The organism is Pseudomonas sp. SH10-3B, assembly GCF_019891415.1.
Classification (GTDB): domain Bacteria; phylum Pseudomonadota; class Gammaproteobacteria; order Pseudomonadales; family Pseudomonadaceae; genus Aquipseudomonas.
The window spans coordinates 1-50,608 of the sequence record NZ_JAFLXD010000048.1 but is presented as its reverse complement, the minus strand read 5'-3'; the positions used below and the strand labels follow the sequence as shown (position 1 = coordinate 50,608).

At 60.9% G+C, this 50,608-nt stretch carries 49 protein-coding genes and 1 pseudogene; 17 read left to right on the top strand and 33 right to left on the bottom strand.

The features are described 5' to 3' along the window. The first annotated feature begins 464 nt into the window (after window positions 1-464). The gene (locus tag J1G35_RS26035; protein WP_027607251.1) at window positions 465-704 is read left to right on the top strand and encodes a DUF6124 family protein; all 240 of its coding nucleotides are present in this window, start codon (window positions 465-467) and stop codon (window positions 702-704) included. A gap of 37 nt (window positions 705-741) precedes the next feature. Here J1G35_RS26035 and glsA read toward each other — a convergent pair. Next, a pseudogene (gene glsA, locus J1G35_RS26030) lies at window positions 742-1,311 on the bottom strand (glutaminase A); the annotation flags it as partial. A gap of 348 nt (window positions 1,312-1,659) precedes the next feature. On the opposite strand from glsA, the gene J1G35_RS26025 reads away from it, so the two are divergent. After that, window positions 1,660-1,980 carry a hypothetical protein gene (locus J1G35_RS26025; protein WP_223016398.1) on the top strand — a complete coding sequence of 107 codons (321 nt, stop codon included), beginning with the start codon at window positions 1,660-1,662 and terminating at the stop codon, window positions 1,978-1,980. Further along, window positions 1,934-3,898, top strand: a complete 1,965-nt coding sequence (locus tag J1G35_RS26020) for a hypothetical protein (protein ID WP_223016397.1) — start codon at window positions 1,934-1,936, stop codon at window positions 3,896-3,898. Before J1G35_RS26025 ends, J1G35_RS26020 begins: the two co-directional genes overlap by 47 nt. 83 nt (window positions 3,899-3,981) lie before the next feature. Here the strand turns inward: J1G35_RS26020 and glsB are convergent, their stop codons facing one another. The 4 genes from glsB to J1G35_RS26000 form a co-directional block, all read right to left on the bottom strand. After that, entirely contained in the window at window positions 3,982-4,890 is a 909-nt protein-coding gene (glsB, locus tag J1G35_RS26015; protein WP_090402994.1) for a glutaminase B, read from the bottom strand. 55 nt (window positions 4,891-4,945) lie between these two features. After that, entirely contained in the window at window positions 4,946-5,290 is a 345-nt protein-coding gene (locus J1G35_RS26010) for a hypothetical protein (protein ID WP_053134342.1), read from the bottom strand. A gap of 107 nt (window positions 5,291-5,397) precedes the next feature. After that, on the bottom strand, window positions 5,398-8,367 hold the full coding sequence (locus J1G35_RS26005; RefSeq protein ID WP_223016396.1) for a non-ribosomal peptide synthetase: 2,970 nt from the start codon (window positions 8,365-8,367) through the stop codon (window positions 5,398-5,400). 154 nt (window positions 8,368-8,521) lie between these two features. Next, complete coding sequence (locus J1G35_RS26000) at window positions 8,522-8,932, bottom strand: hypothetical protein (protein WP_053134349.1); 411 nt, start codon at window positions 8,930-8,932, stop codon at window positions 8,522-8,524. A gap of 110 nt (window positions 8,933-9,042) precedes the next feature. On the opposite strand from J1G35_RS26000, the gene J1G35_RS25995 reads away from it, so the two are divergent. Then, complete coding sequence (locus J1G35_RS25995) at window positions 9,043-9,891, top strand: helix-turn-helix transcriptional regulator (RefSeq protein ID WP_223016395.1); 849 nt, start codon at window positions 9,043-9,045, stop codon at window positions 9,889-9,891. On the opposite strand, the gene J1G35_RS25990 is transcribed toward J1G35_RS25995, so the two are convergent. The 3 genes from J1G35_RS25990 to J1G35_RS25980 are packed head-to-tail and all read right to left on the bottom strand — an operon-like array spanning window position 9,892 to window position 12,708. Further along, the gene (locus tag J1G35_RS25990; protein ID WP_223016394.1) at window positions 9,892-10,680 is read right to left on the bottom strand and encodes an ABC transporter ATP-binding protein; all 789 of its coding nucleotides are present in this window, start codon (window positions 10,678-10,680) and stop codon (window positions 9,892-9,894) included. Continuing rightward, a complete protein-coding gene (locus J1G35_RS25985) occupies window positions 10,674-11,663 on the bottom strand; it encodes an ABC transporter permease subunit (RefSeq protein WP_223016393.1) in 990 nt (329 codons plus the stop codon). The genes J1G35_RS25990 and J1G35_RS25985 overlap by 7 nt, the downstream gene beginning before the upstream one ends. Then, entirely contained in the window at window positions 11,650-12,708 is a 1,059-nt protein-coding gene (locus J1G35_RS25980; RefSeq protein ID WP_053134362.1) for an ABC transporter substrate-binding protein, read from the bottom strand. The genes J1G35_RS25985 and J1G35_RS25980 overlap by 14 nt, the downstream gene beginning before the upstream one ends. 235 nt (window positions 12,709-12,943) lie before the next feature. Between J1G35_RS25980 and J1G35_RS25975 the strand changes: the two genes are divergently transcribed. Next, complete coding sequence (locus tag J1G35_RS25975) at window positions 12,944-13,888, top strand: aliphatic sulfonate ABC transporter substrate-binding protein (protein ID WP_223016392.1); 945 nt, start codon at window positions 12,944-12,946, stop codon at window positions 13,886-13,888. Window positions 13,889-14,223: 335 nt separating this feature from the next. On the opposite strand, the gene J1G35_RS25970 is transcribed toward J1G35_RS25975, so the two are convergent. Genes J1G35_RS25970 through J1G35_RS25960 form a run of 3 tightly spaced genes read right to left on the bottom strand, consistent with a single transcriptional unit; the run spans window position 14,224 to window position 17,463 of the window. Beyond that, a complete protein-coding gene (locus tag J1G35_RS25970; protein ID WP_223016391.1) occupies window positions 14,224-15,699 on the bottom strand; it encodes an FGGY-family carbohydrate kinase in 1,476 nt (491 codons plus the stop codon). Window positions 15,700-15,704: 5 nt separating this feature from the next. Continuing rightward, window positions 15,705-16,637 (bottom strand): transketolase C-terminal domain-containing protein, encoded by a 933-nt coding sequence (locus J1G35_RS25965; RefSeq protein WP_223016390.1) that lies wholly within the window; start codon window positions 16,635-16,637, stop codon window positions 15,705-15,707. Next, window positions 16,627-17,463 (bottom strand): transketolase, encoded by an 837-nt coding sequence (locus J1G35_RS25960; RefSeq protein ID WP_053134374.1) that lies wholly within the window; start codon window positions 17,461-17,463, stop codon window positions 16,627-16,629. The genes J1G35_RS25965 and J1G35_RS25960 overlap by 11 nt, the downstream gene beginning before the upstream one ends. Window positions 17,464-17,825: 362 nt before the next feature. Here J1G35_RS25960 and J1G35_RS25955 point away from each other — a divergent pair, with 362 nt between their 5' ends. From J1G35_RS25955 to nadS, 9 genes are all read left to right on the top strand, one after another. Further along, the gene (locus J1G35_RS25955) at window positions 17,826-18,833 is read left to right on the top strand and encodes an ABC transporter permease (protein WP_027607262.1); all 1,008 of its coding nucleotides are present in this window, start codon (window positions 17,826-17,828) and stop codon (window positions 18,831-18,833) included. A gap of 50 nt (window positions 18,834-18,883) precedes the next feature. Continuing rightward, entirely contained in the window at window positions 18,884-19,816 is a 933-nt protein-coding gene (locus J1G35_RS25950) for a sugar ABC transporter substrate-binding protein (protein ID WP_027607263.1), read from the top strand. Window positions 19,817-19,831: 15 nt separating this feature from the next. Next, window positions 19,832-21,343 carry a sugar ABC transporter ATP-binding protein gene (locus J1G35_RS25945; protein WP_167656934.1) on the top strand — a complete coding sequence of 504 codons (1,512 nt, stop codon included), beginning with the start codon at window positions 19,832-19,834 and terminating at the stop codon, window positions 21,341-21,343. 399 nt (window positions 21,344-21,742) lie between these two features. Next, window positions 21,743-22,507, top strand: coding sequence for an SDR family oxidoreductase (locus J1G35_RS25940; RefSeq protein ID WP_053130221.1), 765 nt, complete (start codon window positions 21,743-21,745; stop codon window positions 22,505-22,507). An 11-nt stretch (window positions 22,508-22,518) separates the two neighbouring features. Beyond that, a complete protein-coding gene (locus tag J1G35_RS25935) occupies window positions 22,519-23,319 on the top strand; it encodes an SDR family oxidoreductase (protein ID WP_053130219.1) in 801 nt (266 codons plus the stop codon). 45 nt (window positions 23,320-23,364) lie between these two features. Further along, a complete protein-coding gene (locus J1G35_RS25930; RefSeq protein WP_053130217.1) occupies window positions 23,365-24,318 on the top strand; it encodes a sugar-binding transcriptional regulator in 954 nt (317 codons plus the stop codon). Window positions 24,319-24,340: 22 nt separating this feature from the next. Next, window positions 24,341-25,264 (top strand): transaldolase, encoded by a 924-nt coding sequence (gene tal, locus J1G35_RS25925; RefSeq protein ID WP_223016389.1) that lies wholly within the window; start codon window positions 24,341-24,343, stop codon window positions 25,262-25,264. 272 nt (window positions 25,265-25,536) lie between these two features. After that, window positions 25,537-25,851, top strand: a complete 315-nt coding sequence (locus J1G35_RS25920; protein ID WP_223016388.1) for a type II toxin-antitoxin system RelE/ParE family toxin — start codon at window positions 25,537-25,539, stop codon at window positions 25,849-25,851. Window positions 25,852-25,853: 2 nt separating this feature from the next. Next, complete coding sequence (nadS, locus tag J1G35_RS25915; RefSeq protein ID WP_027607270.1) at window positions 25,854-26,141, top strand: NadS family protein; 288 nt, start codon at window positions 25,854-25,856, stop codon at window positions 26,139-26,141. A 23-nt stretch (window positions 26,142-26,164) separates the two neighbouring features. Here nadS and J1G35_RS25910 read toward each other — a convergent pair whose 3' ends face one another. The 3 genes from J1G35_RS25910 to J1G35_RS25900 form a co-directional block, all read right to left on the bottom strand. Then, entirely contained in the window at window positions 26,165-27,349 is a 1,185-nt protein-coding gene (locus tag J1G35_RS25910) for a sugar transporter (protein ID WP_053130211.1), read from the bottom strand. A 123-nt stretch (window positions 27,350-27,472) separates the two neighbouring features. After that, window positions 27,473-27,760, bottom strand: a complete 288-nt coding sequence (locus tag J1G35_RS25905) for a type 1 fimbrial protein (protein WP_262417423.1) — start codon at window positions 27,758-27,760, stop codon at window positions 27,473-27,475. 162 nt (window positions 27,761-27,922) lie between these two features. Further along, entirely contained in the window at window positions 27,923-28,921 is a 999-nt protein-coding gene (locus tag J1G35_RS25900) for a bile acid:sodium symporter family protein (protein WP_053130203.1), read from the bottom strand. 85 nt (window positions 28,922-29,006) lie between these two features. Here J1G35_RS25900 and J1G35_RS25895 point away from each other — a divergent pair, with 85 nt between their 5' ends. Continuing rightward, window positions 29,007-29,795: a helix-turn-helix transcriptional regulator gene (locus J1G35_RS25895; RefSeq protein WP_053130201.1), complete on the top strand. Its 789-nt coding sequence runs from the start codon at window positions 29,007-29,009 to the stop codon at window positions 29,793-29,795. A 100-nt stretch (window positions 29,796-29,895) separates the two neighbouring features. Here J1G35_RS25895 and J1G35_RS25890 read toward each other — a convergent pair whose 3' ends face one another. From J1G35_RS25890 to J1G35_RS25860, 7 genes are all read right to left on the bottom strand, one after another. After that, on the bottom strand, window positions 29,896-31,131 hold the full coding sequence (locus J1G35_RS25890) for a Zn-dependent hydrolase (protein ID WP_223016386.1): 1,236 nt from the start codon (window positions 31,129-31,131) through the stop codon (window positions 29,896-29,898). Next, window positions 31,124-31,606: an L-2-amino-thiazoline-4-carboxylic acid hydrolase gene (locus tag J1G35_RS25885; RefSeq protein WP_027607276.1), complete on the bottom strand. Its 483-nt coding sequence runs from the start codon at window positions 31,604-31,606 to the stop codon at window positions 31,124-31,126. Before J1G35_RS25885 ends, J1G35_RS25890 begins: the two co-directional genes overlap by 8 nt. Before the next feature lie 60 nt (window positions 31,607-31,666). Beyond that, window positions 31,667-32,806, bottom strand: a complete 1,140-nt coding sequence (locus J1G35_RS25880) for a branched-chain amino acid ABC transporter substrate-binding protein (RefSeq protein WP_223016385.1) — start codon at window positions 32,804-32,806, stop codon at window positions 31,667-31,669. Window positions 32,807-32,886: 80 nt separating this feature from the next. Then, complete coding sequence (locus J1G35_RS25875; RefSeq protein ID WP_027607278.1) at window positions 32,887-33,603, bottom strand: ABC transporter ATP-binding protein; 717 nt, start codon at window positions 33,601-33,603, stop codon at window positions 32,887-32,889. Beyond that, complete coding sequence (locus J1G35_RS25870) at window positions 33,596-34,369, bottom strand: ABC transporter ATP-binding protein (protein ID WP_223016384.1); 774 nt, start codon at window positions 34,367-34,369, stop codon at window positions 33,596-33,598. Before J1G35_RS25870 ends, J1G35_RS25875 begins: the two co-directional genes overlap by 8 nt. Beyond that, window positions 34,366-35,451 carry an ABC transporter ATP-binding protein gene (locus J1G35_RS25865; protein WP_223016383.1) on the bottom strand — a complete coding sequence of 362 codons (1,086 nt, stop codon included), beginning with the start codon at window positions 35,449-35,451 and terminating at the stop codon, window positions 34,366-34,368. Before J1G35_RS25865 ends, J1G35_RS25870 begins: the two co-directional genes overlap by 4 nt. Then, the gene (locus J1G35_RS25860; protein ID WP_223016382.1) at window positions 35,448-36,395 is read right to left on the bottom strand and encodes a branched-chain amino acid ABC transporter permease; all 948 of its coding nucleotides are present in this window, start codon (window positions 36,393-36,395) and stop codon (window positions 35,448-35,450) included. Before J1G35_RS25860 ends, J1G35_RS25865 begins: the two co-directional genes overlap by 4 nt. Window positions 36,396-36,567: 172 nt before the next feature. Between J1G35_RS25860 and J1G35_RS25855 the strand changes: the two genes are divergently transcribed. Then, window positions 36,568-37,464 carry a LysR substrate-binding domain-containing protein gene (locus J1G35_RS25855; protein WP_223016381.1) on the top strand — a complete coding sequence of 299 codons (897 nt, stop codon included), beginning with the start codon at window positions 36,568-36,570 and terminating at the stop codon, window positions 37,462-37,464. 40 nt (window positions 37,465-37,504) lie between these two features. Here J1G35_RS25855 and J1G35_RS25850 read toward each other — a convergent pair whose 3' ends face one another. Continuing rightward, on the bottom strand, window positions 37,505-38,518 hold the full coding sequence (locus J1G35_RS25850) for an ABC transporter substrate-binding protein (RefSeq protein WP_053130184.1): 1,014 nt from the start codon (window positions 38,516-38,518) through the stop codon (window positions 37,505-37,507). A 165-nt stretch (window positions 38,519-38,683) separates the two neighbouring features. Between J1G35_RS25850 and J1G35_RS25845 the strand changes: the two genes are divergently transcribed. Next, window positions 38,684-39,115 (top strand): hypothetical protein, encoded by a 432-nt coding sequence (locus tag J1G35_RS25845; RefSeq protein WP_223016380.1) that lies wholly within the window; start codon window positions 38,684-38,686, stop codon window positions 39,113-39,115. A gap of 9 nt (window positions 39,116-39,124) precedes the next feature. Here J1G35_RS25845 and J1G35_RS25840 read toward each other — a convergent pair whose 3' ends face one another. The 11 genes from J1G35_RS25840 to J1G35_RS25790 all read right to left on the bottom strand — a co-directional run bounded on the left by J1G35_RS25840 (window position 39,125) and on the right by J1G35_RS25790 (window position 50,291). Further along, the gene (locus J1G35_RS25840; protein WP_223016379.1) at window positions 39,125-40,069 is read right to left on the bottom strand and encodes a class I SAM-dependent methyltransferase; all 945 of its coding nucleotides are present in this window, start codon (window positions 40,067-40,069) and stop codon (window positions 39,125-39,127) included. Window positions 40,070-40,080: 11 nt separating this feature from the next. Continuing rightward, window positions 40,081-41,454 carry an iron-containing redox enzyme family protein gene (locus tag J1G35_RS25835; RefSeq protein ID WP_223016378.1) on the bottom strand — a complete coding sequence of 458 codons (1,374 nt, stop codon included), beginning with the start codon at window positions 41,452-41,454 and terminating at the stop codon, window positions 40,081-40,083. 200 nt (window positions 41,455-41,654) lie between these two features. After that, window positions 41,655-42,731 (bottom strand): chemotaxis response regulator protein-glutamate methylesterase, encoded by a 1,077-nt coding sequence (locus J1G35_RS25830; RefSeq protein WP_223016377.1) that lies wholly within the window; start codon window positions 42,729-42,731, stop codon window positions 41,655-41,657. Continuing rightward, complete coding sequence (gene cheD, locus J1G35_RS25825) at window positions 42,694-43,227, bottom strand: chemoreceptor glutamine deamidase CheD (RefSeq protein WP_223016376.1); 534 nt, start codon at window positions 43,225-43,227, stop codon at window positions 42,694-42,696. Before cheD ends, J1G35_RS25830 begins: the two co-directional genes overlap by 38 nt. Continuing rightward, window positions 43,224-44,036 (bottom strand): protein-glutamate O-methyltransferase CheR, encoded by an 813-nt coding sequence (locus tag J1G35_RS25820; RefSeq protein WP_053130168.1) that lies wholly within the window; start codon window positions 44,034-44,036, stop codon window positions 43,224-43,226. The genes cheD and J1G35_RS25820 overlap by 4 nt, the downstream gene beginning before the upstream one ends. A 9-nt stretch (window positions 44,037-44,045) precedes the next feature. After that, the gene (locus J1G35_RS25815; RefSeq protein WP_223016375.1) at window positions 44,046-44,585 is read right to left on the bottom strand and encodes a chemotaxis protein CheW; all 540 of its coding nucleotides are present in this window, start codon (window positions 44,583-44,585) and stop codon (window positions 44,046-44,048) included. Window positions 44,586-44,621: 36 nt separating this feature from the next. After that, window positions 44,622-46,280, bottom strand: coding sequence for a methyl-accepting chemotaxis protein (locus J1G35_RS25810; RefSeq protein ID WP_223016374.1), 1,659 nt, complete (start codon window positions 46,278-46,280; stop codon window positions 44,622-44,624). 30 nt (window positions 46,281-46,310) lie between these two features. Beyond that, on the bottom strand, window positions 46,311-48,347 hold the full coding sequence (locus J1G35_RS25805) for a chemotaxis protein CheA (protein ID WP_223016373.1): 2,037 nt from the start codon (window positions 48,345-48,347) through the stop codon (window positions 46,311-46,313). A 41-nt stretch (window positions 48,348-48,388) separates the two neighbouring features. Further along, window positions 48,389-48,676 (bottom strand): STAS domain-containing protein, encoded by a 288-nt coding sequence (locus tag J1G35_RS25800; RefSeq protein WP_053130154.1) that lies wholly within the window; start codon window positions 48,674-48,676, stop codon window positions 48,389-48,391. 22 nt (window positions 48,677-48,698) lie between these two features. Then, window positions 48,699-49,067, bottom strand: coding sequence for a response regulator (locus tag J1G35_RS25795; protein ID WP_053130151.1), 369 nt, complete (start codon window positions 49,065-49,067; stop codon window positions 48,699-48,701). A gap of 9 nt (window positions 49,068-49,076) precedes the next feature. Next, window positions 49,077-50,291 carry a methyl-accepting chemotaxis protein gene (locus tag J1G35_RS25790; RefSeq protein ID WP_223016372.1) on the bottom strand — a complete coding sequence of 405 codons (1,215 nt, stop codon included), beginning with the start codon at window positions 50,289-50,291 and terminating at the stop codon, window positions 49,077-49,079. Window positions 50,292-50,608 lie beyond the last annotated feature (317 nt).

The following is a 50,608-nucleotide window of genomic DNA, read 5'->3' as shown; positions in this document are numbered from 1 at the left end:
CTGTGGCGAGCGGGCTTGTCCCGCGTTGGGGTGCGAAGCGCCCCTGATGAAGACGAATGCGGTGTATCAGGCACTCCTCTGCGCCTGGTTTTGGGGGTGCTGCGCAGCCCAACGCGGGACAAGCCCGCTCGCCACAGGATGTAGCGTCTGCCCATGAGGTCCCTAGGACTTATCCCACGACTGTTTCAGGTTGTCGCTCGGAACGTCGCTGATTAACCTCTCCGCCGTCGCTGCCAATTCAGCGACCGGATTTGACCGTCCGGCCTTGTTAACGAACTGCTACGCCCTGCACCTATCCCAGGCGTTTTTTTTGTGCCTGAGGTATCGTGTCGCGGCAGTTGTGCGCGGGATACCTTCGGGTATGCCGGGTTCGTTGACAACCGGTCGGTCAACCCGCGTACAGCTGCCACCCTCTTCGTTTGACCGCGAACGCTGGCGGCTCCACTTGTCGACGGAGTTTCACCATGATTAAAGACAGCCCAAATCCCCCAGAAAAACTCTTCACCGTGCGCCCCGACCTGGGCACGGAAACCCTGCTGGTCAACGCGTCCCAGGATCTATCCTCCATCACCGACATCGCTACTCACCTGGCCTTTGAAATCGACGGCGCGCAACGCAATGTGGCGCTGGGCATCTGCCGCATGCTCGAAGGCGTACAACTGTTGGTAGACAAAGCATTGGATGACGCCCATCCAGCAGCATGAGACTCAGATGATCGTTCCCACGCGCGTGGGAACGATCTCAAAACACCGACCACCCAATCCGCTCACTCAACAACTCCAACGCCTTGATCCCCGCCAGCGAGTTCCCCGCCGCGTTCAACTCCGGCGACCACACGCATACTGTGAACTGCCCCGGCACCACCGCGACTATCCCGCCGCCCACGCCGCTCTTGCCCGGTAACCCCACGCGATAGGCAAAGTTGCCCGCCTCGTCATACAGCCCGCTGGTGGCCATGATCGAGTTGACTTGCTTGGTCTGCCGCGCGCTCAGGATCTGTTCGCCGCTGTGGGCGCTGGTGCCCTCGTTGGCGAGGAAGCTGAACGCCTTGGCCAGGTCCAGGCAGCTCATCTGCAGGGCGCAGTAGTTGAAGTAGCTGTGCAACACCGCGTCCACATCGTTGTGGAAGTTGCCGAAGGATTTCATCAGGTAGGCCATGGCGGCATTGCGCGCGCCGTGTTGGGCTTCGGAGTCGGCGACGACGCTGTTGACCAGGATCTGCGGGTTGCCCGACAGGCGCCGCACGAAGTCGCGCATCGACAGGATCGGCACGGCAAAGCGTGATTGGTTGATGTCGCAGATCACCAGCGCGGTAGGCCAAATCGTCGTTGTAGGGCCAACCAGCGGACGAGCTTCGTCGAAAATAATAGAGCAACATTTGCATATTTTTGTATGTGTTTTTACCGAAGCTTTACTCGAGCCACAGATACAGGTCTCTGATTGAAAAAACTCTGTGGACATAAAGCAAAAAAAACTGATAGCTTTGCGCCATTACTGAATATCCACTCCAAAATCCTCCAATACAGACTAATGAGAACTAAATATAAAGCAATAGCAAATCAAGCTCACACATATAAAATTCAAGAAAATCTTTAAAGACAAATAAAGCACAGCAACGAAAAAAAATTTAAACTACTTACGTACAACTCAAGGACCGAAATGAGCAACTGGGAAGAAGTAGAAAAAAGTGTCAGGCAATATGCCAGCTACATCTGGAACAGACCTGCTAACGCAGACCGGATTGGCGGCGTTAATTTCGATTGCGTCGTAAAAATATCTGAAATTGAAATTATCGCTATAGAAATAACAAAAAATAGAACTCTAGAAAAAATCAGAGAAGACATAGGAAAAATACAAACTATTCGCATGGCAATGATGATGAAAAACATCATGATTAGACCATATAATTTGCGACTTTTTACCTACCCAAGGAATGAAAGACGCAGGAAAAGAAAACTATATAGAAGTAGTTTCTTTTGAAGATTTCAGAAGAATGTTTTTTGACTTCCCCACATACCGCTCACTTAGATCTAATAAACAATTTGGTAGCGCAGTAGATCCTGTAACAGGAGAAAACGACAGCACTGCATATACTCCGGTAGGATACAAACTACAAAACGGGAGTGAAATTGACGCCCAAGAAATAGCACAAAAAATAATAAATAATGAAAAACTGGTTCTACTGGGAGATTATGGAGCGGGAAAAAGCAGATGCTTTAGAGAAGTATTTCATATACTAGCAAAAAAATCCGCCGAAACCCTTTTATACCCAATTGCAATTGACTTAAAAGAAACATGGGGATTAGAAAGTGCCGTCGAAATAATACGCCGACACTTTATACACCTTGGAATTAATGAGAATGACACCAACAGCGTGATCAAAGCATATAACGGTAAACGCCTGTGCTTTTTGCTCGACGGTTTCGACGAGATTGGTTCTAGACCTTGGAGCGAAAATAAGAAAACACTTGAAATGCTTCGCAAGCACGCACTGCAAGGCGTAAAGGATCTTCTATCAAAAACGGGTGCAGGATGCTTAATTTCTGGTAGAGATCACTACTTCAACAGTGACCAAGAAATGTATTCAGCCCTAGGATTAAATAAAGACGGCACTACAGTAGCCAGATGCAAAGACGAATTTAATATCGAAGAGTTTTCACACTACTTAGATATAAACAAGATAAGCGTCTCTTTACCGGACTGGCTGCCTAAAAAGCCGTTAGTTTTAAAAACTATTGCGTCGTTAACTGCAGAGCAGGTAAAGGCTCTTTTCGAGTCATCAAGCGGAGATGAAATAGGATTTTGGTTCAAGTTTATAGACGCTATGTGCCAGCGAGACTCAACGATACACGCAATCCTTGACCCGGAAACTGTCAAAAGCGTGCTTATACGACTTTCAAGTATTACGAGAGAAAAATCGCAAAATTTCGGACCATTAACTGAGGCAGAAGTAGTCAATGTTTTCCACGAAGTAACTGGCACCTACCCCAACGAACAATCCACTGTAATGTTACAGAGGCTACCAGGCCTAGGGAGGGTTAGTTCAGAAACCAGCGACCGAAACTTCGTTGATACGTTCATACTCGACGGCTTAAGAGCTTTAGACCTTTCAGAAAAAGTTCAATCTGGAGATCAGAAAATTGGTGACCTTAAATGGCTAAACCCCCTTCAAAGCCTTGGAAGCTCAGTTTTAGGTTACAACATAAATAAAACCCAGTCTGCAAGTGCATTCATAAACTATGCAAAAAACTCTCTACACAGAGAAAAAACCAATAAAATATCCATATCGGATAGTATTTCAGCTTTGAGCAAAGCGAAGCTCGACGAGCTAGACTTCAACGGCATAAAATTTAACGAGCCTCATTTCGGCGACCTTAGCTTTGAAGAAGGAAACATTAGCAACATTGAATTTTCTGATGGAATCTTTGAATCTATAACTTTAGGTAAAATAGATCCATCAGGCGTCCTCATTAAAAATTGTCACATTGAAAGCTTGACGGGCGTATCTTCAAGCACAGGGCTTCCATCTTGGATTAAAGAGTGCTCAATAAAAAACTTTGAATCAGTTGACACATTAACGGCAATAAAAAATTCAGGCCTGACAAAAGCCCAAACAATTCTCGTATCAATCCTAATAAAAGTTTATCGCCAATCTGGAAATGGGCGACTAGAGCATACATTAACCAAAGGGTTAACTCACGTCGACAAGAAAAGTCTTGGCCAAGTCATTCGTTACCTTTTAGGTAAAGGTTATTTAGAAACCAGTAAAGACCGAGGGGAAATCATATATAATTCCGTGAGAAAATTCCAAGGACGGGTGGAGAAAATATTAGTAGAGCTTGACCGTTCCACTGATGAAATATGGAAGTTTGCAAGCACCTTGGCTGATGGTGGTTAGGTCCTGAAAGTTTCCACACACAAATGTGAAATATACTTGACCGTAGTTCGCCCCGTACATGGGAGCGATCTACGATCAAATACTCAAAACACCGACCACCCAATCCGCTCACTCAACAACTCCAACGCCTTGATCCCCGCCAGCGAGTTGCCCGCCGCGTTCAACTCCGGCGACCACACGCACACGGTAAATTGCCCCGGCACCACCGCGACGATCCCGCCGCCCACACCGCTCTTGCCCGGCAAGCCCACGCGGTAGGCAAAGTTGCCCGCCTCGTCATACAGCCCGCTGGTGGCCATGATCGAGTTGACTTGCTTGGTCTGCCGCGCGCTCAGGATCTGTTCGCCGCTGTGGGCACTCGTGCCCTCGTTGGCGAGGAAGCTGAACGCCTTGGCCAGGTCCAGGCAGCTCATCTGCAGGGCGCAGTAATTGAAGTAGCTGTGCAACACCGCGTCCACATCGTTGTGGAAGTTGCCGAAGGATTTCATCAGGTAGGCCATGGCCGCATTGCGTGCGCCGTGCTGGGCTTCGGAGTCGGCGACGACGCTGTTGACCAGAATCTGCGGGTTGCCCGACAGGCGCCGCACGAAGTCGCGCATCGACAGGATCGGCACGGCAAAGCGTGATTGGTTGATGTCGCAGATCACCAGCGCGCCGGCATTGATGAAGGGGTTACGCGGGCGGCCGCGTTCGAACTCCAGTTGCACCAACGAGTTGAACGGTTGCCCCGAAGGCTCGTGCCCCAGGCGTTCCCAGATGGTTTCACCGCCGTGGTCGATGGCCTGCACCAGGCTGAACACCTTGGAAATGCTTTGCACCGAGAACAGCGTATCGGCGTCACCGGCGCGGTAGGCCGAGCCGTCATTGCCGTACACCGCGATGCCCAGTTGGTTGGCCGGTACATCGGCCAGCGCGGGAATGTAGTCGGCGACTTTGCCGAGGCCGATCAGGGGGCGCACTTCGTCGAGGATCGACTCCAGCAGCGCCTGCATGTCTTGTCCTGTCATCTGTCTTTGAATCAGTGGAAAGCGGGGTGCGGAGGATACTTCAATGGGCGCGGAAGCCCCACACAATCTCTACCACCCGCTCGGCCACCACCAGATAAACCAGGATCAGCAACAGCTGCAATGCCAGGTGATAACGCAGCTTGGCCAGCCGACGAATGCCATCGCTGACGTTCAACAGCATCAGCACTGTCGACAGAAGGATCAGCCCCCACCCTGCCACGCTGGAGGCAAACACCCCGATAAACAGGTCCTGCTGCCCCACGAGGGTATTGGTGCCCGCCGCAAACAACAGCGCGCATACCAGCAGGTTTTTGACGTTGTCGAAAATTTGCGTGCTCAGGTCGTTTTCCAGCAGGGCCACATACCGCTTCCATAACGTGCGCATGAGTCATTACCGGGTGGGGATCGCTTGTCAATCAAAGTAGTTCAATGGCCCTTGCACCGCGCGGCGACGGCAAAAAAAGGTCAAACCGACGGCACAGTGCACATGGACTAACGCCGTAAACGCTGCAAATAACGACCCAGCATATCGTCGGTAAATGGCACCGGACGAAGGCTGCTGCCTCTGAGAAATGCCCGGGTATTGCTGCGATCCCAGGCATAGTTGTGCTGATACAGTTCCAGAATGGTTTCGCCTTGGCACATGTCATCCTTGAACATTCCCAGCAAGGGATACAGCAACGCGTCCCCATCGTTTTCCCACAGCGCCACCCAGCGCTTGAACGGTATGACTTCCAGCTTGCGCGCATAAAAATGCGCCACCCGCGCACAGAACTGCTTCAGGTCGGGGTCGGTATGCAACGGTTGGCACAGGTTGAACTTTTTGCCCAAGGCGTCGGGCTGACGGGCGATGTGGGCAACAGCGCCAGCCATGTAGTCGACGGTGGTCAAGCCTTCGCGCATTTTACGCAGGTCCGGCATAGCGCCGTATTGGAGGCAGGTTTGAATGAACCGGCCCCACCATTGGTAATGAGCACACAGACCGGTGCGACTGTGACAGGTGGCGTAGCCCAGGCGAAAGGTCATCAGTGGCAAGCCTTGCGCGCAGGCCAGGTCAGCGAGTTTTTCCATCACCCATTTGCTTTGCACGTAACCCAGGTCACGGCGGATCGCCGGCAAGTTTTCATCGATATCATCAGCCTCATACACGCGGCGCTTTTGAGTAAAACGATGCCCCCAGCTGTAGATGGAGATGGTCGACATCAGCATCAATGCCTTGGTTTTGCCTGCACTGCAAAAGCTGATAACCCGCCTTAGCCCCTCGACGTTATCGGTACGCAGGTAGGAGTAAGGCATGATGAAGTTAACCGCGCTGGCCGAATGCACCACCACGTCAACCGTTGCACACAGCCACTCATAAACGGTGGGGTCCAGCCCCAGTTTGGCCTGGGGCAAGTCACAGCGGTAGACCATAACCCGCGCCCAGTCCCGCGCGGCAATCGGCACTTCGTATCGCTCGCTGATCTGCTGCAACCGCGCCAGCCCATCCGCAGGCTGTTCACAGCGTAGTGGGCAATGAATCGCAGCAGTACTGGTGGCCAGCAACCGCTCCAGCAAATGAATGCCGACAAACCCGGTGGCGCCGGTCAGCAGCATATGCGCGGGATCGGTAAGTTGGGCGGCGTCGAAGTCCCTGCGAAACTGTGTGCCAGGATCAAGGAACACATCGCGCTCGAATGCATTGCTCGTCTCACCTGTGTCGCTATCGGGCTCAGCCGTGCGGCGGCGCAACTCAGCGGCCAGGTCCTTGAAATGGATGTGCTCATAGATGTCACGCACCGACACCCTCAGTCCTACCCGCTGGGAAAGCATTTTGGCGAGCAATGCAACGCGCAGCGAATGCCCACCCACCGCCATAAAGCTGTCATGCGCAGTGAAATTGCCGTGTCCCAGCAACTCGAACCAGGACTGCGCCAGGTCTTGTTCGGCACCTGGGGCAAAGCGCTCAAGCACCAGTGTGTCGGGCGGCTGGTGGTGCAGCAAATGCTGCAAGGCCGGTTTGTCGGTCTTGCCGTTGGCATTGCTGGGCAGCGCGTCCAGACACTGATAGTGCTCGGGCAACATATACTCGGGCAGATCCGCCTCCAGGCTACGGCGCAGGCTGGCAATCAGCTGTTGTGGATGAGTGTGCGGGTCGCGCCGCACCACAAACGCCACCAGCCGTTTGTCGGCTTGGGTGCCGCAGTCGTCCACCACCACGGCGGCGTTGTTGACCTGCGGCTCCTTAAGCAGGCGTGCCTCGATTTCACCCACCTCCACCCGGTAGCCGCGAATCTTCACCTGTCCGTCCATGCGGCCGAGGAACTCGAGACTGCCATCGTCCAACAATCGCCCCTGATCGCCGCTGCGGTACACCCGACAGCCGAGGGCCTCGCACTGGATAAAACGCTGTGCGGTGAGTTCGGGAGCATTCAGGTAACCCCGGGCCAGGCACGGCCCACCAATACACAACTCCCCCACCTCCCCCGCAGAAACAGGAAGCAGATACTCATTAAGGACGTAGATCGCGCAGCCGCCAATGGGCCAGCCAATGGACGCCGGTCGCCGCAAGCGTTTGTCAGGCACCACGCGGGACGTGACAAAAATGGTGGTTTCGGTAGGGCCATAGCAGTCCAGCAAGCAGTAGGACAAATGGTCCACCGCCACCGGATGCAGTTTCTCGCCACAGGTATAGAGATACTTGAGCTGCAGGCCAGCGGGTTGCCTGGCGTTGACCACGTCATAGATTTTCAGGGTGGGAACAAACCCATGGGTAATCCCATGCGTTGCACAGAAGTCCAGGAACGCGTCGCCGTCGAGCAGCGCCTGCTGGTCCAACACATACAGGCACGCGCCCGCCACCAGGTTGGACCAGATCTCCGCCTGGCACAGGTCGAAGCCCACGGCCGCCATCAAGGTCGAGCGGCTGGAGGCATCCAGTTGCAAGTGTTGATTGTGCTGCAACATCAACTCGATGACCGAGTGATGCTCGATGATCACCCCTTTAGGATCGCCGGTGGTGCCCGAGGTGAAGATCACATACATCGCGTCATCCCCCCGCACCTCGACGGCCTCGAACGTGGCGGCAGGAGGGGCCCCGAGCAAGCTATTGAGGGTCCGCACGTCACACGTCAATAGGGGCGCGGTGTCCTGATCATGGGTCGACAGCACCAGACGCGCCTGGCACTGGCGGGCAATATAGTCCTTGCGATTGTGCGGAAGATTGCGGTCCATGGGCACGAAGGCAGCGCCCGTCTTGACCACCGCCAGCAAGGCAATGAGCAATCGCGCGCTACGCTCGGTCTGTACCAGCACCAGATCGCCACGCCCCAGCCCCACGGATTGCATGTACGCCGCCACGTGAGTGCTGTATTCATCGAGTTGGGCATAAGTGAGGTACTGAGTCCCCTCCACCACAGCCAGCCGCGAGGGGTTGGCAGCGACCTGTCGCTCAAACGCACTCAAGACAGTGGGTGTAACCACTTTCAGGACTCCTTAATGTTCCTCCCTGGCAACAAACTGTCGGCTCCATCGACGCCGTATTCTTTCCCAGGCCACACGAACCGGCACCTGTGGAAACTGACAGTTTTTTATATCAAGAGTGAATAAACTCAATGCCACGAGCATTGTTCTATTGCTAGAAATGCGCCACATCCGACACCCGCTCATCCAGCACATCCCGCGCCAGTGCCCAGGCCTGGTCCTTGGACTCCACCACCAGCAACGGGTAGCCCCAGGCCTTGCTGAACATCACCGCGAACGGCTTGAGTGCCAGGCGTTTAGCGGCGCTGGGCTCAACTTGGATCATGCCTTTGACGAACATGCGCAGTGCCTGTTTGTTTTTCTTCATCCAGATCGACGCCTGCTTACGCTCTTCGTGGGAGTGCTCATGGTTGTTTTCATCCACGGATTTTTCGTGCAGCAACATAAAGGCCTGCTCCCTCGCCAATAGCCCTTCAAAGGCCAGGAAAGCATCCTCCGGCCCACCCTCGCTGGGTGCATCGAAGACGATTTTCACCACAGGGAACGTTGTACTGTCGAGTCGCATGGCAAAGCTCCTTAATGAGAGTGGATCTCAATATAAAGCTCGAATCCCTGGACGGCATTGCACAGAATAGCCAGACTGTTTCGCAATCCGGCCAACTTGCGACCCGTGCCATGAAGCACCACCGTCTTGATCTGCTCGACCCGTTGATGGCCAGGGACGCCGACCTGTTCCCCCGCGCCGTGGTGGCCGTGGGCGCCACCAGCACGTCGGACACCTGGGAACATGCCCAGCACGCCCACCGCAAGGGCCAGTTGATGTACACCCTGCGCGGGGTCATCCACTGTGAAATCGAAGCGGGGATCTGGATCGTGCCGCCCCAGTGCGCATTATGGATTCCCGGCGGTACGCCCCATGCTGCGCGCGGGTCTGGCGAGGCCGAGGTGTATTGCCTGCTGATCGACCCCGACGCCGCCCACGCCCTGCCGCCGCAATGCTGCACCCTGGCCGTGTCCGGGTTGCTGCACGAGCTGATCAGCAAGGCCGTCAGCTTCCCGCAATTCTATGACGAGGCCGGCGCCCAAGGCCGCTTGATCAACACCTTGCTGGATGAACTGGCCGCCGCCCCGGTCGAAGCCCTGCACCTGCCCATGCCCCAGGACGCCCGCTTGCGCCGCCTGGCCAACAGCCTGCTGGCCGACCCGACCGACAAAGCCACCCTCGGTCAATGGGCCGTGCGCATCGGCATGAGCGAGCGCAGCATGACGCGCCTGTTACTGGAGGAACTGGGCCTGAGCTTCGGCCGCTGGCGCCGGCAGTTGCATGTGATCCTGTCCCTGCAACGGCTGGCCAAGGGTGAAAGTGTGCAGCGGGTGGCTCTGGACCTGGGTTATGAAAACGCCAGCGGCTTCATCACCATGTTTCGCAAGGCGGTGGGCCAACCGCCCGCGCGTTACCTGGCGGACCGTGCCGGTGTCTCAAGTGCGACCACCCAGGCCATTGCGCTGAAAGACGCCCACTGACTACCAGTTTTCGCCCAACCCCAGCAGGCCCATTATCTGCCGCCGCAGGTCCACCAGGTAAGGATCATCCCGGTGCCGTGGATAGGGCCTATCGATGCTCAACTGTGCCTGGATCTTCGCCGGGCGGTCGCTGAACACAATCACCCGGTTGGCCAGCAGCAAGGCTTCTTCCACATCGTGGGTCACCAGCAGCGCCGTGTAGCCCTGGCGCTGCCACAGGTCGATCAGCTCTTTTTGCATGGTGATGCGGGTCAGGGAGTCGAGTTTGCCCAGGGGTTCGTCGAGGATCAGCAACCGCGGCTGATTGACCAGTGCACGGGCCAACGCCACACGCTGGGCCATGCCGCCGGACAATTGCCGTGGATAGGCACGGGCGAACTGGCCGAGGCCGACCTTGTCCAGGGCCTCATCGACTTTGGCCGAATGGGTCTTGAGCAGGCCCTGGGCTTCCAGGCCGAGGGCGACGTTGTCCCACACCCGGCGCCATGGGTACAGGGTCGGGTCCTGGAACACCACCACACGGCTCGGGTCCGGCCCGGTGATGGGTTCGCCATCGGCCAACAGCCGTCCGGCGTCCGCCGGTTCCAGCCCCGCCACCAGGCGCAGCAAGGTGGACTTGCCGCACCCCGAAGGCCCGAGTAAAGCCACAAACTCTCCCGGCGCCACGTCCAGGGACACCCGCTCCAACACGGGCAAATGCTGGCCGTCCAGAGCAAAACCATGGCTGAGGTTTTCTATGCGCAGCGCCAATCCTTCTGAAGCCGATACCGCGTGTGCCAGGGCTACCATTTCATCGCTCCTTTCTGCCAGGCCAGCAACCGATCACGCACCAGGAACAACCCGGTGATCAACCCCGAACAGGCCAGCGCCATGATCAGCAGTGCGGCGTACATGTTCGCGTAGGCGGCCCAGCCCTGGGCCCATTGCAAGTACCAGCCGATGCCGGATTTGACCCCCATCATTTCCGCCACCACCAAGGTGGAAAACGACGCGCCTAGGCCCATGAACAGGCCGACGAAGACGTGGGGCAACGCGGCGGGAATCGCTACTTTGAAAATCAGAAACCCAGGCCGGGCGCCGAGGGTGCGCGCCACGTCGTAATAGGCTTTATCGACGCTGGCCACGCCGGACCAAGTGAGCACCGTGACCGGAAACCAGGTGGCCAGGGCGATCAAAAACACGCTCGCACTCCAACTGCTGGGAAACAGGAAAAAACACAGCGGCAACAACGCCGTCGACGGCACCGGGCCGAGGATGCGCAGCACCGGGTGCAGCCAGTAGCCGATACGCGTGGACCAGCCAATGGCGACGCCGGCGACAAACCCGGTAGCGGCGCCCAGCGCCACCCCTGAGCCCAGCAGCAGCGCCGAATGCAGCAGGCTGTCGGCCAGGCGTGCGTAGTCTTCGATATACACCGCGAGCAAGGCTTGGGGTGGTGCGAAGAACGGCACCGGCAACAGCGCAAGCTTGGCGGTGAGTAATTCCCAGATGCCCAGCAGCACCGGCAAGGCGATCAGCCAGGGTGCGGCCGTGCGCAAGCGCAGCGCGAGTTTCGACAACCTTCGGCCCAGCAGGCTCAGCACAATGAACAACGCTGCCGCGCCAACGCACAGGTTGGCCAAGCCTTGGGTCATCGGCCAATTGCGCACCGCGTTGGGCCAGTAACTGATCAGCAGCGCAACGGCCACCCAGGCCGCCACCACCGCCGCGCCTTGCCACCCGACCTTGAGTGCCACAGGCGGGTTGAGGATGGTTGCGTCAGTTGAAGACATCGGCGGTGATCTCCTTGGCAAACGCGATCGGGTCGGTGCCTTTGCTGATCACTTCCACGGTTTTCAGGTCGGTGACGTAGGTGGTGATCTCCTGGGTCAGCGCCGCCCCGACCGCGTGGTGGCCGTGGGTGTGGTCGTGGAGGATCGCCTGGACTTCTTCGGTGGAGGTGTTCAGTGCGTAGGCCTGGAAGCCTTTGGCGACTTCCTCCGGGTGCTGCACGGAATAGTCGTGGGCTTCGAGGATCGCCTGGGTCAGCGCCGCGACCACGCGCTTGTCCTCGCGGACCAATTTGCCGGTGACGCCGACCACGCAGCAACTGAGATTGGCGTATTCCTCCACCAGATTGGTGGACAGCTCCCGCGCCACGCCGGACTTGATCAGACGGTACATGAACGGATCACTGCCGCTCACCGCCTGCACTTCACCACGCTCCAGCGCCGTGCCGAGCAGATCGGCCGGGTACAGGCGCCACTCCACATCGCGCACCGGGTCGACGCCGTGTTTTTTCAGCAGGATCGAAAAGAAATTGCGGTCCGGGCTGGCCATGTCGGTGACGCCGATGGCCTTGCCCTTGAGGTCTTCCAGCTTGCTCACGCCGCCGTTGGCGGCACTGAGCAACCGCAGGCAACCGCCATGGGTGCCGGCGGTGAGCTTCACGTCAAAGCCCTGCTCCAAGGCCTTGAGCCAGCGCAGCGCCATACCCACGCCTGCGTCGGCCTTGCCGGTGGCGATGGCTTCCAGCAAGACCTCGGTGGAGTTGCCGAAGTTGACCAGTTCCACGTCCAGGTTGTGCTTGGTGAAGAAGCCCTGCCCATGGGCGATCACCACCGGCGCCAGGCACACCGCGTTGAGGTTGACTGCCAGTTTGAGTTTGCGCGGTACGTCGAGGCGGATGAACTCACCGGTGCCGGCAGGCTCCTGGGCGGTAGTGTGGCCGGCGTGTGCGTCGGCGGAAAAACCCAGGCGCGGCAGCGACAGACTGGCCAGGGTGAGGCCGGCCAGACCCAGGAGGCGACGACGGGTCAGGTGATCAAAAGCAGCCATGCGAAGTATCCCTATTTAATGGATCAGCCCACTCCAAAGAAAGGCCGAAAGCGTCAAAAAATCCATTTTTATTATATTAATGACTGACTTTTATGAAAGAACCATATAATTCTATGGTTATGCCTGACGGGCAGGAAGCGGATTAAAGCGCCCTAAGCTCAGATCGAAAGAGTATTTATCGAATGGTTTTTAGATCATTAAGCTTGGGCATATTTCGTTGAGAATCGAGCCCACCATGCCCATTCGTCGTCCCCTCGCCGCTGTATTAGGATTGCTGGCTTTTTCCCTCGCTTTCAGTGCGCAAGCCCAAGAAACCGTGCGCATCGGTTACCAGAAATCCTCCACGCTGATCACCCTGCTCAAGACCCAGGGCACCCTGGAGAAAGCCCTCAAGGCTGACAACATCGAGGTGAGCTGGCATGAGTTCCCCAGCGGCCTGCCGCTGCTGGAGGCGCTGAACGTCGGCAACGTCGACATCAGCGCCGACGTGGCTGACACCGTGCCGATCTTCGCCCAGGCTGCCCAGGCCAAACTCACCTACTTCGCCCAGGAAGCGCCCTCGCCTTCGGCCCAGGCCATCGTGGTGCGCAAGGACTCGCCGATCCAACAATTGGCAGACTTGAAGGGCAAGAAGATCGCGGTGACCAAGGCCGCCGGCACCCACTACCTGTTGATTGCCGCGTTGGCCAAGGCCGGCCTGGCGTTTTCGGATATCGAGCCGGCTTACCTGTCGCCGGCCGATGGCCGCGCGGCGTTCGAGAACAACAAGGTGGACGCCTGGGTCACCTGGGAACCCTTCCTCACCAGCGTGCAGCGGCAACTGCCGACGCGCACCCTGGCGGATGGTGCTGGGCTGGCGAGCTACAAGCGCTATTACCTGACCGGCACGCCGTACGCCAAGGCGCACCCGGAAGTGTTGAAGGTGGTGTATGGGGAATTGGAAAAGACCGGCAAGTGGGTGAAAGCCCATCCGCAAGAAGCAGCGAAAGTGCTCGGCCCGCTGTGGGGCAACTTGGATGTAGCCACGGTGGAAGCGGCGAACGCGCACCGCAGTTATCAGGTGCAGCCGGTGACGGTGGATCAGTTGGGTGAGCAGCAGAAAATTGCCGATGCGTTCTTCAAGGCGGGGTTATTGCCCAAGGCGGTGGATGCCAAGGATGTGCAGACCTGGCGGCCTTGAAGGCTGGTGTGATCTAAAGGTGGGAGGGGCGGTGCGACGATTCGACTTGCCCTCGATGGCCACGGGTATCTACACAACTTTCAGACTCTGACAAATATCCCTGTGGCGAGCGGGCTTGTCCCGCGTTGGGCTGCGTAGCAGCCCCAGTAAAGAAGAATGCGGTGTATCAGACACTCTGTAGAGGCTGGTTTTAGGGCCGCTACGCAGCCCAACGCGGGACAAGCCCGCTCGCCACAACAGCCCTATCTGCCGGACGTTCAGTGTTGAGTCAACGTTATGTAGATCCCTATGCTCATCGGCGGCAAGCCCCTCCCACAGTTGGTTTGCATATGCGGTTAGAGGAGTGTTCGGGCTAGAGCCTTTTTCCACTCTGAGTAACGCCCCGCCATCGCCGGATCCTCCTGCGGCTCAAAGCGCTCGCGTTGGCGCTCCAACTGCCCCAGCGCCGTATCACTCGCCCATACGCCCAACGCCCGACCCGCCAGGTGCGCTGCGCCCAATGCCGAGACTTCCGGCGACAGGCTGCGCACCACCGGGCGTTGCAGCAGGTTGGCCAGAAACTGCATCAGCCAGCGGTTGCGCGTGGCGCCGCCATCCACCCACAGTTCCTTGAGCGGGCTGCCGATGTCTTGCTGCATGGCCTCGAACACATCGCGAATCTGATAGCCGATGGATTCCAGCGAGGCGCGCAGGATGTGCGCGCCGGACGTGGCTTCGCTCAACCCGCAGATCAGCCCACGGGCGTCGGCCTTCCAGTGCGGTGCGCCGAGGCCGGACAGCGCCGGGACAAAATACACGCCGCCGTTATCCGGCAATTGCGCGGCCTGTTCGGTCAGCGCATCCAGGGATTCTCCCGCCACCAGCTTCGATGCCCACTGCACGGCAGCGCCGGTATGGACGATATTGCCTTCCATGCCGAAAGTGGGTTGGCTGCCATCGTGCCAGGCCAGGGTGGTCGACAGGCCGTGGGTGGAGGCAATCGGGCCGCTCATGGGCGTCATCAAGGAAGAGCCGGTGCCGAGCGTGGCCTTGACCAACCCCGGCGCGAAACCGCCCTGCCCGTACAGCGCCGCATGGGAATCGCCGATCATCGACATCACCGCGATACCGGCGGGCAAGCCGCCCACGGCGACCGTTTCGGCGAAGAACCCGGCGCTCGGCTGGATCGGCGCCAGGGCCGCAGCAGGAATGCCGAACAGCGCCAACAGCTCAGGATCCCAGGCGCAGGTGTGCAGGTTGAACAGTTGGGTGCGTGCGGCGTTGGAATAGTCGGTGGCGAACACCTGGCCGCCGCTGAGTTGCCACAACAGCCAGCTGTCCACCGTGCCCAGGCAGATCTCCCCAGCAGCGGCGCGGGCGTGGCCATCCTCAAGGTGATCGAGAATCCAGCGGAATTTGCCCGCCGAGAACATCGGGTCCAACGCCAGCCCGGTCTTTTCCAGGATCAGCGCTTCATGGCCCTGCTCATGCAGTTGCGTGCACAACGCCGTAGAGCGTCGGCACTGCCAACTGATGCACGGCGACAATGGCTCACCGGTATGCCTATCCCAAGCCACCACCGATTCACGCTGGTTGCTGATCGCGAGCGCAGTGATCGGACGATCCAACTGGGCCAGGCATTCTTCAATCGCAGCCAACGTGTTTTGCCAGATCAGCAGCGGGTCCTGCTCGGAAAACCCGGCCTGGGGATGGCTGATGCTCAAGGGCCGCGAACCGCGCGCAATCACCTGGCCAAGTTCGTTGACCAGGACTGCCTTGGCGTTGCTGGTGCCTTCATCTATCGCCAGGATCAGCGGGGTGTTGTTATTCATTGAGTTCACCGCAACCGAGTGGCAGCCGCCACGATCCCAGCCGCGTCGATGTTATGCAAGGCGCGGGTCGGTTCGCGGGCACCGGCGGCGGCGTACTCGCCATCGCCGATACCCAGGCGGATCAGGGCAATGCCCAACCCGGCTTCGGCCAGCACTTCGGCGACCAGGCTGCCGACGCCGCCATTGATGTTGTGTTCTTCCACGCTGATGACCGCGCGGGTACCGCTCAAGGCGCTGAGCAATACATCACGCTGCAAGGGACGGATCGACGACAGGTTGATCACCTGCGCCTGGATGCCCTGCTCCGCCAGCAATGCCGCAGCATCCACCGCTTCATGCACCACGGAGCCCAGGGCCACGATGCTCACATCGGCGCCCTGGCGCAGGATGTCTACCTGACCGGGCACAAACTGATAGTCGGCGCCGTGCACGTCGGGCAAGGCCTTGCCGTCGAGACGGATATACACCGGGCCGTGGTAGCGCAGCGCGTAATCGACGATCTGCCGGCATTCAATGGCATCGGCGGGGGCGAAGATCTGCACATTGCCAAACCCGCGCATCACCGAAATATCGTCGAGGCTGTGGTGGGTGCTGGCGAGCGGGCCATAACTGGTGCCGGCATTCAGGCCGAACATCTTCACATTGGCCTGGTTGTAGCAGACGTCCACCTTGATCTGCTCATTGGCCCGCGAGATCAGGAACGGCGCCGCATTGCAGGTGGCGGCGATCTTGCCACCCAGGGCCAGGCCCGCCGCGACGCTGACCAAGGATTGCTCGGCAATACCGACGTTGATCAGCCGCTCGGGAAAGCGCTGGGCAAACGGGCCGATCTTGGCCGTGGAGGTGGAGTCGCTGACCACCGGCACTACGTCCAGCCCGGCATCCACGGCAGCGATAAACGCTTGCACCATGACGCTCGCCAAATGTTCACTCGCCATGGTTCAACTCCTCCAGTGCTGCGTTGATTTCATCACCCTTGGGCACGCGGTGGTGCCATTCGGGGCGGGCTTCGATAAACGACACGCCCTTGCCTTTGATGGTGTGGGCGATCAGCACCTGGGGCGCGCCGGTCTTGGTCTGCATGCTTTCCAGGGCTTCGATCAATTGGCCGACATCGTTACCGTCGCACTCGCTGACACGGAAGCCGAAGGCCGCCCATTTCACGTCCAGCGGGTCCAGCGGCATGATCTCGGCGGTCAAACCGGCCAGTTGCAGCTTGTTCTTGTCGACGATCACAAACAGGTTATCCAGGCCGTACTTGGCCGCCGCCATCGCCGCTTCCCAGTTGGAGCCTTCGGCCAGTTCGCCGTCGCCGGTCAGCACGTAGATGCGTTTTTTGCTGCCGGACATCTTCGCTGCCAAGGCCAGCCCGACCGCCACCGGCAAACCGTGGCCGAGGGCGCCGGTGTTCAGTTCGATGCCTGGGGTTTTCTGGCGTACCGGGTGGCCGGGCAGGTGCGAGTTGAAGTGCTGGTAGGTCGGCAGCCACTCGGTGGGGATGTAGCCCGCCTGCGCCAGGCAACAGTACAAACCGCCCACGCCGTGGCCCTTGCTCTGGATATAGATATCGCGCTCGGGGTCTTCGGTGCGTTCCGGGCCGGTGTTGAGGATGCGGAAATACAGGGTGGCGAGGATGTCGGTTTCGGAAAGATCCGCCCCGGTGTGGCCGCCGGCCGGTGAGTCGGCATTCAGGCGGATCACATGGCGACGGATCAGGCGGGCCTGTTCCTTGATCTGGTGGGCGTCGTACTGGAAGGCATTCATGCAGCGGCTCCTTTGAGGCTGACCACGCGGGGTGAAAGTGTCCAAGGCTGTCTTTGAATATTTATTCAGCAGTGACAATATATTTCTATTTAGACGCCGATCCTCCAGCAGGTCAAGTGAGCGAACCGCCGAAAAATCAAGTAAAACCCGGAAATATCCCTCGGACAAACGGCCAAAATCCCACGTCGGCTTCTCTAGCCCGTGGCTTTGCGCCGTGCAAAAACACCGGATCAGAGGCAGGCAAGAAAAATTAAGCGCTTGACTTTGACACGGTGTCACTGGAATCTGAATTAACAGTCAGGCACGCATAAATATTCAAGGCGCCTGAAAGCACTCCAAAAAAAATAAATCAGGAGAACACTGTGGACGCCAAAGCTATTGTCCAGCACCCGGCCGAACTCAAGCCGCCACCCCGCCCACGTATTGTGAAACTGCTGCCCAGTAACATCGGCGGCCCGTTGATCGGGCTGGTGCTGCTGGTGCTGGTCTTCTCCTTCAGTTCCGAATTCTTCTTCTCGTTGCGCAATGGCCTGAACATCCTCGATCAGGTCACGGTGCTGGGCATCCTGGCGATCGGCATGACGGCAGTGATCGTGATCGGCGGCATCGACCTGTCGGTTGGCTCGGTGCTGGCGTTCTCGATGATGATGCTCGGCTGGCTGTATCAGGATCAGGCGGTGCCGTTGGGCTTTGCGATTCCGATCTCGATTGCCAGCGGTATGCTCGCCGGGCTGGTGTCCGGCGCGTTGATCACCTACGCCAAGCTGCCACCCTTTATTGCCACGCTGACCATGATGTCGGTGGCCCGTGGCCTGGCGAATATCCTTACCGAAGGTCGGCAGATCGTCGGCTACCCGGACTGGTTCACCAGCCTGGCGACGGTGCGCCACTTTGGTTTCCTCTCGGCCACCGTGGGCCTGTTCCTGGTGATGCTGGTGGTGGCCTGGGTGTTCCTGCGCTTTCGTGCCGGTGGCCGCAACCTCTACGCCATGGGCGGCAGCCCGGAAGTGGCGCGGCTGTCGGGCATCAAGGTGCGTGCGATTACCTTGTGGGTGTACGCCATCAGCGGTGCGCTGGCCGGCATCGCCGCCGTGACCCTGGCCGCGCGCCTGGACTCCTCGCAACCAAGCGCCGGGCTGAGCCTGGAGCTGGACGCCATCGCCGCCGTGGTGATTGGCGGCGCCAGCCTCAGTGGCGGCGTCGGCAGCATCGGCGGCACCCTGGTGGGCGTGCTGATCATTGGCGTGTTGCGCAATGGCCTCAACCTGCTGGGGGTTTCGCCCTTTATTCAACAAGTGGTGATCGGCGTGGTCATCGCCCTCGCCGTCACCATCGACACCCTGCGACGCCGCTCCAGCACTGCCCGTTAAACCTGTTCGACAGTTGACACCCTCCAACAATAAAACCAGGAGTCACCGACATGTTCAGCCCCAAGAAATTGCTGTTGGCCACCGCTCTCGCCGCCGCCACCCTCACCGCTGCCGGCACCACCTGGGCCAAGGATTTGACCATCGGCCTGGCCGTGGCCAACCTGCAGGCCGACTTCTTCAACCAGATCAAGCAATCGGTGGAAGCCGAAGGCAAAGCCAAGGGGGTCAAGGTGATCACCGTGGACGCCCAGGGCAACTCGTCCACCCAGGTCAGCCAGATTGAAGACCTGATCACCCGCCAGATCGATGTGCTGATCTACATCCCGGCCGGTGCCACCGCCGCCGGTGTGCCGGTGAAAGCCGCCAAGGCTGCGGGCATCCCGGTGATCGCCGTGGACCGCAACGCCCCCGACGCACCGGGCGACACCTTTATCGCCAGCGACAGCGTGGCCGGCGCCAAGACCCTGGCCGAGTACGTGGGCAAGATCACCGACGGCAAGGGCCGCATTGCGATCCTGCAAGGCCAGATCGGCACCACGCCGGAGAATGATCGCGCCAAGGGTTTTGAGGAGGGTCTGAAAGCCTTCCCGGACCTCAAGGTCGTCGCCCAGCAACCGGCCGAATGGGCCCAGGACAAAGGCTTCGCCGTGGCCCAGGACTTGCTCCAGCGTGACCCGAACATCACCGTGTTCTTCGGCCGTGCGGATGCCATGGCCTTGGGCGCTGCCCAGGCGGTGAAAGTCGGCAACCTCGATCACAAGGTGGTCGTGGTCGGTTTCGACGGTGACGTGGCCGGGCTCAAGGCCGTGCAAAGCGGTGTGCTGAACGCGACCATGACCCAGCAGACGCAAAAAATGGGGCGCCTGGCCGTGGCCTCGGCCATCGACCTCAAAGCCGGCAAGACCTTGCCCAAGGAGCAGTTGTTGCCCACCGTGCTGACCACTAAAGAAAACGTCGCGCCGTTCCTGCAACAGCACCCGTAAGCCTCGGAGGTCGTCATGCAAGCAGCCGCTGTGGACACCGCTCAATCTGACGCGGTGCTGTGCCTGCGCAATATCAGCAAGGCCTACGGGCCGGTGCAGGTGTTGTCGCAGGTCAACGTGGACATTCGCCCCGGTGAAGTACTGGCCCTGCTCGGTGAAAACGGCGCGGGCAAGTCGACCTTGTCGTCGATCATCGCCGGGCTGGTGCAACCGGAAGCCGGGGGCAGCATGACCTGGCTCGGCGCGCCGTACGCGCCGGCTTCACCGGGGGCCGCGCTGGGGGCCGGGATCGGCCTGATCCACCAGGAAATCCGCCTGCTGCCGCAATTGTCGATCGCCGAGAACATCTTCGTCGGCCGCCTGCCCATGCGCCGTGGGCGGGTGGATCGCGAGTACATGGAGGCCCAGGCGCAGATCCAGTTGGAGCGCCTGGGGCTCAAGGTGCCAGCCTCGCGCAAGGTCGAAGGCCTGAGCGTGGCGGCCCAGCAACTGGTGGAAATCGCCAAGGCGCTGACGCTGAAGGCCAGCCTGTTGATCCTCGATGAACCCACCGCCGCATTGGGTGGCGAGGAAACCGAGTTGCTGTTCAAGCAGGTGGAACGGCTGAAGGCCGAGGGTGTGTCGTTTATCTATATCAGCCACCGCCTGGAAGAAATCGCACGCATCGCCGACCGTGTGCTGGTGCTGCGCGACGGTCGCCAGATCGCCCTGCACGCCACGGCCCAAGTGCCGGTGCGTGAGTTGGTGGAGCAGATGGTCGGGCGCAGCCTGGAGCGGATCTTCCCCGCGTTGCAGGCGCCGCAGGACCAAGTGATGTTGCAGGTCAAGGATTTGAGCTGCCGTGAGTTTGCCTTGCACGGCATCGACTTCAGCGTGCGTGCCGGCGAGGTATTCGGCATTGCCGGCGTGGTCGGCGCCGGGCGAACCGAACTGGTGCGCACCATTGCCGGTGCGGCCCAGGATATTCGGGGCCATATGGTGCTGGATGGCGAGGTCCGCCAGTTGCGCTCGCCCTTCGAGGCGATCCAGGCCGGCGTGGTGCTGGTGCCCGAAGACCGCAAGCAGCAAGGCGTGGTGGTGGAGCACCGTATCGAAGACAACCTGATTTATGGCAACACTGATTTGCTGGATAAACGCGGTTGGGTGTTCCCTGCCCCACTGCGCGAATTTGCGCGTACGGCGGTGGCGCGACTCGGTGTGAAAGGTGCGCCGCAGTCGCGGATTTCCAGCCTGTCCGGCGGTAACCAGCAGAAGGTGATCATCGCCAAGTGGCTGGCGCGAAACCCCAAGGTGTTCATCCTCGATGAACCGACCCGCGGCATCGACGTGGGCGCCCGGGCGGCGATTTATGAAGTGATCGCGGACTTGGCGGCCAAGGGCATGGCGGTGATTGTGGTCAGTTCCGACCTGGATGAAGTGCTGGGCTTGTCCCATCGGGTGATGGTGATGAGCCGAGGACGGCAGATGGGGATTCTGGAGCGCGGCGAGGCCACCCCGGTGTCGGTGATGGAGATGGCCACCGCCTAGGAACCCGGTCCTCACAAACAATGGCGATCAAATGTGGGAGGGGGCTTGCCCCCGATGAGCATGGGTATCTACACAACGTTGGCTCAACGCTGAACGCCCGGCAGATAGAGCAACTGTGGCGAGCGGGCTTGTCCCGCGTTGGGCTGCGTAGCAGCCCCAGTAAGGAAGAACGCGGTGTATCAGACTCTCTGTGGAGGCTGGTTTTGGGGCTGCTTCGCAGCCCAACGCGGGACAAGCCCGCTCGCCACAGGGAGATTTGTCAGGGGTTGAAAAGTTGTATAGATACCCATGCCCTGATGAGGGAGTGTCAGTAGATGCATCTGTCACTGAACCACTGCTATCGGGAGCAAGCCCCCTCCCACAAGAGATCTACTGTGATTTCAAAAATTGGAGTTATTCATGCAGCTTTTTAGTCTTCAGGGCCAAGTGGCCTTTGTCACCGGTGCCGGCAGCGGCATTGGCCAAGCTATCGCCGTCGGGCTCGCCGAAGCGGGCGCGGATGTAGCCTGCTTTGATCTTCCGGGCAGCCCAGGCATCGCCAGCACCGTAGAACGCATCCAGGCCCTGGGCCGTCGCGCCTTGGCGTTGAGCGGTACCGTCACCGAGCGCGCCGCCCTGGATGCAGCGGTCGCGCGAACCGAACACGAACTCGGCCCACTCAGTGTCGCCGTCAACTGCGCCGGCATCGCCAATGCCCAGGCCGCCGAAGACCTGGAGCTGCAACGCTGGCAAACCACCCTGGACATCAACCTCACCGGCATCTTCCTCAGTTGCCAGGCCCAGGCCGCGGTGATGTTGCCGCGTGGCAAAGGCGCCATCGTCAATATCGCCTCCATGTCCGGCAGCATCGTCAACCGCGGGCTGTTGCAGGCGCACTACAACACCTCCAAGGCCGGGGTGATCCACCTGAGCAAAAGCCTGGCGATGGAATGGGCCGACAAGGGCCTGCGCGTCAACTGCATCAGCCCCGGCTACACCGCCACGCCGATGAACTCGCGCCCGGAAGTCGCCGACCAGGTGAAGATCTTTGAACAGACCACGCCCATGGGCCGCATGGCCAGCGTGGAAGAAATGGTCGGCCCGGCGATTTTCCTGGTCAGCCAGGCCTCGTCTTTCTGCACCGGTGTCGACCTGTTGGTCGATGGTGGTTTTGTCTGCTGGTAAGGAGTTTTGTCATGTCGCAACGTTTCAGCGGTAAAACCATCGTGATCACCGGCGCCTGCCGTGGCATTGGTGCCGGCATTGCCGAGCGCTTCGCCCAGGAGGGCGCCAACCTGGTGCTGGCCTCCAACGACCTGGAGCGCGTAACGTTCACCGCCGACCAACTGGCCCGGGAATACAAGGTCGACACCCTGGCCCTGGGCATCGACGTGACCAGCGAAGACGACATCGAAACGCTCTACCGCGAAGGCCACGCGCGCTTCGGCAGCATTGACGTTTCAGTACAGAACGCCGGCATCATCACCATCGACCACTACGACAAGATGCCCCGCGCCGACTTCGACAAGGTACTGCAGGTCAACACCACCGGCGTGTGGCTGGGTTGCCGGGAAGCGGCCAAATACATGGTCAAACAAGGCAGTGGGCGCTTGATCAACACCTCGTCCGGCCAGGGCCGCCAGGGGTTTATCTACACCCCGCACTACGCCGCGAGCAAAATGGGCGTGATCGGCATCACCCAGAGCCTGGCGCTGGAACTGGCGCGGCATAACATCACCGTCAACGCATTCTGCCCCGGCATCATCGAAAGCGAGATGTGGGACTACAACGACCGCGTGTGGGGCGAGATCCTCAGCACCGATGAAAAACGCTACGGCAAGGGTGAATTGATGGCCGAATGGGTCAAGAACATCCCCCTGCGCCGGGCCGGCAAACCCTCGGATGTCGCCGGCCTGGTGGCGTTCCTGGCCTCGGATGACGCGGCCTACCTGACCGGCCAGGCGATCAATATCGACGGCGGCCTGATCATGTCGTAAGGGTTTGGTATCCTCACGGCCATTGTGTCAATAACCGAGGCTTTCATGAGCCAGATCGAAGAACAGCGCCTGATCACCAAGATCGCGAGCCTCTATTACGAAGAAGGACTCAAGCAGTCTGAGATTTCCGCACAGCTGGACCTGTCCCAATCCTTTATCAGCCGCGCCCTGCGCCGGGCGCTGCAGGAAGGCGTGGTGAAGATCAGCGTGATGCGCCTGCAAGGCCTGCACCTGGAGCTGGAAACCCAACTGCAACGCCGCTACGACGTGCGCCAGGTAATCGTGGTGGAAGCCACCGAGCCCGGCAACGATGAAAGCATCAAGCAAGCCATCGGCTCGGCGGCGGCGCACTACCTGGAGACCAGCCTGTCACCCCAGGACCATATCGGCATTTCGTCGTGGAGCAGCACCATTCGCGCCATGGTCGGCCACTTGCATGCCCAGCCGGGCAAACAAGGTGCCCAGGAGGTGGTACAACTGTTGGGCGGTGTCGGCAACAAAGGCGCGTTCGAAGCCACCCTCCTCACCCAACGCCTGGCCACCCTGCTCAACTGCCCGGCGTATTTGCTGCCGTCGCAAAGCATCGAGCAATCGGTGCAGAGCAAGCAACGCATCGTGCAGATGGAAGAGGTCAAGGAGGTGCTGCAACGCTTTGACAGCATCACCCTGGCGATCGTCGGCATCGGCGACCTGGAACCCTCGCAACTGTTGCGCAACAGCGGCAACTACTACACCGAGGACATGCTGCGCCTGCTGGCCGAGCGTGGCGCGGTGGGCGACATCTGCCTGCGCTACTTCGATGCCCAGGGCAAACCGGTGCTGGAAGAAGATGAAGAATTCGTGGTCTCGGTGGCGCTGCCCAAGTTGCGCAGCATCCACCGCGTGCTCGGCCTGGCCGGCGGGCTGAACAAGGTCCAGGCCATTCGTGGCGCGCTCAAGGGCGGCTACCTGGACATCCTGATCACCGACCTGGACACCGCACAGGCCCTCAACCAATAACCTTTTTTGGAGATTGCCGCTCATGACGTCCAAGCTCGAACAACTCAAGCAATTCACCACCGTGGTCTGCGACACCGGCGACCTCGAAGCCATCAGCCGCCTGCGCCCGGTGGACGCCACCACCAACCCCTCGCTGCTGCTCAAGGCCGCCGCCATCCCGGAATACGCCGAGCTGCTGCGCAATGCCGTCAACATAGCCAAGGGCGACGTCGGCCTGGCCTGCGACCACTTCGCGGTGTCAGTCGGTGCCGGGATTTTGAAGGCCATTCCCGGGCGTATTTCCACCGAAGTCGACGCGCGCCTGTCCTTCGATGAAGACGCGCTGTGGGCCAAGGCCAACCAGTTGATCGCCCTGTACGACCAGGCCGGTATCAGCCGCGACCGCGTGCTGATCAAACTCGCCTCCACCTGGGAAGGCATCCGCACTGCCGAACGCCTGGAAAAAGCCGGCATCCAGACCAACCTCACCCTGCTGTTCTCCTTCGCCCAGGCCCAGGCCTGCGCCGACGCCGGGGTGTTCCTGATCTCGCCATTCGTGGGCCGCATCTACGACTGGTACCGCAAGAACACCGGCCTGGACTACACCGGCTCTGATGACCCAGGCGTCCAATCGGTGACGCGCATCTACAACTACTACAAGGCCAACCAGATCAACACCGTGGTGATGGGCGCAAGCTTCCGCACCCTCAGCCAGATCGAACAGCTGGCCGGGTGCGATCGCCTGACCATCAGCCCGGAGCTGCTGCAGAAGCTCGACGAAGACCAGGGCAAGCTGGAGCGCAAATTGGTGCCGGTGACCGAAGGCGAAGCGCGTCAGCCAATGAGCGAAGCACAGTTCCGCTGGGCCTCGAATGAAGATGCGATGGCCACTGAGAAACTCGCGGAAGGGATTCGGCAGTTTGCGCGGGATCAGGAGAAGTTGGAGGCGGTGTTGGCTGCGTTGTAACGCAGATACTCTGCAGGAGCAATCGGCGCAAACCGGGCGGCCCGTGCCCGGTGCGCTGAAATGCATGATGATCAGCATAAAGAAGTCTTGTCTGATTTTTTTGCAGGGACTTCTTCGCCAGTGCTGGGGCCTATACCCCGGTTAGCCAATCTTGGCTAATCCGCCGCAATCACCACCTACCCCATCTAAAACCTGCTTACAACTGCTCAGATGATTCACACGAACGGCTGCATTAGCATTGTCGCCGAGTAAGTCAATGGCGTACATTTGCTATGATTTTTATTGAAACCCCAGTTTTCACCCGACGGGTAATGGAGCTCATGAATCACGATGCCTATCTCGGTCTTCAGGTAGCGTTGATGCTGAACCCCGAAACTGGAGATTTGATGGAAGGAACGGGTGGCATTCGCAAGATCCGTGTCGCCTCAAAAGGCCACGGCAAACGTGGCGGTGCCAGAGTGATCTATTACCACTTCGTATCCGCTTCACGTATTGCGCTGTTGATGATTTACCCGAAAAACGAACAGCAAGACCTGACAAACGATGAACGCAAAGCGCTTAAAGCTGTCGTCGAACACTGGAGATAACCATGAGCAAATTCTTTGATGAGCTGATGGAAAGCGTGCAAGAAATGGATGAAATCGTCCGAGGCGAACGTCAACCCTCGCGTGAGTTCACCGTGAACGCGCTTCAAGTAAAAGAAATCCGCAAGGCAACCGGACTGACACAAGCGAAATTCGCCGCGATGATTGATGTTCATCTCGGCACCTTGCGCAACTGGGAACAAGGGCGAAGAGAACCGACAGGGCCGGCCAAAGCATTGCTAAGGGCCATTCACAATGACCCGGTACATGTTTTGAACGCCCTGGCCCTTTAACCCAATAGGAACCGGCGGCGGATTCAGACGGCGGCGACACCCGTCCCAAACTTGCGAATCGCCAGGCAATACCCCACCAACGCCAGCGCCGCCAGCAGCCCACCCGCCGCGCCGATCCAGGCGAAGCCGAACTGGCTGCCGACCCAACTGCCCATCAGGGCGCCGCCGCCGATGCCGATGTTGTAGATGCCGGAGAACATCGCCATGGCCACGTCGGTGGCGTCCGGGGCCAGCACCAGCACCTTCGATTGCATGGCGAGGCCGAAGCCCATGATTGCCATGCCCCAGAAAATGCTCAGGGTCACCAGGTACGACTCGGCGCCGCTCAACGGCAGCATCAGCGCCAGGCACGCGGCCAGGATAAACACCGCGCCGACCACGAACAGGTGGGGGTTGAAGCGGTGCACCAGGCTGAACAGCAGCGAGCCGATGATGCCTGCGCCGCCGAACACCAGCAGGATCAGGGTCACCGCGCTGCCGCTCATGCCGGCCACGCCTTCGACGAAGGGTTCGATGTAGCTGTAGGCGGTGAATTGCGCGGTCACGGTCATCGCGGTGAGCACGTACAGCGCCACCAGCGCCGGGCGCTTGAACAGCAGCGGCAGGCTGCGCAGGGAGCCGGAGTTCTGGCTCGGCAGCAAGGGCAAGGTGCGCGCCAGCCAGAACACCAGGGCGGCGGCGAAGGCACCGATCACCAGGAACGTGGTGCGCCAGCCCATGGCTTCGCCGAGCAGGCGGCCCAGGGGGATGCCCAGCACCATCGCCAGGGACGTGCCGGTGGCTAGCAGGCCGAGGGCTTGCACCTGCTTGCCTTCCGGCGCCAGACGTACCGCCAGGGAGGCGGTGATCGACCAGAACAGCGCATGGGACAAGGCAATGCCGATGCGACTGACCATCAACAGGCCAAAGCTGGTGGCCACGCTGGAGAGGACATGGCTGGCGATAAACATGCAGAACAGCACGATCAGCAGCTTGCGCCGCTCGACGTTGCGGGTCAGCAGCATCACCGGCAGCGAGGTCAGGGACACGATCCAGGCGTAGATGGTGAGCATCAGCCCGACGCTGGATACGGGCATGTCGAAGCTGGCGCCAATGGCGCTGAGCAGGCCGACGGGGACGAATTCGGTGGTGTTGAACACAAACGCGGCCAGCGCGAGGGCGATGACCGGTTGCCAATTGGCTTGGGGGGTTGCGGCTGAAATGCTCATTGAAGGGCAAGGTACTCTGGCGATGATCAAGCGGCCACCCAGGACAAGCGCCGCCGCCTGGCATTCTATAGGTTTCTCGGCCGGCTGTTGACGCTCATCCCCTTCAAAATACCCTCAGTGCCGTCACGGCATGGTCACCGTGACCACGTAGTTCCCCGACAAGATCGGCGTGCCGGTACCGTCCACCAGCACATACAGCTGGTCGGGACTACGCCCATGGCCGCCGTCTGCCACACGCAATAGCCGGGGCACTGCCCCACCACCCACCGGCGTCACACTGCGCACATCGAAGCGATTTTCACGACCGCCGTCGGCACAACCCTTGACCTCCATCACCGCGCCACTGCGCGCATTTGTCGCACAACCCGTCTCGACGACGCTGCCCGTGAACGCAATGGTGCCCTGCCCCACGGACTGCGCCGCGCCGCACGTGCTCGCCCACAAACAAAGGAGGCTTGTCACTACCGAAAGACGAATAACGCTCATGCCGACACTCCTTATTGGACGCTTAATCAGTAAGTCGTCCGAACAGGCGTTAACTTGAGGTGACCCGTCTCAAAGGTGTGCGCTAGATCAAGGATCCACCTGCGCCATCAATTGCGGAATGCTTTCCGGCCGGTTGGCATAACGCTGCGCCAACGCCGCGCACACCATCAACTGGATCTGGTGAAACAGCATCAACGGCAAAATCAGCACGCCCATACTCGCCCCGGCGAACAGCACCTGGGCCATCGGCACACCCGTGGCCAGGCTTTTCTTCGAGCCGCAGAACAGGATGGTGATGCGGTCTTCCTGGTTAAAACCAAAGGCCTTGGCCAACAGCGTGGATGCCACCAGCACCAGCGCCAGCAGTACACAGCAGGCCACCACCAGGCCGCCCAGTTCCCACAGCGGGATCTGGTGCCAGATGCCTTCGATGACCGCTTCACTGAACGCGCCGTAGACCACCAGCAGGATTGAACCCTGGTCGACGAACTTCAGCCAGGACTTATTACGCCCCACCCACGCGCCGATCCAGCGGCGGGCAATCTGTCCGGCGATAAACGGCAGCAGCAGTTGCACGCTGATTTTGAGGATCGCATCGACGGTAGAACTGCCTTCGCCGTGCACATTGAGTAACAGCGTCACCAGCAACGGCGTGAGGAAGATGCCGAACAGGCTGGAGGCCGCCGCGCTGCAAATCGCCGCCGGGATATTGCCCCGTGCCAGGGAGGTGAAGGCAATCGCCGATTGCACCGTGGCCGGCAAGGCGCAGAGGTAGAGCATGCCCATGTACAAGTCTTTGCCGATCAGCGGCGACAACACCGGTTTGAGCGCCAGGCCCAGCAGCGGGAACAGCACAAAGGTCAGGCTGAACACCAGCAAGTGCAGGCGCCAGTGGCCGGCACCGGCGACGATGGCCTGGCGCGACAGCTTGGCGCCGTGCAGAAAGAACAGCAGCGCGATCGCCAGGTTGGTGACCCAGCCGAAGGCCACGGCGGTCTGGCCGCTGGCGGGCAGCAGAGAAGCGAGGATCACCGTGGCGATCAGGGTCAGGGTGAAGTTGTCGGGCAGAAAACGGGGGCGAGTCATAAGCGAATCTTCCGGGGGTTGCCAAGAGCGTCATTGCGACTCTAACGTAACGGCTTGTTACCGACTAACGCCAACGAGCCACTAAATGCCGCCCAAAGGACATGCCAACACCGTGCGCCGCAGCGTGCCCGGGCTTTCCAGCCTGCCACGACCGGTGTACGGACGCACCGAATCGCTGCCCAACCGCGCGCTGACCCGGCGGCATAGCCATCCGTGGGTGCAATTGTCCTACGCGATTTCCGGGGTGCTGGAGATCCAGACCAGCGTCGGCCGTTTCGTCGCACCGCCCCAGCGCGCAGTGTGGATTCCGGCGGGCATGCCGCACCGGGTGTACAGCTCGCCCCACACCGAGATGCGCAGCCTGTACCTCGATTGCAGCGTCACCGCCTGGGCCTCGGAGCACTGTCACGTGTTGGAGGTGAGCAGCCTGTTGCGCGAGCTGATCAGCCGCTTCAGCGAGTTGCCGGTGGAGTATGCCGAGGACGGGCCGGACGGCCGCCTGGCCCAGGTAGTGCTCGACCAACTCGCCGCCGCGCCCAAGGTCGACTTGATGCTGCCATTGCCCCATGACCCAAGGTTGCGACAGATATACCGCAGCTTGAGCCTGCGCCCGGAACAGCAAACGACCCTGGGACACTGGAGCGAGAAACTGGGGGTCAGCGAAAAGACCCTCAGTCGCCTGTTTTTGAAGGACACCGGTCTGACGTTTCGGGCCTGGCGCCAGCGTTTGAGGTTGTTGAGCGCCCTGCCGGCCCTGGAGCAAGGTGAACGGGTCACCGATGTGGCGTTGAATTGTGGCTATGAGTCCACCTCGGCGTTTATCAACGCGTTTCGGCAGCAGTTCGATGCCACGCCGGGTGAGTTCTTCCGCTGACCTCACCGACGATGAAGAATCACTTTGGGAGGGCCCCTACCTCTTCGACGTAGCGCCTATAGAGGGGGTTTGCCCCCCCACATCAGACCTGTATGTACCGTTAGATCCCGGCCTTGGCCAGGATGGCCTGGAGCAACACATCCGCACCCGCCGTCGACCACTCGGGGGAGATCTCCTCCGCTTCGTTATGGCTCAGCCCGTCCACGCACGGCACGAAGATCATCGCGGTCGGCGCCACCTGGTTCAGGTAGCAGGCGTCGTGCCCGGCGCCGGAAATCATCGGCCGATGGCTGTAGCCCAACGCCTCGGCGGACGCACGTACCACCTCTACACAATCGCTGTCGAAGGCAATCGGTGCGTACTGGAAGATCTGCTTCACGCTGTGCTGCAAGCCGATGCCTTCGGCGATGTGCGCCACGGCGTCGCGCAATTGCTGGTCCTGGCGTGCCAGCACGGCCTCGTCCGGATGTCGGAATTCCACGCTGAAAAACACCCGTCCCGGCACCACGTTGCGCGAGTTGGGGAAGATATTCGCCATGCCCACCGTGGCCCGTCCTTCGGCGCCCTGCTCCAGGCCCAGCCCATTCACGGCCTCGACCACACGGGCAAAACCGAGCAGCGCATCCAGGCGATGGTCCATCGGGGTGGTGCCGGCATGGGCGCTGCGCCCGCTCAATTCGACTTCGTACCAACGCTGGCCCTGGGCACCGGTGACCACGCCAATGGTGATGCCCTGGGCTTCAAGGATCGGGCCCTGTTCGATATGCAGTTCAAAGACGGCATGCACCGCCTGGCCACCCACCGGGTGGGGGCCGGCATAGCCGATCTGCTGCAAGGCCTGGCCGATGGTCACGCCGGCCTTGTCCACGCGGGACAACCCGTATTCCAGGTCGAACACGCCAGCGTAGACGCCGGAGGAAATCATCGCCGGGGCAAAGCGCGAACCCTCCTCGTTGGTCCAGTTGACCACTTCGATGGGCCGGTCGGTTTCAATCCCCAAGTCGTTCAGGGTGCGCAGCACTTCCACCCCGGCGAGCACGCCATAGATGCCGTCGTACTTGCCGCCGAAGGGTTGGGAATCGCCGTGGGAGCCGGTCATCACCGGCGCCAGGTGGTCATGGCGCCCGGCGCGACGCGCAAAGATATTGCCCATGGCGTCCACCCGTACCGTGCAACCGGCCGCAGTACACCAGTGCACGAACAGGTCGCGGCCACGCCGGTCCTCGTCGGTCAATGCCAGGCGCGACACGCCGCCCTTTTCGGTGGCACCGATCTGCGCCATCTCCATCAACGAAGCCCACAGGCGTTCGCCGTTGACCCGTGCCAGGTTACTCATGGGGTTTGGCCCGATAACGGAAGTCGCAGTGGTGCGCGCCGCCCATGATGGTCTGGGTGCGGGTCAGTTCGATGTTCGGGTTGTAGCCGACGATAAACAGCTCGTCGCGGTTGCACGACAGCAAGTGGCCGATCTCGCCCAGGCCCATCTCGTGGTACATCTCGGCGTAGCGGCAGCGCTTGACGTCGTAGTCATAGTGTTCGGCATCGCTGGCGATGATCTCGACCTTGAGCGCGTCATCCTTCTCCCACAGCACTTGCAACTCGACAAAGCTCTTGAGGTCGGCGCCCTGCTCTTCCAGTGCGGCAAAATGCTTGCCGGCCTGGATCGCCGCATTGCCCACGGCTTCGCCGATCACGGCGGCGGCAAAGTCCTTGCCCTGCTCGCGCTTGAGGATCTCGTAGATGGGCTTGATGATTTCCGCTTCGATCCGCCGCCGGGCAAGGATGCCCAGTTCACCTTCCAGTTTGCTCATTGCATCTCTCCATTGACCCTTGCAGGAGCGAGCCAGCTCGCACCTGCAGAGGGGGTGGGTTTATTGGCCGCCCGCCACACTCACCGGCTGCCATTGATTGGCCTTGACCTGGTAAACGGTGAACGACGGTTGCTTCAAGTTGCCCTCGGCATCGAACGCAATCGTGCCAGTCACGCCCGGATAGCTGATGGCGCGCAGCACCGGCAGGTACTTCTGTGGGTCGGTGGATCCGGCCTTCTCGATAGCCGCCACCAACACACCAACGCCGTCATAGGCAAACGGTGCATGCAGTTCGATCGCAGTTTTGTAGCGTTCTTTATAGGCCTGTTCGAACGCCTTGCCACCCGGCATCTGCGCAATCGCCAGGCCCGGCTCCAGGGCAATCACGCCCTCGCCTTCGTTCTGCGCCAGTTGCAGGAAGGTCTGGCTGACAAACCCGCCGGCCCCCATCAGCGGTGCCTTGAGCCCCAACTGCTTGATACGCCGGGCCAGCGGTGCAGCCTGGGCGTCGACGCCGCCGAAGAAGATCAGGTCAGGGTTCTGGCTACGGATATTGGTCAGCACGGCACTGAAGTCGATGGTCTTGTCGTCCACGTATTCGCGGGCAACCACCTTGGCACCACCGGCCTCGATGGATTTGACGAACTGGTCCGCCAGGCCCTGGCCGAATGCGGTGCGGTCGTCGATCACGGCAATACGCTGGGCTTTCAAGGTGTTCAACGCATAGCTGCCGGCCACCTGACCGCCATCGTCGTCGTGGCCCATGATGCGAAAGCTGGTGTCGAAGCCCTGCTGGGTGTAGGCATGCCCGGTAGCGACTGGCGCCACCTGGGCGATACCGGCGTCGTGGTAGACCCGCGCCGCCGGGATGCTGGTACCGGTGTTCCAGTGGCCGACCACGCCGACCACGCCCTCATCCACCAGGCGTTGGGCAACGGTCACGGCGGTGCGCGGGTCGGACTGGTCGTCTTCGGACACCAGCTTGAAGGTCACCGCCTCACCATTGATTGTCGGGTGCTTGGCGTTAGCCTGGTCGATGGCCAGTTGCGCACCGTTTTCCAGGTCTTTACCAATCCGGGCCGAGGGCCCGGTCAAGGGGCCGGCCAGACCGATCAGCACGGTCTGGTTGGCTTGGGCCATGGCGCTCCCCAGGCTGCTCAGGGCCAGGCCAATCAGTGCGGTTTTGTTGAAAGTCTTCATCAGTCGTTCCTGTTTCTTTTCGGGCGGGTCGGAACACGCCGGGCGTCCGGTAGCGTCATGGGTGTTTTTTCATCGAGCCGTTATTCACCGAGGTAGGCGCTGCGCACCTCGGGGTGTTCAAGCAAATCTGCGGAGGGCCCGCTGAGGCTGATGCGGCCGGTGTCCATCACATAGGCACGGTCGGTCACTTGCAGGGCCAGCCGCGCGTTCTGTTCCACCAACAGCAGGGTCATGCCCTGGCGACACACGTCGTCGATCACCTGGAAGATTTTTTCCACCATGATCGGCGCCAGGCCCATGGACGGCTCATCGAGGATCAGCAAACGCGGGCGTGACAGCAGCGCACGGGCCAGGGCGAGCATCTGTTGCTCACCGCCCGAGAGCAGGCCGGCGGACTGCTGCAGGCGCTCTTCCAGGCGCGGGAAGTGTTCGAACAGCTGGCGCATTTCGCGCTGCACCTGCTCGTTGTCACGGCGCAAAAACGCACCGGACTGAAGGTTCTCCAGCACGCTCATGCGCGCAAAAATCCCGCGCCCTTCCGGGACCATGGCGATGCCCTGGCGCAGCAACTGGTCCGGCGCCTGGCCGAGGATCGAGCGTCCGGCAAAGCGGATTGCACCCTGGCTGGCCGGCAGTAGACCCGTCAATGCCTTGAGGCTGGAGGTCTTGCCCGCACCGTTGGCACCGATCAGCGTGACGCGCTCACCCTCGGCAATGTGCAAATCCAGGGATTTGACCGCCTCGATGGCGCCGTAGCGCACCTGCAAACCCTCGACGTTCAACAAGGCTTCAGACATGGGCACTGGCTCCCAGGTAGGCCTGGATCACTGCCGGGTGCTGGCGCACTTCGGCGGGTGGCCCTACGGCGATGACTTGGCCGTAATCGAGCACGCTGATACGGTCGCATACGCCCATCACCAGCTTCACGTCGTGCTCGATCAACAGCAGGGTATGGCCGTCGTCGCGGATCTTTTCCAGCAGGCCGCGCAACTGCACTTTTTCACTGGCATTCATACCCGCCGCCGGTTCATCCAGGGCCAGCAGGCGCGGTTCGGTGGCCAATGCGCGGGCGATTTCCAGGCGGCGCTGATGGCCGTAGCTCAAGCTGTCGGCGCGATAATGGGCGAACCCCGCCAGCCCGACATACGCCAGCAGGCGATGGGCGTGGGCACGGGTTTGGGCTTCCTCGTCGCGAGCACGATGATGCCGGCTCAAGGCGGCCCACAGGCCATTGCGGGTGCGCACGTGGCGCCCGACCATGACGTTTTCCAGGGCGCTCATGGCATTGAACAAGCGGATATTCTGAAACGTGCGGGCAATGCCGGCTTCGGCCACCTGATGCACGCTGGTCGGCTGGTACTCCCGGCCATCGAGCTGGAAGCGCCCGGAATCCGGGGTATAGAGGCCGGTCATGACATTGAAGAAGGTGGTCTTGCCCGCTCCGTTGGGGCCGATCAGCCCGTAGATTTCGCCGGGCTGGATACTCAGGCTCACATCGGTCAACGCCGCCACGCCCCCGAAGTGTTTGTTGACCCGGTCAATCTGCAACAGAGGTGCGTTCATCGTGCCACTCCTTTGGGCCACAGCCCGGCGGGTCGATAGAGCATCGCCAGGATCAACGCGAGGCCGTAGAACAGTTGGCGGATGATTTCCGGGTCCACCAGCACTTGGCCGAACAACGCCTGCTGCAACGGGCCCATGCTCGCGCGCAACGCTTCAGGCAATGCCGCCAGCAGTACGCAGCCGAGGATCACCCCCGGGATATGGCCCATGCCGCCGAGCACCACCATCGCCAGCACCGCAATGGACTCGTTGAGGGTGAACGATTCCGGCGAGACGAAGCCCTGGAACGAGGCGAACAGCGCGCCGCTCACCCCGCCGAACGCGGCGCCTATTGCAAACGCCAGCAACTTGAGGCGCACGGTGTTCACGCCCATGGCCTCGGCCGCTTCTTCGTCCTCGCGGATCGCCACCCAGGCACGGCCGATGCGCGAGCGCTCCAGGCGAATGCAGGCAAACAGAATCAGCACCACCAGCGCGGCGAACAGGTAGTAATAGAGGTACACCGACGGCAGGCGCAGGCCGAACAGTTCCTGGGTACGGCCCAGGTTCACGCCGAGCAGGTTCACCGGATCGACCTGGGCGATGCCTTTGGGGCCATTGGTGATATTCACCGGGCGGTCGAGGTTGCGCAGCAGGATACGGATGATCTCGCCAAAGCCCAGGGTGACGATGGCCAGGTAGTCACCGCGCAGGCGCAACGTCGGCGCACCCAACACCACGCCGCACCCCGCCGCGAGCAAGGCGCCCAGGGGCAGGATCAACCAGATCGAGGTGTGCATGCCCGCCGGCAGCAACGCCGCCAAGGCTGGAAACTGTTGCAGCAAATGGGGCGACGACAGCAACGCGGCCAGGTAGGCGCCCACCGCGTAGAACGCGATGAAACCCATGTCCAGCAGACCCGCATAACCGACCACGATGTTCAGGCCAAGGGCGAGCATGATGTACAGCAGGGCAAAATCCAGGGTCCGCACCCAGGTGTTGCCACCGGCGTGGCCGACGATCCACGGTGCCAGTACCAAGGCCACGGCGAACAGCAGCAGGCCCAGGCTGGCGCGTTGATTGGAGGTGAGTACGTTGATCATGCGCGGGTCGCCAGACGTTCGCCCAACAGCCAGGAAGGACGGAACACCAGCACCGCGATCAGCACGATAAAGGCAAACACATCCTGATAATTGCTGCCGAACACCCCGTTGGTGGCGGCGCCCAGGTAGCCGGTGCCTAGGGCCTCGATCAGCCCCAGCAACAGGCCGCCGAGCATGGCGCCCTTGAGGTTGCCGATACCGCCCAGCACCGCGGCGGTGAAGGCTTTGATCCCCGGCAGAAAGCCCATGTAGAAATGCGCACTGCCGTAATTGCTGGCCATCATTACCCCGGCCAATGCCGCCAGGGCGCCGCCGATGGCGAAGGTGAGCACGATGACCCGATTCGGGTTGATACCCATCAGGCTCGCGACCTGGGGGTTTTCCGCCACGGCACGCATGGCCCGGCCAAAGCGCGTGCGCTCTACCAGCACCAGCAGCGCGACCATCACCGACAGCGCAATGGCGATGGTGGTGAGGGCCGTGGCGTTGGTGATAGCGGGGTGCGCGGAGGCGCCGGGCAGTACTTCGATGGGTTCCAGCGGCAGCAATTGCGGGAACATTTGCGGGTTGCGGGTCCAGACCAGCATCGCGATGGTTTGCAAAAGTAGCGACACCCCAATGCCGCTGATCAACGGCGCCATGCGCGGCGCGTGGCGCAGCCGGCGATAAGCGACGCGCTCGATCACCACCGCCAGCACCGCACAAAACGCCATGGCAACCAGGGTGGCCGCCAGCAACACCAGCACCGGCGGCAATGCCGGCCAGGTCGCCTGCAACAGGCGAATCACCGACAGGCCCACAAGCGCGCCGATCATCAGCACATCGCCGTGGGCAAAGTTGATGATGCGCAGGATGCCGTAGACCATGGTGTACCCCAGGGCCACCAGCGCGTAGAGACTGCCCGTCATCAAGCCGTTGAGCAGTTGTTGGATAAACCCATCCATGAAGACCATCGACCTCAGTGCGTACAAGGGCGGCACACTAAGCATCTATTCTGTTTTTATCAAATATCAGAAAGTTATAGGGTTATACCAAAGCGATAACAGGCTATTTATGCCGCAAATACGGCACTTATGGCTCTTTATTTAGGTTAAAACTTGGTATTTAATTCAATACATGAATAAATCAGAACAGTTAGCCAATGACCCTCCCCTGCGTGCCGTGCGGACGTTCGAAGCGTTTGCGCGCCATGGCGGGGTGAATGCCGCCGCGCGCGAGCTGGACGTGTCCGCCTCTGCCATCAGCCATCAACTGCACCTGCTGGAAGATTTCCTGCAACAGCCGCTGACCCTGCGTCAGGGCCGCAACCTGGTCCTCACCGATGAAGGCCGCGAGTACTACCGCGCCATCCGCTCGGCCTTTGCCGTGCTGCGCAGCGCTACCGAACACGTGCGCGAGAAAAGCGCCACCCGCCAGGTGACCATCAGCCTGATCCCGCTGTTTGGCATCAATCTGTTTATCCCGCGCCTGGCGAACTTCCTCAAAGACCACCCGGCGCTGGACATCAACGTGACCTACGCCAACCACCGCAGCTACCCCAGCGATGCCGCCGACCTGTCGATTCGCTTCGGCACCGGGCACTGGCCGGGCTATCACAGCGAACCGCTGATCTCCGGCGCGGTGACCCCCTATTGCAGCCGCAGCTTTTTCGCCAAACACGGCCCCATCGACACGCCCCAGGCCTTGAGCGAACTGCCGTTGCTGCACGATGAAGAACGCGGCACCTGGGGCCAATGGTTCGAGGCAGCCGAGGTCGACACCACGGCGCTGAATGGCTTGCTGCTGGAAGACGGCCAACTGGCACTCACCGCCACCCTCACCGGCCTGGGCTGCGCGTTGCTGCGCGCGCCGCTGGTAGCGCCCCATGTGGCCAGTGGCGAGTTGGTGAAGCTGTTTGATCTGGAGGTCAATGATGGCCGCCAGTACTACCTGTGCCGGCGAGCCAACAGTGAGTTGTCAAGCGAGGGGAATGACTTGTATGACTGGATCAAGCGCAGCTTGAGTGCGGTATAGGCATTGTGAAGATCCAAATGTGGGAGGGGCGGTTTACGGGTCAGCTGCCGTTACCGCCATGGGCCTCTTCGAAGAAGTAGTCCTTCCAGCTCGCCGCCTTGTTTTTCAGTACGCCCAGTTCCTGCAATTTCTCGGCATAGATATAGGTGCGCTGCGGCACGATGGTGAAGTCGATTTCCGGGTCCTGGACGATTTTTTCCACCAGGTCCAACGGCAGCTTCGACTGCTCTACGCGGATGTACGCCTTGGCCGCTGCGGGCTTGTCAGCCTTGATGATCTGCTCGGCTTCGGCAAGCGCAGCGTAGAACGCCTGGTAGGTCTTGGGGTTTTCGTCGTGGAATTTCTGCGTGGTATACAGCACGTTGAACGTCGCCGGACCACCAAGGATGTCGTAGGAACTGAGCACCTTGTGCACGTTGGGGTTCAACAGTTCCTGGTACTGGAACGGCGGGCTGGAGAAGTGCGCGTTGATCTCCGATCCACCGGCAATCAACGCGGCGGTGGCGTCGGGGTGGGCCAGGCTGATGGAGATGTCATCAAATTTCTTGTAGTTGGCATCGCCGAACTGCTTGGCGGTTTCAATCTGCAAGGTGCGCGACTGGAAACCCACCCCAGCGGCGGGCACGGCGATGCGGTCTTTCTCGGTGAAGTCCTTGAGGGTCTTCACCTTGGGGTTATTGCTCAGCAGGTAGTTGGGCATCGAGCCCAAGGAGGCGATGGCCTTGACGTTCTGCTTGCCCTTGGTACGGTCCCACAGGGTAAGCATCGGCGGCACACCGGCCGACACCACATCCAGGGCACCGGCCAGCAGCGATTCGTTCATGGCGGTGGCACCGGAAATGCTGTTCCATTCCACCTGGATGTCCAGGCCCTGGGCCTTGCCGTGTTTTTCGATCAGGTGCTGGTCGCGTACCACATCGAGGATCAGGTAGCCGATGCCGAATTGCTGGGCGATGCTGATCTTGCCTTCGGCCTGGGCACCAGGGCTGAGCAAGGCGCTGGCGGCGGCGAGGGACGCGGCCAGGAGGGTCAGGGAGGAACGCTTGAAAGTCATGGGGAATCTGCCGCGTTTTCGAGAAGGTGATGGAGCGTAGCGGCGCTTTTTTAGACAGCAAAAGAATATCGGGGTCTATTGTTATGCAAATACCCCCAAAATGGCGCGCGGCTGGTATTGTGCCGCGCTTTGAAAAAACAGCCGCACACTGCGAGGAAATGCACGTTGAACACTGACGAAAAAATGACCGGGGACCTGTTCGAGGTGGATAAGCGCCTGTCACTCAAACCCGTGGTGGACTTCAACAGCTACCTGCGCAGCGCCTTCGGCGATGGTCCGTGCACCTGCATACGTTGCACCGCCAGCGGCGGCGATGAGAGCGGCTACGCGTTCCAGCACACGTTCAGCTTCGACGGCAAACCGACCCAGCGCCGCTTTGCCTCTACGGCGGGCAGTGATGTGTTGATGGCGCTGAAAAAGGCCTGGTTGTCGTTCACCAAGGCTGAGCTGCCTTCGAGTGGCGCGTTGGCGCTGGAGACGGTGAAGGAGTTTGTCGAGCCGCAGTTGCACAAGCGCCTGGCGCCGCTGTTCCTCGCCAGTGAATTGGTCAAGGACGTGGACGGCGAGTTGCACCTGCAGCCACAAGCCACGGCCTGAACATAGCCGTCAGCGTAGACGGGTGGCGGTGAGCGCCACCACTGCGATCCGCTCCACACGCTCATAGCCGGGTTTGGCCAATTCTTCGCCGAATACATCGGGGTCCAGTTCGCGGTAGGTCCAACCGTAGGCATCGCTGTCCAGCAACGGCTTAACAGCGGTCAGGAACGGGTCTTCCCCGGCGACAATGGCCACGCCGGTGTAGAGCACCAGGCTGCCGCCCAGGGCCAGTCGCCCCAGGGACTCGCCAGCGATGCGCACCGACAGTTGCTCGCCCAGTGCCCCGCCGCCATGCCGATAGGCACGCTGGCGGTCGTCGTTCATATAGGGCGGGTTGGCGACGATCAGGTCAAACGTGCCTTCGACGCTGCCCAGTACATCGCTGTGGTACGCGGTGACGTTCGCCAGCCCCGCCAGCTCGGCATTCACCGCCGTCAGGCGCAGGGCGCGTGGGTTGATGTCCACGGCCAGCACCTCGGCGTCAGGCCGCGCACGGGCGACCACCAGCGCGCCCACACCGGCGCCGCAGCCGATGTCCACGGCGCGTTTGATCGGCTCGACGCGCTGTTGCAGATGGGCTTCGATCAGTTGTGCAAACCGATAGCTGTCAGGCCCGAAAAACACCGCGTCCGCTTGCGTGGTGGGGTATGCCGAGTGGGCAAACAGCAGGTCGTCCAGGCTCGACCAACGCACCGCACTGCGCCACAGCGCATCGTGCTTTTCGACTACATCGGCCTGCTGCAGCTCCTCACGAAACGCTTCGGGCAACAGCGCGTTGTCAAACGGCAGCGACCAGCCGAACACATCGCGCAGGTCCCTCGCCAGCGGCGTCTCCAGGCGCTGAAAAAACCGTTCATGGGTCAACGGCGTTGGCGTGATGAACCGGTAGCCGTTCTCCTTCAAGCCCCGACCCAGATTCAGCAGGGCGCGGTCGGCGAGTGGTTGTGCAGACATGGGGGATTTCCTTAGCGCAGGCGCGCGCGCAGTTGGATAAAGCGGCGAGTGGCATACAACCCGGCCGGCGTGCAGTGGCGTCGCGCTGACAGCCATGGAATCAGCGCATTGAGCTGCTGTTCATCGGGCAATTTCCACAGCGAATCAACCAACGCCTGGGTGTCCGGGTCGGCCGGGCGGTGCTGCTCGCGGGAGAAGCGGCTGCCGCGTCCAGGGCGCACTGGCACCACGCGTTGAGCACTGATCCAGTCGCCCGCGATCCAGTCGTGCAGCAGCTGCTTCTCATAGCCGCTGAACACACCGAACATCGCCGCGCCCGCGCCTTCGATCAACTGCCAGAAGCGACTCTCGGCTGGATCCTGGTTGCGCTTGATCCAGCCCTTGTCTTCCAGGGCCTGGAGAAACGCGCCGATCTGCCCTGGCTGGGCCAGCCATTGGTTAACGGTCTTGCCCTCAAAGCGGCAGTAATCGGAATGCATGTGCTGGCCGAAGGTGCGCTTGCGTTCAAGCATGGCGACCACTTCGTCATGCAGGTTGAAGGCGTTGATAACGGCGCTGGTCCCCGGACCGAGGTCGTTAAGGCGATACCCCTCGGCCACGCGTCGATAGAAGTCCTCCCTGCCCTCGCCCAATGGCAACAGGTTCAACACCGACTGCGCGGCCTTGCAGGCATGCCCGCTGCTGGCGTTGTCGATGGTGACGTGGAGGGTGAAGTAATACGGGTCGATGCCCAGTTCGCTCAACTCATACGCGGTGATCAGCAGGTGCAACGGCAACTGCTCATAGCCAAGGTTGAAACCGATGATCTCCGGCAGGAAGTCGTCGGCACACAGGCCCAGCGCCAGTTGCAGGGCGCCTTGCAGGTAGTGCTCATCCTCAAGGCCGGCGTCGCTGTCGGCATCATGCTCGCTGAGTAATTTGCGGTAGATCACCACATGGTTTTGCGCCGCTTCGCCGTCACCCAACTCTTCCAGGTATGTGGTGAGCAGGCCGTCGAAGCGCGGGTCGTGCCAATAGCGCAGCAGGCCATTGAGCCAGGCACCGTCGACCTGTTTGGTCGGCGCCACGCGCTGCAGGAAATACAGCGCATGGGCCTTGTTCTGGAAGTAGCGACGCGGCCGCCCCTGCTGGCGTTGCTCCAGGTAATCGGCGTAGGCCTGGGCGACGTCGGCGCAGCGCTGTTCGATCCAGGCCGGCAGTTGTTCAGGTCTCTGGGGCAGCTCACCGGCTGCGGCCCGTACCTGTGCCAATTGTGTGCGTACAAATTCCCGCGCGGCCTCTTCAGCGCCGGCGGTTTCGCCATACAGTTGTTGGTACAACCGCTGGTACTGACCCGGTTGGGTGATGGAGGCCGGCTGGCCCGACAGCGCTGTGAGAAGCGTCATGATGGCAGTTTCCGCAAAGTCCGATGCAACCAGGCCTCCCGACAAGGAGGCCCCGCAAGCGCGCTCAACACCACACGCGTCTAAAATGCAGAGCCTGCGGGCATGCGGAAAATTCAATCGGGGTTGTGCGGGTGCGGATCAGTGGTCGTCGGTCGCCCACGGCGCGGGTTCTGGCGTAGCGCAAAAGCCGGCGCTCAACGTCACTTATACAAGATCGCCTGATGGATATCCTCCAGCGCCATGATGCGCTGGGCAGCGTTGAGCTTGATGGCCTCCTTGGGCATGCCAAACACCACGCAACTGGCCTCGTCCTGGGCCACCGTGGCGGCTCCGGCGTCAAGCATCTCCTTTAGCCCCCGCGCGCCGTCGTCGCCCATGCCGGTCATGATGATGCCGGTGGCGTTCTTGCCGGCGAACTTGGCCACCGAGCGAAACAGCACATCCACTGACGGCCGGTGCCGGTTGACCAACGGTCCATCAATGACCTGGGCGTGATAATAGGCGCCGCTGCGGGTGACCATCAGGTGCTTGCCGCCAGGGGCGATCAGGGCCAGGCCAGGCAGGATGCGGTCATTGTTGCGCGCTTCGCGCACCTCGATCTCGCATAAGCCGTTGAGGCGCTCGGCAAACGAGGCAGTGAATTTTTCTGGCATGTGCTGCACGATCACCATGCCTGGGCACACCCTCGGCAATGCCGTCAGTACCGCCTCCAACGCTTGGGTGCCGCCGGTAGACGTGCCGATGGCGACGATACGTTCGGTGGTCTGTGCCATGGCATGGCCATTGGCGGCAGGCAGGATCGCATCCGCACTGAGCTTGCTGGCCGGAGCCAGTGCCGGGATGGCGCTGCGCTTGCCCAGGTTCTTGACGTTGGAGTTTGCGGCGGCACGGATCGCTGCCACCAACTCGGCCGCCGACTCGATCAGGAAATTCTTCAACCCGGTAGTCGGCTTGGTGATGATTTCCACCGCGCCCGCCGACAGCGCCTGCAGGGAGGTTTCCGCGCCTTTCTGGGTCAGCGAGGAACAGATCACCACCGGTGTCGGCCGCTCGCTCATGATTTTCTTGAGAAAGGTGATGCCGTCCATGCGCGGCATTTCCACGTCCAGCACGATCACATCCGGCCATTCCCGGGCGAGTTTGTCCATGGCGAAAATCGGGTCGGAAGCGGCGCCCATAACGTGAATATCCGGCGTATCGCTGAGAATCGCCAGCAGTACCTGGCGCACCACGGCCGAGTCATCGACCAGCAGCACACTGATTTTTTTGGTAGGCATCTTGTTGAATTGTTCCCATTGGTTGGTGCCGGACCCAGACGTTGCCGTTCCACAGGTCGAACATGATCGTGCGGTAACCGGTACTGCCCATGTCCTGGGCCGTCAGGTGCAGGTGATAGTGCTCGGCCAGGGCCAGCGCCGCGCGAATATTCAGGCTGGCCACGTCCTGCGTTGGCAGGCGGCGCTGCAGATCAGGAAACATCTTGCCGCCGCCGAACAACTTGACCTGGTAATCCCGTGCATGCGTGCCATTGATCTCAGCGTGGCGCAGCAGCAGTTCCAGGGCTTCATCGGCATATCGGCCATCCAGGGGCTGATGGCCGCGCAGGCGCCCCGGCAGCATGAAGTGACACATGCCGCCGATCAGCCGTTGCGGGTGCCAAAAGGTGATCGCCACGCAGGAACCGAGCAAGGTGCGCAGGCGCGTCGGCCGCGTCGCAAAGCTGACCTGGCCAGGGGCCAATACCACTTCGACCGTACCGACGGGCTTTTTCATGGCTTGCGGTAAATCGAGGGTGCCACCAGCTTCAAGGTGTCATTGACGCCGTGGAGGCTTTCCGAGTGACTGATGATCAAGTAACCGCCGGGTTTGAGCAGCGGCAGCAGGCGCGCGACCACCTGGCTCTTGGTTTGCTGATCGAAATAAATCATCACGTTGCGCAGGAAGATCACCTCGAACGCCCCCAGGGCCGGCAGCGCTTCGTTAAGGTTGACCTGGACAAAATTGACCCGGCTACGCAAGGCCTTGTCGATCAGGAAGGTGCCCTCCTGGCGACCAATGCCCTTGAGGCAGTACTTGGCCAGCAGCGGCTGGGGCAATGTCTCGGTGCGTTCCATGGAGTAATGGCCAGTGCGCGCCTTGGCCAGCACTTGGGAGCTGATGTCGGAGCCGACCACTTCCCAGGGCGTGGTGCCGAGACTTTCGGCCAGCGTCATCGCCAGGCTGTAGGGCTCTTCGCCCGAGGAGCTGGCCGCGCTCCACACGCGAAACACCTTGCCCGGCGCGGCCTGGGGCAGCACCTGCTGACGCAGGAAGTCAAAGTGCTTGGGCTCACGAAAAAAATAGGTTTCGTTGGTGGTCAGCAAATCCAGCGCAACCTGCAGTTCGCCCTTGCGCTGGTCATTCATGATTAGCTTGAAATACTCACCATAGCTCTGCAGTTCATAGTGCTTGAGGCGCTTGAACAGGCGCCCGGCCACCAGGGCTTTCTTGGCCGGCGACAGGTTGATGCCGGCCGCGCGGTACAGCCAGGTCTGGAACTGACCGAACTCACGATCGTCGATGGAGACGGTGGTGTCTGCCATGGTCAGGTCTCAACGCGGGTCGAGGTCGAGGGCCGGCGCCTGGCCGGCCTCGGCGAGGCTGGACATCTCATCGATGGACAGCACCTTGTCCACCTCCAGCACGATCACGAACTTGCCATCGACCTTGGCCATGCCGCTGATGAAATCGGCGCGAATTCGCGCGCCGAAATTGGGTGGCGGTTCGATCTGCGTGGCCGGGATCTCCCGCACAGCAGACACCGTATCGACCAGCAGCCCGATGTCCTGGGGCTGGCCATCCTCGGTACTCGCCTCGATGATGATCACGCAGGAGCGCCGGGTGATCGCCGAGTTGGCCCGGCCAAAGCGCGCCGACAGGTCGACCACCGGCACCACCGCGCCGCGCAGGTTGATCACCCCGCGCACGAAAGCGGGCATCATCGGCACCACGGTCAGGCTGCCGTATTCAATAATTTCCTTGATCCCCAGAATGCCGATGGCGAACATTTCGCCGCCCAGCATGAAGGTCAGGTACTGCGCATCCTCATCTACCGTCACTGCGGTCTGCCGAGTCGTCACTACTGCGCCCATGTCACTCTCCCTTTTAGGCCCGTATTGATCGTGCGATCAGAAGCGAGTGAAATCCGCTTCGTCCGGGGCACTGGCCATGGTGTAGGCGAACGCCTTGCGCTGCGCCGGTGGTTTTGGACGGGGTACCTGACGGTTGGGCTTGCTGCCCGGGCTGTCCACGCTGCTGCTTTGAACCGCGACCTTGGGCGCTGAATCCAGCACGAAGAAGCTCATGGCCTGTTGCAGTTGCTCGGCCTGGCTGCTCATTTCTTCGGCCGTGGCCGCCAGTTCCTCGCTGCTTGAAGCATTTTGCTGGGTCACCTGGTTGAGCTGGGTCATCGCGGTATTGATCTGCGCGACACCGGCGGCCTGTTCCTCGGACGCAGCGCTGATTTCCTGCACAAGGTCGGACGTCTTGTTGATGGAAGGCACCATTTCGTCGAGCAACTTGCCGGCTTTCTCGGCCATGTCCACGCTGCTGGAGGACAGTTCACCGATTTCCTGGGCGGCCACCTGGCTACGTTCAGCCAGCTTGCGCACTTCGGCGGCGACCACCGCGAACCCCTTGCCGTGCTCGCCGGCCCGAGCGGCCTCGATGGCCGCATTGAGCGCGAGCAGATTGGTCTGGTAGGCGATGTCATCGATGATGCTGATGCGCTGGGCGATTTTCTTCATCGCCACCACCGTCTGCTGTACCGATTCGCCGCCCTCGGTGGCTTCCTTGGCGGCCTTGCTGGCCATGCCATCGGTGACCTTGGCGTTTTCGGTGTTCTGGTTGATGCTGGCGCTCATCTGTTCGACCGACGCACTGGTTTCCTCGACGCTGGCGGCCTGTTCACTGGTGGCCTGGCTCATCGATTGCGCGGTGGCGCTGACCTCCTCGGAGGCGCTGGCGAGGTTATCGGCGGCGTTACGCACCTCACCGATGATATGCGCCAGCTTGCCGACCATATTGCGCATGGCGTTGAGCACCATGCCGGTTTCATCTTTCCCACCCGGCTCGATGTGCGCGTTGAGGTTGCCTTCGGCCAATTGCTCGGCGGCGCTCGCAGCTTGGCGCAACGGGCGGGAAATGATCCGCGCGATGAATATCGCCAGGCCCAGGCCGATCAACAGGGCCGCGACCAGTACCGCGATAATCGACACACGTGCGCTTTCGTACAGCGCCGAGCCCTTCTCGCCTGCGGCCGTCGCGCCGGCGTCATTGAGCTCGACCATTTTCTGCAGGCGGGCGGTCACCTCATCAAAATGCCCCTTGGATTCTCCCCTGAGCAAACCGCGCGCCTGGGCTTCCTGGTTCTGGCGAGAAAACTCAAGCACCTGCTTGCTGCTTGCAAGGTAGGCGTCCCAAGCGCTTTTGACGCTGGCCAGGAGTTGACGATCTTCATCGTTCGACAGCAATTGCTCGTAGGTGCCCATGCGGGTTTCGAACTGCTGGCGCGCCTCGCTGGCTTCGCGTTCGGCCTGGGCCTTTTCCTCGACAATATCGGTACCGATGTGGCGGTTTTCTTTCAAGCGGTAGTTGGCGGCAAAAAAACGCATGCCTGCCGCTGCGCGCATGGAGGGCATCCAGTTGCCCTTGATGTCCTGGGCGGCCTGGTTGACGGCACCGAGTTGGTGGATGGCGAAGCCGCCCATGGCACCAGTGAGCGCCAGGACCACCAGGAATGAGCAGATCAATTTGGTGGAAATTTTAAGATCGTAGAACCACTTCATCGGGGGAACCTCCATGGAATTGCAAATGCGTCAGCGAGCGACGACCGGAGGCGATTGAGGCGCCTGGGGCGTGCGGGCTTCCAGTTGTACGATGTGGTTGAGCAGTACCGGTACATCCAGGATCAGGGCCACCGCGCCGCTGCCCAATATGGTCGAGCCGCTGATGCCGCGCAGTGCGCCGAACAACTTGCCCAGGGGTTTGATCACGGTCTGGAACTCGCCGAGCAGGTCATCCACCACCAGCCCGGCCTTATGCTCGGCGTTGCGCACCACCACCACATTCTGGCGTCGGGCTACGGGCCCTTCGTGACTGAAGTGATCGCGCAGGTGCACCAGCGGCAACACTTCGCCACGCAGGTCCAGATAGCCCGTGTCGCGGCTGGACTGGCGCTGGTGTTCATCCAGCTCGATACATTCCTGGACCATGTCCAGCGGAATCACGTAGGTGGATTGGTCGATGCCGACCAGGAACCCATTGATGATCGCCAGGGTCAGCGGCAAGCGAATGCGCACCACGGTGCCCTGGCCGGGGCGGCTGTCGAGGTCGACGGTGCCGCGCAACAAGGTGATATTGCGCTTGACCACGTCCATGCCGACGCCGCGCCCGGACAGGTTGGTCACCGCCTCGGCGGTGGAGAAACCCGCTTCGAAGATCAGGTTGTAGATCTCCTGGTCGGTGAGCACCGCACCGCTGGCCACCAGCCCGCGTTCCTGGGCCTTTTGCAGGATGCGTTCGCGGTTGAGCCCGGCGCCGTCGTCGGCGATCTCGATGACGATGCTCCCCGAGTCATGGTAGGCATTGAGGCTCAGATAACCCTTGGCCGACTTGCCGGCCGCACGCCGCGCATCGGCGCTTTCGATACCGTGGTCCATGGCGTTGCGCAACAGGTGCATCAGCGGATCGCCGATCTTCTCGACCACGGTTTTGTCCAGTTCGGTTTCCGCGCCGCTGATGCTCAGTTCGATGTCCTTGCCCAGTTCCTGGCTGATATCGCGCACCACGCGGCGGAAGCGGTTGAACGTGTCGCCGATCGGGATCATGCGCAAATGCAGGGCGCCATCGAGGATCTCTTCCACCAGCCCCGATACCGTCGAGGTGGCCTCTTGCAAGGGGTCGTTGTTACAGGAACGGGCCAGCAGGCTCGCGCCGGCGCTGGCGATGACCAGTTCGCCAACCAGATTGATCAACTCGTCGAGCTTGTCAGCGTTGACGCGCACGTAATTGCCGTCGCGGGTTTTCGCCTCGCTGGCTGCCGGACGCTGCGGTGCGGCGGTCACAAGGCCCGGCTCGACCGGCGTGACCCACTCGCCAGCGATGGCCGCTGTGCTGTCGGGCGCTTCGTCGACGGCACTGATGTGCACTTCACAGTCGTCACGCACAAAGTCGAACACTTCGTTGAGGGTGGCGTGGCCGGCTGTTGAGCGCAGGTCGATCTCGAAGCCCAGGTAGCAGCTTTCCGGGTCCCAGCTGTCCAGGGACGGGATGCTGTCGGTCAGGGTGGTGACCTGCATCATCTGCCCCAAGGTCTCGAGGTAGCGCAAAAATGACAGTGGGTCCATGCCATTACGGAACACATCCACGCCGAAACGCAGGGAGATGTGCCAGAGCACTTCGACCGCCGCGTCGTCGGCCACCTCAGCGGTTTCGACGCTGGCAGTGGCGGTTCGCATCGGCTGATAGGCACTCAGCGCCTCGCGCAATGCCTCACCGCGCTCCAGAGCGGCAGGTGTCGGCACCTCACCGCGGTTGGCGACCACTTCGACCAGTTCGAGCATGTGGTCGCCGCACTTGAGCAGCAGCGCGATCAATGCGGCGTCCACCGCCACATTGCCTTCGCGCAGGCGGTCAAGCACGTCTTCGACGATATGCGTGAACCCCACGATCGACGCCAGACCGAAAAGGCCCGCCGAACCCTTGATGGTGTGCGCAGCGCGGAAAATCGCGCCAATGGCATCCTGGTCGTCGGGCTCGCTTTCCAATTGCAGCAGGGATTGCTCCATAGCCTGCAACAGCTCGCGCGCCTCAACGATGAATGTCTGCTGTGCCTGATCGAGATTGATGCTCACCGGGACTTTCCTTGTCGATCAAAAAACGTGGGAAGCGCTGACTATGCGGTCGTGCTGCGACACAGTTGGAGCGCCTGCATGACCACCTGGCTCTGGCCGGTCACGCTCAGGGCTGTACCGGCGATGCCGGCTTCACGCCGGATGACCGCGAGCAACTGTAAGCCGGCGCCATCCATTTCCGTGACCTCCGACAGGTCCAGCTCCAGGCGGGGTGCCGCGCCCATCTGCGGCAGCAGCGCACCCGCCAGTTCCGCTACGGTGTAGATCGTAAGCTCGCCATCAATGCGCACGCGGGCCGTGTCATCGACTGTGTCAGTGGTTATCGGCATGGGAGCCTCCCTGGCGCCGGGATCAAGGCAGGATCAGTTTAGACACGGCTGCCAACATCTGCGCCGGCTGGAACGGCTTGACCACCCAGGCCTTGGCGCCAGCGGCCTGGCCCTCGGCCTTCTTCGACTCCTGGGACTCGGTGGTCAGCATGATGATCGGGGTGAACTTGTAGTTAGCCAGCTTCTTGACCTCCTTGACGAAGGTGATGCCGTCCATGTTGGGCATGTTCACGTCGCTGATGATCAGGTGCACTTTCTGCCCGGTCAGCTTGCCCAGGGCATCCTTGCCGTCGCTGGCCTCGATGACGTCATAACCGGCGCTTCTCAAGGCTATGCCGACCACTTGCCGCACGCTGCTGGAGTCGTCGACCACTAATACATTCTTCGCCATGATGTGCTCCTAAAAGAAGGTGATGTCTTGAGAATTCTGCTGCACGGCCGCCCCTCCATGATGGAGGCGCCGTTGCTCGTCGGTGGCATAGGTGGCTTCCATGCGCGCCAGCCATTGGCGGGCGTCGACGGCCACCGGCTGGTCCGGGGTCTGGCTGGCCTGCAGGAGGTGTTCATGCAGGGCGTGCATGTTGTCTCGCACATGGCTGAGGATCTGGCTGACCCGGTCCTGGAATTGCAGGTTGACCAGCACCTCGGTCATCTCATCCCGGATGCCGTAGCTTTCCTGCTTGAGCAGGTCGGCGGATTCGGCCAGGCGCCCGGTGATGTTCTGGAAGCGTTCGAGCACCACTTGAATACTGTTTTCGGACTCGGCCACCGAATGGCTGTCCTGGTCGGCACTGCTGGACGCGGCCTGCACCAACTGAGTAATGGCGTTATTGATGATGTCGACCTTGGCCGACATCTGCTGGCCGGTTTCACTGGATTTGCTCGACAGGCTGCGCACCGCGTCGGCCACCACCGCGAAGCCGCGCCCGGCCTCACCGGCACGCGCCGCCTCGATGGCTGCGTTGAGGGCCAGCAGGTTGGTTTGCGCGGCAATCGCCGCCACATCGGCGGCCATGGTGCGCAGTTCGCCGGTGTAGGCGGTAAGGCTGCGGACCTGGGCCAGGGTCTGGTCACGGCTGGTTTGAGTGGCCTTGAGCGAATTGATCACCTGGCTCAGCTCGCTGTCACTGCGTGCCAGCGCCTCAAGCGCGCCGTCGGCGGCCTGCCCGTCCAGTTCGCCGGCCGCGTGCTGCGAGGCTTGCACCGTTTCCTGCAATCGTGCGGCGATCCCGGTGAAACGGTTGGCCAGGCTCACAATCGCTTCTTCGGTCTGATGACGCGAGCTTTCCACCTGTTTGGCCCAGATGGGCATGGCGCCCAGCAATACCTCATCGAGCTGTGCACGAGCGGCCATGCCGTTGTGCGCCGCGTCCGCATCTGACTGATCCGCCTGCGCCTGTGCAATCGCTCGCAGCATGGTGTTGCGCTGCGAAGCCGCGCTCCAGGCACAGGCACCGATACCGATCAGCACCAGTGCCGTACAGGCCAGCAGATTGGCCAGCGAGGTTGATTGCACGAGTATCCACAAAACGGCAGGTACGACCGGGATCAAAGCGAACCAGCGAAAACGTGGATAAACGGGAAGAGGCATGCGGCTGGATTGGCGCTGGGGCATGAGTTCGATCCTTGAACGTTGTTGCGGATGTAAGTGACATAGTTGTTATCTGCGCTGTAACTGGCAACTTGAGGCGACTTAGGTGCCTTCCGTCTGGTTTATGAACAGTGGGTGACAGACCAGGCAGTCCTGGAGCCTTGTTGCAGCGGTGGTTTACCGAAAAGGGGGGGTGTCGCAGCGCTGGCTAGCGAGTCTGTCTTTCAGGCTGAAAAATCTCTTTTTGGTGAGGGCGATTGGTTCCGTGGCGGCCTTTGGGCCGAGCATTTTTTTTTGGATTGGACCGGGTACATATCCGTTGCTGCGGTCACGGCCACCTA

Excerpts from the sequence above, each read along its gene's own strand:
- J1G35_RS25985 (WP_223016393.1), bottom strand. The coding sequence starts at position 11,663 with ATGTCTTCAACTGACGCAACCATCCTCAACCCGCCTGTGGCACTCAAG.
- J1G35_RS25935 (WP_053130219.1), top strand. The coding sequence starts at position 22,519 with ATGTCGCAACGTTTCAGCGGTAAAACCATCGTGATCACCGGCGCCTGC.
- J1G35_RS25995 (WP_223016395.1), top strand. The coding sequence starts at position 9,043 with ATGAAGCACCACCGTCTTGATCTGCTCGACCCGTTGATGGCCAGGGAC.
- J1G35_RS25945 (WP_167656934.1), top strand. The coding sequence starts at position 19,832 with ATGCAAGCAGCCGCTGTGGACACCGCTCAATCTGACGCGGTGCTGTGC.
- tal (WP_223016389.1), top strand. The coding sequence starts at position 24,341 with ATGACGTCCAAGCTCGAACAACTCAAGCAATTCACCACCGTGGTCTGC.
- J1G35_RS26010 (WP_053134342.1), bottom strand. The coding sequence starts at position 5,290 with ATGCGCACGTTATGGAAGCGGTATGTGGCCCTGCTGGAAAACGACCTG.
- J1G35_RS25895 (WP_053130201.1), top strand. The coding sequence starts at position 29,007 with ATGCCGCCCAAAGGACATGCCAACACCGTGCGCCGCAGCGTGCCCGGG.
- J1G35_RS26020 (WP_223016397.1), top strand. The coding sequence starts at position 1,934 with ATGAAAGACGCAGGAAAAGAAAACTATATAGAAGTAGTTTCTTTTGAA.
- J1G35_RS25830 (WP_223016377.1), bottom strand. The coding sequence starts at position 42,731 with ATGCCTACCAAAAAAATCAGTGTGCTGCTGGTCGATGACTCGGCCGTG.
- J1G35_RS25990 (WP_223016394.1), bottom strand. The coding sequence starts at position 10,680 with ATGGTAGCCCTGGCACACGCGGTATCGGCTTCAGAAGGATTGGCGCTG.
- J1G35_RS25875 (WP_027607278.1), bottom strand. The coding sequence starts at position 33,603 with ATGTCTGAAGCCTTGTTGAACGTCGAGGGTTTGCAGGTGCGCTACGGC.
- J1G35_RS25810 (WP_223016374.1), bottom strand. The coding sequence starts at position 46,280 with ATGAAGTGGTTCTACGATCTTAAAATTTCCACCAAATTGATCTGCTCA.
- J1G35_RS25855 (WP_223016381.1), top strand. The coding sequence starts at position 36,568 with ATGAATAAATCAGAACAGTTAGCCAATGACCCTCCCCTGCGTGCCGTG.
- J1G35_RS25865 (WP_223016383.1), bottom strand. The coding sequence starts at position 35,451 with ATGATCAACGTACTCACCTCCAATCAACGCGCCAGCCTGGGCCTGCTG.
- J1G35_RS25970 (WP_223016391.1), bottom strand. The coding sequence starts at position 15,699 with ATGAATAACAACACCCCGCTGATCCTGGCGATAGATGAAGGCACCAGC.
- J1G35_RS25840 (WP_223016379.1), bottom strand. The coding sequence starts at position 40,069 with ATGTCTGCACAACCACTCGCCGACCGCGCCCTGCTGAATCTGGGTCGG.
- J1G35_RS25975 (WP_223016392.1), top strand. The coding sequence starts at position 12,944 with ATGCCCATTCGTCGTCCCCTCGCCGCTGTATTAGGATTGCTGGCTTTT.
- J1G35_RS25880 (WP_223016385.1), bottom strand. The coding sequence starts at position 32,806 with ATGAAGACTTTCAACAAAACCGCACTGATTGGCCTGGCCCTGAGCAGC.
- J1G35_RS25885 (WP_027607276.1), bottom strand. The coding sequence starts at position 31,606 with ATGAGCAAACTGGAAGGTGAACTGGGCATCCTTGCCCGGCGGCGGATC.
- J1G35_RS25815 (WP_223016375.1), bottom strand. The coding sequence starts at position 44,585 with ATGGGCGCAGTAGTGACGACTCGGCAGACCGCAGTGACGGTAGATGAG.
- J1G35_RS25960 (WP_053134374.1), bottom strand. The coding sequence starts at position 17,463 with ATGAATGCCTTCCAGTACGACGCCCACCAGATCAAGGAACAGGCCCGC.
- J1G35_RS25940 (WP_053130221.1), top strand. The coding sequence starts at position 21,743 with ATGCAGCTTTTTAGTCTTCAGGGCCAAGTGGCCTTTGTCACCGGTGCC.
- J1G35_RS26025 (WP_223016398.1), top strand. The coding sequence starts at position 1,660 with ATGAGCAACTGGGAAGAAGTAGAAAAAAGTGTCAGGCAATATGCCAGC.
- J1G35_RS25795 (WP_053130151.1), bottom strand. The coding sequence starts at position 49,067 with ATGGCGAAGAATGTATTAGTGGTCGACGACTCCAGCAGCGTGCGGCAA.
- J1G35_RS25870 (WP_223016384.1), bottom strand. The coding sequence starts at position 34,369 with ATGAACGCACCTCTGTTGCAGATTGACCGGGTCAACAAACACTTCGGG.
- J1G35_RS25950 (WP_027607263.1), top strand. The coding sequence starts at position 18,884 with ATGTTCAGCCCCAAGAAATTGCTGTTGGCCACCGCTCTCGCCGCCGCC.
- J1G35_RS25900 (WP_053130203.1), bottom strand. The coding sequence starts at position 28,921 with ATGACTCGCCCCCGTTTTCTGCCCGACAACTTCACCCTGACCCTGATC.
- J1G35_RS25790 (WP_223016372.1), bottom strand. The coding sequence starts at position 50,291 with ATGCCCCAGCGCCAATCCAGCCGCATGCCTCTTCCCGTTTATCCACGT.
- J1G35_RS25980 (WP_053134362.1), bottom strand. The coding sequence starts at position 12,708 with ATGGCTGCTTTTGATCACCTGACCCGTCGTCGCCTCCTGGGTCTGGCC.
- J1G35_RS25930 (WP_053130217.1), top strand. The coding sequence starts at position 23,365 with ATGAGCCAGATCGAAGAACAGCGCCTGATCACCAAGATCGCGAGCCTC.
- J1G35_RS25860 (WP_223016382.1), bottom strand. The coding sequence starts at position 36,395 with ATGGATGGGTTTATCCAACAACTGCTCAACGGCTTGATGACGGGCAGT.
- J1G35_RS26000 (WP_053134349.1), bottom strand. The coding sequence starts at position 8,932 with ATGCGACTCGACAGTACAACGTTCCCTGTGGTGAAAATCGTCTTCGAT.
- J1G35_RS25850 (WP_053130184.1), bottom strand. The coding sequence starts at position 38,518 with ATGACTTTCAAGCGTTCCTCCCTGACCCTCCTGGCCGCGTCCCTCGCC.
- J1G35_RS25920 (WP_223016388.1), top strand. The coding sequence starts at position 25,537 with ATGATTTTTATTGAAACCCCAGTTTTCACCCGACGGGTAATGGAGCTC.
- J1G35_RS25890 (WP_223016386.1), bottom strand. The coding sequence starts at position 31,131 with ATGAGTAACCTGGCACGGGTCAACGGCGAACGCCTGTGGGCTTCGTTG.
- J1G35_RS25835 (WP_223016378.1), bottom strand. The coding sequence starts at position 41,454 with ATGACGCTTCTCACAGCGCTGTCGGGCCAGCCGGCCTCCATCACCCAA.
- J1G35_RS25820 (WP_053130168.1), bottom strand. The coding sequence starts at position 44,036 with ATGGCAGACACCACCGTCTCCATCGACGATCGTGAGTTCGGTCAGTTC.
- glsB (WP_090402994.1), bottom strand. The coding sequence starts at position 4,890 with ATGCAGGCGCTGCTGGAGTCGATCCTCGACGAAGTGCGCCCCCTGATC.
- nadS (WP_027607270.1), top strand. The coding sequence starts at position 25,854 with ATGAGCAAATTCTTTGATGAGCTGATGGAAAGCGTGCAAGAAATGGAT.
- J1G35_RS25800 (WP_053130154.1), bottom strand. The coding sequence starts at position 48,676 with ATGCCGATAACCACTGACACAGTCGATGACACGGCCCGCGTGCGCATT.
- J1G35_RS25910 (WP_053130211.1), bottom strand. The coding sequence starts at position 27,349 with ATGAGCATTTCAGCCGCAACCCCCCAAGCCAATTGGCAACCGGTCATC.
- J1G35_RS25965 (WP_223016390.1), bottom strand. The coding sequence starts at position 16,637 with ATGGCGAGTGAACATTTGGCGAGCGTCATGGTGCAAGCGTTTATCGCT.
- J1G35_RS26035 (WP_027607251.1), top strand. The coding sequence starts at position 465 with ATGATTAAAGACAGCCCAAATCCCCCAGAAAAACTCTTCACCGTGCGC.
- cheD (WP_223016376.1), bottom strand. The coding sequence starts at position 43,227 with ATGAAAAAGCCCGTCGGTACGGTCGAAGTGGTATTGGCCCCTGGCCAG.